General features: G+C 71.4%; 48 protein-coding genes (1 of these 48 only partly in view). 21 read left to right on the top strand and 27 right to left on the bottom strand.

What is annotated here, in order from left to right; all coding sequences use genetic code 11:
• Positions 1–151: 151 nt before the first annotated feature.
• Positions 152–1,186 carry an NAD(P)-dependent alcohol dehydrogenase gene (locus ACFTZC_RS24105; RefSeq protein ID WP_382892928.1) on the bottom strand — a complete coding sequence of 345 codons (1,035 nt, stop codon included), beginning with the start codon at positions 1,184–1,186 and terminating at the stop codon, positions 152–154.
• A gap of 222 nt (positions 1,187–1,408) precedes the next feature.
• Here ACFTZC_RS24105 and ACFTZC_RS24100 point away from each other — a divergent pair, with 222 nt between their 5' ends.
• The gene (locus ACFTZC_RS24100) at positions 1,409–1,981 is read left to right on the top strand and encodes a TetR family transcriptional regulator (RefSeq protein WP_382892926.1); all 573 of its coding nucleotides are present in this window, start codon (positions 1,409–1,411) and stop codon (positions 1,979–1,981) included.
• A gap of 16 nt (positions 1,982–1,997) precedes the next feature.
• Here ACFTZC_RS24100 and ACFTZC_RS24095 read toward each other — a convergent pair whose 3' ends face one another.
• Positions 1,998–3,044, bottom strand: a complete 1,047-nt coding sequence (locus ACFTZC_RS24095; protein WP_382892956.1) for an alcohol dehydrogenase catalytic domain-containing protein — start codon at positions 3,042–3,044, stop codon at positions 1,998–2,000.
• A gap of 308 nt (positions 3,045–3,352) precedes the next feature.
• Here ACFTZC_RS24095 and ACFTZC_RS24090 point away from each other — a divergent pair, with 308 nt between their 5' ends.
• Positions 3,353–4,531 (top strand): Cmx/CmrA family chloramphenicol efflux MFS transporter, encoded by a 1,179-nt coding sequence (locus ACFTZC_RS24090; RefSeq protein ID WP_382892923.1) that lies wholly within the window; start codon positions 3,353–3,355, stop codon positions 4,529–4,531.
• Between the two features lie 90 nt (positions 4,532–4,621).
• On the opposite strand, the gene ACFTZC_RS24085 is transcribed toward ACFTZC_RS24090, so the two are convergent.
• Both ACFTZC_RS24085 and ACFTZC_RS24080 read right to left on the bottom strand, forming a co-directional pair.
• Positions 4,622–5,260 (bottom strand): SAM-dependent methyltransferase, encoded by a 639-nt coding sequence (locus ACFTZC_RS24085; RefSeq protein WP_382892920.1) that lies wholly within the window; start codon positions 5,258–5,260, stop codon positions 4,622–4,624.
• Positions 5,257–6,345, bottom strand: coding sequence for an NAD(P)/FAD-dependent oxidoreductase (locus ACFTZC_RS24080; protein WP_382892919.1), 1,089 nt, complete (start codon positions 6,343–6,345; stop codon positions 5,257–5,259). Before ACFTZC_RS24080 ends, ACFTZC_RS24085 begins: the two co-directional genes overlap by 4 nt.
• 217 nt (positions 6,346–6,562) lie before the next feature.
• Between ACFTZC_RS24080 and ACFTZC_RS24075 the strand changes: the two genes are divergently transcribed.
• Positions 6,563–7,774 carry a cytochrome P450 gene (locus tag ACFTZC_RS24075; RefSeq protein WP_382892954.1) on the top strand — a complete coding sequence of 404 codons (1,212 nt, stop codon included), beginning with the start codon at positions 6,563–6,565 and terminating at the stop codon, positions 7,772–7,774.
• Between the two features lie 62 nt (positions 7,775–7,836).
• Here ACFTZC_RS24075 and ACFTZC_RS24070 read toward each other — a convergent pair whose 3' ends face one another.
• Positions 7,837–8,469: a TetR/AcrR family transcriptional regulator C-terminal domain-containing protein gene (locus ACFTZC_RS24070; RefSeq protein WP_382892917.1), complete on the bottom strand. Its 633-nt coding sequence runs from the start codon at positions 8,467–8,469 to the stop codon at positions 7,837–7,839.
• A gap of 56 nt (positions 8,470–8,525) precedes the next feature.
• On the opposite strand from ACFTZC_RS24070, the gene ACFTZC_RS24065 reads away from it, so the two are divergent.
• The gene (locus tag ACFTZC_RS24065; protein ID WP_382892915.1) at positions 8,526–10,184 is read left to right on the top strand and encodes an FAD-dependent monooxygenase; all 1,659 of its coding nucleotides are present in this window, start codon (positions 8,526–8,528) and stop codon (positions 10,182–10,184) included.
• Positions 10,185–10,315: 131 nt separating this feature from the next.
• Here the strand turns inward: ACFTZC_RS24065 and ACFTZC_RS24060 are convergent, their stop codons facing one another.
• On the bottom strand, positions 10,316–11,698 hold the full coding sequence (locus ACFTZC_RS24060) for a cation:dicarboxylate symporter family transporter (protein WP_382892913.1): 1,383 nt from the start codon (positions 11,696–11,698) through the stop codon (positions 10,316–10,318).
• 131 nt (positions 11,699–11,829) lie between these two features.
• Between ACFTZC_RS24060 and ACFTZC_RS24055 the strand changes: the two genes are divergently transcribed.
• The 5 genes from ACFTZC_RS24055 (at position 11,830) to ACFTZC_RS24035 (ending at position 17,569) form a co-directional block, all read left to right on the top strand.
• Complete coding sequence (locus ACFTZC_RS24055) at positions 11,830–13,485, top strand: ATP-binding protein (RefSeq protein WP_382892911.1); 1,656 nt, start codon at positions 11,830–11,832, stop codon at positions 13,483–13,485.
• 5 nt (positions 13,486–13,490) lie between these two features.
• Positions 13,491–14,192, top strand: coding sequence for a response regulator (locus tag ACFTZC_RS24050; protein WP_382892952.1), 702 nt, complete (start codon positions 13,491–13,493; stop codon positions 14,190–14,192).
• A gap of 166 nt (positions 14,193–14,358) precedes the next feature.
• Positions 14,359–15,738 (top strand): ABC transporter substrate-binding protein, encoded by a 1,380-nt coding sequence (locus ACFTZC_RS24045; protein WP_382892909.1) that lies wholly within the window; start codon positions 14,359–14,361, stop codon positions 15,736–15,738.
• Positions 15,735–16,685, top strand: coding sequence for a carbohydrate ABC transporter permease (locus ACFTZC_RS24040; protein ID WP_382892907.1), 951 nt, complete (start codon positions 15,735–15,737; stop codon positions 16,683–16,685). Before ACFTZC_RS24045 ends, ACFTZC_RS24040 begins: the two co-directional genes overlap by 4 nt.
• Positions 16,685–17,569, top strand: a complete 885-nt coding sequence (locus tag ACFTZC_RS24035; RefSeq protein WP_382892905.1) for a carbohydrate ABC transporter permease — start codon at positions 16,685–16,687, stop codon at positions 17,567–17,569. The genes ACFTZC_RS24040 and ACFTZC_RS24035 overlap by 1 nt, the downstream gene beginning before the upstream one ends.
• Before the next feature lie 36 nt (positions 17,570–17,605).
• Here ACFTZC_RS24035 and ACFTZC_RS24030 read toward each other — a convergent pair whose 3' ends face one another.
• The gene (locus ACFTZC_RS24030) at positions 17,606–18,967 is read right to left on the bottom strand and encodes an aspartate aminotransferase family protein (protein ID WP_382892903.1); all 1,362 of its coding nucleotides are present in this window, start codon (positions 18,965–18,967) and stop codon (positions 17,606–17,608) included.
• Positions 18,968–19,057: 90 nt separating this feature from the next.
• On the opposite strand from ACFTZC_RS24030, the gene ACFTZC_RS24025 reads away from it, so the two are divergent.
• Positions 19,058–19,963, top strand: a complete 906-nt coding sequence (locus ACFTZC_RS24025; protein ID WP_382892950.1) for a LysR family transcriptional regulator — start codon at positions 19,058–19,060, stop codon at positions 19,961–19,963.
• A gap of 42 nt (positions 19,964–20,005) precedes the next feature.
• Here ACFTZC_RS24025 and ACFTZC_RS24020 read toward each other — a convergent pair whose 3' ends face one another.
• The gene (locus ACFTZC_RS24020) at positions 20,006–21,031 is read right to left on the bottom strand and encodes an ATP-dependent 6-phosphofructokinase (protein WP_382892902.1); all 1,026 of its coding nucleotides are present in this window, start codon (positions 21,029–21,031) and stop codon (positions 20,006–20,008) included.
• A gap of 520 nt (positions 21,032–21,551) precedes the next feature.
• Between ACFTZC_RS24020 and pta the strand changes: the two genes are divergently transcribed.
• From pta to pyk, 3 genes are all read left to right on the top strand, one after another.
• The gene (pta, locus tag ACFTZC_RS24015) at positions 21,552–23,627 is read left to right on the top strand and encodes a phosphate acetyltransferase (RefSeq protein WP_382892900.1); all 2,076 of its coding nucleotides are present in this window, start codon (positions 21,552–21,554) and stop codon (positions 23,625–23,627) included.
• A gap of 103 nt (positions 23,628–23,730) precedes the next feature.
• On the top strand, positions 23,731–24,999 hold the full coding sequence (locus tag ACFTZC_RS24010; RefSeq protein WP_382892898.1) for an acetate kinase: 1,269 nt from the start codon (positions 23,731–23,733) through the stop codon (positions 24,997–24,999).
• Positions 25,000–25,073: 74 nt separating this feature from the next.
• The gene (gene pyk, locus ACFTZC_RS24005) at positions 25,074–26,501 is read left to right on the top strand and encodes a pyruvate kinase (RefSeq protein ID WP_382892896.1); all 1,428 of its coding nucleotides are present in this window, start codon (positions 25,074–25,076) and stop codon (positions 26,499–26,501) included.
• Positions 26,502–26,590: 89 nt separating this feature from the next.
• On the opposite strand, the gene ACFTZC_RS24000 is transcribed toward pyk, so the two are convergent.
• The 4 genes from ACFTZC_RS24000 to ACFTZC_RS23985 form a co-directional block, all read right to left on the bottom strand.
• The gene (locus ACFTZC_RS24000; RefSeq protein WP_382892894.1) at positions 26,591–27,994 is read right to left on the bottom strand and encodes a hypothetical protein; all 1,404 of its coding nucleotides are present in this window, start codon (positions 27,992–27,994) and stop codon (positions 26,591–26,593) included.
• Positions 27,984–28,562 carry a DUF6114 domain-containing protein gene (locus tag ACFTZC_RS23995; RefSeq protein WP_382892892.1) on the bottom strand — a complete coding sequence of 193 codons (579 nt, stop codon included), beginning with the start codon at positions 28,560–28,562 and terminating at the stop codon, positions 27,984–27,986. Before ACFTZC_RS23995 ends, ACFTZC_RS24000 begins: the two co-directional genes overlap by 11 nt.
• A gap of 97 nt (positions 28,563–28,659) precedes the next feature.
• Positions 28,660–29,298, bottom strand: coding sequence for a DUF6230 family protein (locus ACFTZC_RS23990; protein ID WP_382892890.1), 639 nt, complete (start codon positions 29,296–29,298; stop codon positions 28,660–28,662).
• A 725-nt stretch (positions 29,299–30,023) separates the two neighbouring features.
• Positions 30,024–31,007, bottom strand: a complete 984-nt coding sequence (locus ACFTZC_RS23985) for a tetratricopeptide repeat protein (RefSeq protein WP_382892888.1) — start codon at positions 31,005–31,007, stop codon at positions 30,024–30,026.
• A 230-nt stretch (positions 31,008–31,237) separates the two neighbouring features.
• Here ACFTZC_RS23985 and ACFTZC_RS23980 point away from each other — a divergent pair, with 230 nt between their 5' ends.
• Complete coding sequence (locus ACFTZC_RS23980) at positions 31,238–31,921, top strand: TetR/AcrR family transcriptional regulator (RefSeq protein ID WP_382892886.1); 684 nt, start codon at positions 31,238–31,240, stop codon at positions 31,919–31,921.
• On the opposite strand, the gene ACFTZC_RS23975 is transcribed toward ACFTZC_RS23980, so the two are convergent.
• The 7 genes from ACFTZC_RS23975 to ACFTZC_RS23945 form a co-directional block, all read right to left on the bottom strand.
• Positions 31,895–32,788 (bottom strand): ABC transporter permease, encoded by an 894-nt coding sequence (locus ACFTZC_RS23975; RefSeq protein ID WP_382892884.1) that lies wholly within the window; start codon positions 32,786–32,788, stop codon positions 31,895–31,897. The genes ACFTZC_RS23980 and ACFTZC_RS23975 overlap by 27 nt on opposite strands.
• On the bottom strand, positions 32,748–33,611 hold the full coding sequence (locus tag ACFTZC_RS23970; RefSeq protein ID WP_382892881.1) for an ABC transporter ATP-binding protein: 864 nt from the start codon (positions 33,609–33,611) through the stop codon (positions 32,748–32,750). The genes ACFTZC_RS23975 and ACFTZC_RS23970 overlap by 41 nt, the downstream gene beginning before the upstream one ends.
• The gene (locus tag ACFTZC_RS23965) at positions 33,608–34,141 is read right to left on the bottom strand and encodes a MarR family winged helix-turn-helix transcriptional regulator (RefSeq protein ID WP_382892878.1); all 534 of its coding nucleotides are present in this window, start codon (positions 34,139–34,141) and stop codon (positions 33,608–33,610) included. Before ACFTZC_RS23965 ends, ACFTZC_RS23970 begins: the two co-directional genes overlap by 4 nt.
• Before the next feature lie 88 nt (positions 34,142–34,229).
• Positions 34,230–35,930: a methylmalonyl-CoA mutase gene (locus ACFTZC_RS23960; RefSeq protein ID WP_382892875.1), complete on the bottom strand. Its 1,701-nt coding sequence runs from the start codon at positions 35,928–35,930 to the stop codon at positions 34,230–34,232.
• A 249-nt stretch (positions 35,931–36,179) separates the two neighbouring features.
• Complete coding sequence (locus tag ACFTZC_RS23955) at positions 36,180–36,506, bottom strand: DUF3817 domain-containing protein (protein ID WP_382892873.1); 327 nt, start codon at positions 36,504–36,506, stop codon at positions 36,180–36,182.
• A gap of 56 nt (positions 36,507–36,562) precedes the next feature.
• A complete protein-coding gene (locus ACFTZC_RS23950; RefSeq protein ID WP_365811456.1) occupies positions 36,563–37,069 on the bottom strand; it encodes a MarR family transcriptional regulator in 507 nt (168 codons plus the stop codon).
• 21 nt (positions 37,070–37,090) lie between these two features.
• On the bottom strand, positions 37,091–38,452 hold the full coding sequence (locus ACFTZC_RS23945; protein ID WP_382892870.1) for an MFS transporter: 1,362 nt from the start codon (positions 38,450–38,452) through the stop codon (positions 37,091–37,093).
• A 154-nt stretch (positions 38,453–38,606) separates the two neighbouring features.
• Between ACFTZC_RS23945 and ACFTZC_RS23940 the strand changes: the two genes are divergently transcribed.
• Together ACFTZC_RS23940 and ACFTZC_RS23935 are read left to right on the top strand one after the other, a co-directional pair.
• Positions 38,607–39,647 carry a DUF5937 family protein gene (locus tag ACFTZC_RS23940; protein ID WP_382892868.1) on the top strand — a complete coding sequence of 347 codons (1,041 nt, stop codon included), beginning with the start codon at positions 38,607–38,609 and terminating at the stop codon, positions 39,645–39,647.
• 103 nt (positions 39,648–39,750) lie between these two features.
• Positions 39,751–40,833, top strand: coding sequence for a glycoside hydrolase family 6 protein (locus ACFTZC_RS23935; protein WP_382892866.1), 1,083 nt, complete (start codon positions 39,751–39,753; stop codon positions 40,831–40,833).
• A 64-nt stretch (positions 40,834–40,897) separates the two neighbouring features.
• Here ACFTZC_RS23935 and ACFTZC_RS23930 read toward each other — a convergent pair whose 3' ends face one another.
• Positions 40,898–41,875, bottom strand: a complete 978-nt coding sequence (locus ACFTZC_RS23930; RefSeq protein WP_382892864.1) for a GlxA family transcriptional regulator — start codon at positions 41,873–41,875, stop codon at positions 40,898–40,900.
• 202 nt (positions 41,876–42,077) lie between these two features.
• Between ACFTZC_RS23930 and ACFTZC_RS23925 the strand changes: the two genes are divergently transcribed.
• Positions 42,078–42,509, top strand: coding sequence for a Rid family hydrolase (locus ACFTZC_RS23925; RefSeq protein WP_382892862.1), 432 nt, complete (start codon positions 42,078–42,080; stop codon positions 42,507–42,509).
• Positions 42,510–42,567: 58 nt separating this feature from the next.
• Here ACFTZC_RS23925 and ACFTZC_RS23920 read toward each other — a convergent pair whose 3' ends face one another.
• The 6 genes from ACFTZC_RS23920 to ACFTZC_RS23895 all read right to left on the bottom strand — a co-directional run bounded on the left by ACFTZC_RS23920 (position 42,568) and on the right by ACFTZC_RS23895 (position 48,698).
• Positions 42,568–43,113, bottom strand: a complete 546-nt coding sequence (locus ACFTZC_RS23920) for a TetR-like C-terminal domain-containing protein (RefSeq protein WP_382892948.1) — start codon at positions 43,111–43,113, stop codon at positions 42,568–42,570.
• Positions 43,114–43,135: 22 nt separating this feature from the next.
• On the bottom strand, positions 43,136–43,981 hold the full coding sequence (locus tag ACFTZC_RS23915; RefSeq protein ID WP_382892860.1) for an alpha/beta fold hydrolase: 846 nt from the start codon (positions 43,979–43,981) through the stop codon (positions 43,136–43,138).
• 129 nt (positions 43,982–44,110) lie between these two features.
• Complete coding sequence (locus ACFTZC_RS23910; RefSeq protein ID WP_382892857.1) at positions 44,111–46,090, bottom strand: galactose oxidase-like domain-containing protein; 1,980 nt, start codon at positions 46,088–46,090, stop codon at positions 44,111–44,113.
• Positions 46,091–46,093: 3 nt separating this feature from the next.
• Positions 46,094–47,845 carry a glycosyltransferase family 2 protein gene (locus ACFTZC_RS23905; RefSeq protein WP_382892946.1) on the bottom strand — a complete coding sequence of 584 codons (1,752 nt, stop codon included), beginning with the start codon at positions 47,843–47,845 and terminating at the stop codon, positions 46,094–46,096.
• Positions 47,846–48,063: 218 nt separating this feature from the next.
• Positions 48,064–48,357: an MTH1187 family thiamine-binding protein gene (locus ACFTZC_RS23900; protein ID WP_365811444.1), complete on the bottom strand. Its 294-nt coding sequence runs from the start codon at positions 48,355–48,357 to the stop codon at positions 48,064–48,066.
• Positions 48,354–48,698 carry a DUF3817 domain-containing protein gene (locus ACFTZC_RS23895; RefSeq protein WP_382892855.1) on the bottom strand — a complete coding sequence of 115 codons (345 nt, stop codon included), beginning with the start codon at positions 48,696–48,698 and terminating at the stop codon, positions 48,354–48,356. Before ACFTZC_RS23895 ends, ACFTZC_RS23900 begins: the two co-directional genes overlap by 4 nt.
• A gap of 260 nt (positions 48,699–48,958) precedes the next feature.
• Here ACFTZC_RS23895 and ACFTZC_RS23890 point away from each other — a divergent pair, with 260 nt between their 5' ends.
• The 4 genes from ACFTZC_RS23890 to ACFTZC_RS23875 all read left to right on the top strand — a co-directional run bounded on the left by ACFTZC_RS23890 (position 48,959) and on the right by ACFTZC_RS23875 (position 51,626).
• Positions 48,959–49,597 carry an AIM24 family protein gene (locus ACFTZC_RS23890; protein ID WP_382892853.1) on the top strand — a complete coding sequence of 213 codons (639 nt, stop codon included), beginning with the start codon at positions 48,959–48,961 and terminating at the stop codon, positions 49,595–49,597.
• On the top strand, positions 49,597–50,247 hold the full coding sequence (locus tag ACFTZC_RS23885) for an AIM24 family protein (protein WP_382892851.1): 651 nt from the start codon (positions 49,597–49,599) through the stop codon (positions 50,245–50,247). Before ACFTZC_RS23890 ends, ACFTZC_RS23885 begins: the two co-directional genes overlap by 1 nt.
• A gap of 23 nt (positions 50,248–50,270) precedes the next feature.
• Positions 50,271–51,008: an AIM24 family protein gene (locus ACFTZC_RS23880; RefSeq protein WP_382892944.1), complete on the top strand. Its 738-nt coding sequence runs from the start codon at positions 50,271–50,273 to the stop codon at positions 51,006–51,008.
• A 141-nt stretch (positions 51,009–51,149) separates the two neighbouring features.
• Entirely contained in the window at positions 51,150–51,626 is a 477-nt protein-coding gene (locus ACFTZC_RS23875) for a MarR family transcriptional regulator (protein ID WP_365811437.1), read from the top strand.
• Between the two features lie 54 nt (positions 51,627–51,680).
• On the opposite strand, the gene ACFTZC_RS23870 is transcribed toward ACFTZC_RS23875, so the two are convergent.
• Positions 51,681–51,943 carry the 3' end of an ATP-binding protein gene (locus ACFTZC_RS23870; protein WP_382892849.1) on the bottom strand. Its footprint extends 1,297 nt past the window's final position, so 263 of the gene's 1,560 nt are visible here — the last part of the coding sequence; its start codon lies beyond the right edge, outside the window; it ends in the stop codon at positions 51,681–51,683.

The raw sequence follows: 51,943 nt of genomic DNA, 5'->3' as shown, positions 1-51,943 counted from the left end.
GGGCGGACGCTTGACGAGAGCCGGGCCACCCCACACCACGACCGCGTGCCCCGCAGGGCGAGCCGGCCCGCAAGCCTGGGTCCGGCCCCGGCAACCAACGCACCACCGGCCCAAACCAGTTACCCCTCGGCCCGAACCCGCACCGCAAGCCTCACAGCTCCAACTCCATTTCCAGCACCGCGCGGTAGCGGGCGCGGCCGTGGCGGACGTGGTCGAGGGCTTCGTCGATGCGTGCGGCGGGGAAGACCTCGACTTCCGGGCGGATGCCGTGGCGCGCCGCGAAGTCGAGCATCTGCCGGTTCTCGGTGGGTGAGCCGGGGATGCCGCCGACGAGCGTCTTCTCGCCCGGCAGCAGGCCCAGCGGGTGGACGCTGATCGAACCGTGCGGGACGCCGACGACGCACAGGGTGCCGTGCGGGCGCAGCGTCGCGAGGTAGGCGTCCCACGGCAGGTCGGCCGAGACGGTGGAGAGGACGAAGTCGAACGAGTCCGCGACCCGGTCGAGCCCTTCGCTCGCCGCGACGAACGCGTGCGCGCCGAGGCGGCGGGCGTCCGCCTCCTTGTCCGGGGTCGAGGAGATCGCCGTCACGTGGCAGCCCCACTTGGCGAGGAACTGAAGCGCGAGGTGGCCGAGGCCGCCCACGCCGACCACCGCGACGCGGTCCGTCGGGCGGACCCCGTGGCGCAGCAGCGGCGCGAACACCGTCACGCCGGCGCACAGCAGTGACCCGGCCTGCTCGGAGGCGATGGCGTCGGGGAGGGGATAGACGTGGCGCCAGTCGCTCGCCCGGACCCGGGTGGCGAAGCCGCCCCCGAGACCACGGAGCACCGTGTCGTCCTTGTCGGGGCACAGGTACTGCCGTCCGCCGAGGCACCATTCGCACGCGAAGCACGACCCCGCGACCGCGCCGACGCTCACGCGCTGCCCGACCGTCAGCCTCATACGGTCGACCGCGTCGCCCAGGGCCCGGACGACGCCGACGGCCTCGTGCCCGGCGACGAGGGGGTACCGGGTGATGCCGTGCGTGTCGTCGAGCATGTCCACGTCCGTACGGCAGATGCCGCAGTGGGTCACGGCGACCTCGACCTCCAGGGGCCCCAGGGGTGCCGGTTCGTACTCGTGGACCCGCACCGTTCCGCCGGGCTGTTCGACCGCGTACGCGCGCACCGTTTCCGTCACCGTCATCGGTTGCCGCCTCCGAAATAACTAACTAGTTGGTTTTTTGAGACAGTAGACGTCCACAGCCGTGGACGGCAACTGGTCGCGCTGGTCGCGCCGCTCGGTCAGGCGGAATGGAGGGACGCGGAGGCGGGTCAGTTCTACCGATCCCCTCCGACAGCACCCGCGTACGGCCCCGGTCCGACGGCCGCGTTCCGCGCGTGGGGCCCGTCGGTAAACTCGCTGCTCATGTCCCCCGCCAAAGCTGACGCGACCCGCCGCCGCCTCCTCGACGCCGCCACGGCCGACTTCGCCGCCCACGGCATCGCGGGTGCCCGCGTCGACCGCATCTCGGCCGCGGCGGGCATCAACAAGGCGCAGCTCTACGCGTACTTCGGCGACAAGCTCGCCCTCTTCGGCGCCGTCTTCCGCGCGCACGCCGACGCCATGGTCGACGCGGTGCCGTTCACGGCCGAGGACCTCCCCGGGTACGCGGTCGGCCTGTACGACGCTTCCGTGCGGCGGCCCGAGCTGGTCAGGCTGGCCATGTGGGCGCGGCTCGAAGGCGTGAGCACCGACGACCGGGTGACCGACACAGCGGCGAGCGCCGCCAAGCTGCGGGCGATCGGCGAGGCGCAGCGCGGCGGCTTCGTCACGGCCTCGATCGACCCGCAGGATGTGCTCGGGCTGGTCATCGCCATGGCGCTGACCTGGTCGTCCGTCGGCCTGTCCGGCGCCGCCACGGAGGACGCGGCCCCCGCCGAGCACGCACGCCGCAGGGAGGCGCTGGCCTCGGTGGTGTCGCGGGCCTTTCTCGTGTGACGGGCGCGTAGGTCGGTCAGCCGGCCTCGCCGTGCGGGGTGATGACCGTCATGCCCGTGGTCGAGGCGTCGCTCAGGGCCGCGAGGGCGGCCGGGGCCGCGTCCAGCGGGATGGTGGTGGACACCAGCAGGTCGGGGCGGAGCGTGCCCGCGGCGATCTGGCGCATCATCTCGGGGTAGGCGTGGGCGGCCATGCCGTGGCTGCCGAGGAGTTCGAGTTCGCGGGCGACGACGCGGGCCATCGGTACGGGCGTACGGTCCGCCGCGAGCAGGCCGACCTGGACGTGCCGGCCCCGGGTCCGCAGGCTCTCGACGGACGCCGCGCAGGTCACCGGCGAGCCGAGCGTGTCGAGGGAGAGGTGTGCGCCGCCGCCCGTGGCCGCCCGTACCGCCGCCGCGGCGTCGGGCTCCGTACCGGCGTCCACGCACACGGCCGCGCCGAGGCTCCTGGCCAGTTCCAGCGCGCCCGGGGCGACATCGACCGCGACGACGCGGGCGCCCGCGGCCACCGCGATCATGACGGCGGAGAGGCCGACGCCGCCGCAGCCGTGGACCGCGACCCACTCGCCGGGGCGGGCGCGGCCCTGCGGGACGACGGCGCGGTAGGCGGTGGCGAAGCGGCAGCCGAGGGCGGCGGCCGTGGTGAACGGCATGGTGTCGGGAACGGCGACGAGGTTGGTGTCCGCGCGGGGCACGGCGACGTACTCCGCGAACGAGCCCCGGTAGGTGAACCCCGGCTGCTCCTGGCGTTCGCAGACCTGCTGGTCACCGGCGGCGCACGCGGCGCACGTACCGCAGGCGCAGACGAAGGGGACGGTGACCCGGTCACCCACCCGCCAGTTCGTGACGTCCTGGCCCACGGCCGCCACCCGCCCGGCCAGCTCGTGGCCGGGTACGTGGGGCAGGGTGATCCCGTCGTCGTGGCCCATCCAGCCGTGCCAGTCGCTGCGGCACAGGCCGGTCGCCTCGACCCGTACGACCACCCCGGCGGGGGCGGGCTCCGGGTCGGGTACGTCCCGTACCTCCGGCAGCCGCCCGAACTCCTCGAACACCACGGCCCGCACGCGCACCACTCACCTTTCCTGTCTCGTCTCACGTCGGGCGCTCATTGGACCACCGGTGGACGGCACGCGCCCGCGCTGTCTAAGGTGCCCGTATGTCCAGCCCCGAGGCGTCAAGACTCTAGCCACCGGCCGTCCGGTGGCGAGTTCGCGGGTGACCGGCCGTGGTGCCGGCACTTTTCCGTGTACCCACGCGTACAGGCGTTTTCGCGACTCCCGCACCTTCACACCTCACCGGATCCGCCGGGCCCGCGCATTCCTCTCATTCCATGCCTTCCAGGCATTCCATGATGTGGTGACGGAGTCCTGCTGTGCCTTTTGCTCTCCATCTGCTCGGACTGGCGGTCTTCGCCCAGGGCACGTCCGAGTTCATGCTCGCCGGCCTCGGGCCGGACATCGCGCGCGACCTACAGGTGTCCATCCCGGCCGCCGGCGCCCTGACCTCGGCGTTCGCCGTGGGCATGGTGGTCGGCGCGCCGTTGATGGCGCTGGCGGGCCGGCGCTGGTCGCAGCGTCGCGCGCTGCTGCTCTTCCTGGTGACGTTCCTCGTGGTCCATGTCGTCGGGGCGGTCACCACCAGCTACCCGGTGCTGCTCGGCACGCGGTTCGTCGGGGCGCTGGCCAATGCCGGGTTTCTGGCGGTGGCCCTGGTGACGGCGGTCGGGATGGTCGACCGTACGGCGAAGGGCCGGGCCACCTCGACGCTGCTCGGGGGTGTGACCATGGCGTGTGTCGTGGGCGTGCCCGCGGGTGCGGTGCTGGGGCAGGTCTGGGGGTGGCGTTCGGCGTTCTGGGCGGTGGCCCTGGTGTCGGTGCCGGCTGTCTTCGCGATCCTGCGGGCCGTACCGGCCGGTGCGGGCACGGGCGTCGGTGCCCGTACGGGGGTCGGTGCGGCGGCGGAGTTGCGGTCGCTGCGCGAGCCGCGGCTGCTGGTGACCCTCGGGCTGGGCGCCCTGGTGAACGGGGCGACGTTCTGCACGTTCACCTATCTGGCGCCCCTGGTCACCAGCGTGACCGGGCTCGGCGCGGGGTGGGTTCCCGTGGTGCTGGCGCTGTTCGGGGTGGGCTCGTTCGCCGGGGTCACCGCCGGGGGCCGGATCGCCGACGTACGCCCCGTGCCGCTGCTGGTGTACGGGGGCCTCGCGCTGGCGCTCGGCTGGGTGCTCCTCGCAGTGACGGCGGGGAACCCGGTGGCGGCGACGGTGCTCGTCCTCGTCCAGGGTGCCCTGTCGTTCGCGGTCGGTTCCACCCTGATCTCGCAGGTGATGTACGCCGCGACGGGCGCGCCGACCCTGGCGGGCGGGTTCGCGACCGCGGCCCTCAACGTGGGGGCCGCCGCGGGGCCGTGGTGCGGTGGGCTCGCCCTCGCGGCGGGGCACGGGTTCCGCGCGCCGGTGTGGGTGAGCGCGGCGCTGGTGGTCCTGGCGCTCGCGACGGCAGGGGTGGCGGCGACCTCGGCGACGGTCATGGCGCGCCGGGAGTACGTCTGACGGTCCCCCGGATACCGGATACCGGGTGCCGGGTGCCGTGCCGTACCGCCGAGCGTGGTGGTACGGCACGGCGCACGCCCCGCCGGACCGTCAGACGGGCAGGCGGCGGACCTTGAGGGCGTTGTCCGTGCGGGTGATCTGCCGGCCGTCACGGTCGGTCTGGTGGCGTTCGTGTTCCTCGCTCAGCAGCACCTCCCACTCGCCCTCCGGGAGTTCGAGGGAGGCCAGGACCTCCTCGGTGGTGGGGAGTCGCAGGTCCGTCGGCTCGTGGTGGCCCGCGTGGCCGACGATCAGGAGGGTGCCGCCCGGGACCACGGCCGCCGCGGCGGGCCGCAGGATCCGCTCGCGCGGGAAGCTCGCGGTGGGCGCGTGCAGGAAGTGGGCCGAGACGAGGTCGAAGCCGCCCGTCGGGAACGTCACCGTGAGGTCGTGCCACTGGCAGTCGACCCGGTCGGCCACCCCCGCCTCCCGCGCGTGCCGGGCCGCACGGCCCAGGGCGACGCGGGAGATGTCGGTGGCCGTGACCTGCCAGCCGCGTTCGGCGAGCCAGACCGCGTCGGCCCCCTCGCCGCAGCCCAGGTCGAGCGCGCGGCCGGGCGGCAGACCGGTGGTCTCGCGGACCAGGACGGTGTTGGGTTCACCGCTCCAGATCCGCTCGCTCGTCTCGTAACGCTCGTCCCAGAACTCCTCGTGCGAGGCGCCCGGGGCGATGGTCCGGTGATCGCTCATGCGACAACTCCTCTGGTTACCTGGCTGGTTACCCGGCGCGCGGCGACCGCGCGGGCCGTCTCCTCTTCGATCAGGTCGGCGTTGATCATCGACGCGGCGCGTACGCCCGCCGCCGCGGCTCCGATGACGACCTCCGCCAGGTTGGTGACGTTGCCCGCCACCCACACCCCGGGGACCGCGGTCGCGCCGGACGGGTCGGCCGGTACGGCGCTGCCGACCACGTGTCCGGCCATCTCCTGGTCGACGGCTTCCAGGCCGAGCCCCGCGAGGAAGCCCGCGCGGGCGGTGAAGCGCGGGCCGGCGACCAGGGCGCGGCGGGGGATCACCCGGCCGCCGGCCAGGGTCACTCCGGTGAGCCGGTCGGCGGTCACCTCCACGCCCGTCACCTCGCCCTCCACCACGGCGATGCCCCGGGCCGCGAGCTTCTCGTACTCCTCGTCGGAGGGCTCGGGCCCGGTGTGGGTGAACAGGGTCACGTCGTCGCTCCACTGACGCCACATCAGCGCCTGGTGCACGGCGACCGGGCCGGTCGCCAGGATGCCGATCGGCTCGTCGCGGACCTCCCAGCCGTGGCAGTACGGGCAGTGCAGGACCTCGCGCCCCCAGCGCTCGGCGAGCCCCGGCACCGGCGGCAGTTCGTCCACCAGACCGGTGGTCACCAGCAGCCGGTCCGCCTCGACCGCGGTGCCGTCGGTGAGGACGACGCGGAAGCCTCCGACGGACGGCGGGGTGTCCTGCGACGTGGCGGCCGACGGAGCCGGAGCCGGCAGGCGTTCCGCCGTGGCCACCTCGCCGGTCACGATCTCGGCGCCGTACCCCGTCGCCTCCTCGCGGCCCAGTGCCAGCAGCCGCGCCGGGTCCGTCCCCTCCCGGCCCAGGTAGTTGTGGATGTGGGCCGCGGGGGCGTTGCGCGGGTGCCCCGAGTCGATCACCAGCACCGAGCGGCGGGCCCGGGCCAGGGCCAGCGCGCCGCTGAGGCCCGCGGCGCCGCCGCCGATGACCACGACCTCGTACCGTCGCGCCTGCCCGGGCCGTTCGGGCCTGCCCGTCCGTCCTTGCGGCTCAGTCACTTGTGGCTCAGTCATGTGCAGTACCTCCGTTCACCGGAGATGGTCCGCCCGTACCGGAGCTATCGGCAAACACTCTTGCCGATAACGCAAAAACTGCCGAGAGCCGCCGTGGCCATTTCCCCCATAGCAGGCATATACGCGAAACAGGGAGGTACGTATCCCTCGTTGATCTTCCGCCGCATCCTCCGTCCCGTCGAGCATGCCACCGACAGACCCCGCGCTGGAGTACGTGATGACCGAGACCGGTACGACCCCCACCCCCACCTGCCCGTTCGACTTCAGCGAGGGCCTGGAGTTCGATCCCTCGCTCGCGGAGCTGATGAGCCGGGGGCCCGTCACCCGGATCCGGCTGCCGTACGGCGACGACGACGCCTGGCTCGTCACCGACTTCGACGGGGTACGGCGGGTGACGACCGACCAGCGGTTCAGCCGCGCGGGCATCATGGAGCACGACTACCCGCGGATGACCCCGGAGCCGATCGTCTCCGCCGAGTCGATCAATGTGCTGGACCCGCCGCACTCCACCCGGTTGCGCCGACTCGCCTCGCAGGCGTTCACCAAGGGGCATGTGGACCGGATGCGGCCCGCCGTCGAGGGCGTCGTGGCCGAGCTGCTCGACGCGATGGCAGAGCAGGGTCCGCCCGCCGACCTGGTGGGCCATCTGTCGGACCGGCTTCCGCAGGAGACCATCTGCGCCCTGCTCGGCATCGCGCCGGCCGACCGGCCGGCCATGCAGCGTTACGCCCATCAGCTGCTGTCGACGGCTCCGGAGGCGCGGCAGGCCGCCGCCACCGCCAAGAAGGAGCTGCGCGCGTACTTCGGCGGTCTGGTCGCCGAGCGGCGGCGCGCCCCGGGGGACGACCTGATCAGCACACTGGCCGCCGCGAAGGAGGGCGAGGACGTCTTCGACGACCAGGATCTGGCGGTCATGTCGCTCACCCTGATGCTGAGCGGCCATGACACGGCGACCTGCCAGATCAGCGACATCGCCTTCCTGCTACTCACCCGCCCCGAGCTGATGGAGCGGGCGCGCGGCGGCGCGGAGAGTCTGTCCCGGCTGCTGGACGAGTTGCTGCGCTACATCCCGTTCCGCAAGGGGGTCGGCATTCCGCGCGTCGCGCTGGAGGATGTGGAGCTGGGCGGGGTGACGATCCGGGCGGGCGACTTCGTCCATGTCTCGTACCTGACGGCGAACCGCGATCCGCAGCGGTTCGCGGAGCCGGACGTCATCGACCCGGACCGCCCGGCGACCCCGCACATGACGTTCGGCTGGGGCGGCCACCGGTGTATCGCCGCCCCTCTCGCGACGGCGGAGCTGGAGGCGGCGTTCGGCGGGCTGCTGGCGCGCTTCCCGGAGCTGCGGCTGGCCGTGCCGGCCGAGGATCTGACCTGGGACACGGACACCATCCGGCGCTTCCCGCACGCGCTGCCGGTGGCCTGGTAGCGGCCCCCGGAGCGGCGGACGCCCGGGGGCCTAGGGGCAGCGGACGCCGGGGGGGGGCCGGGCTACCCGCGCTCCCTGAGGGAACGCAGGATCAACTCCAGCCCGTAGTCGAAGCGTTCGTCGAACGTCGTGTCGGCCAGGTGGGCCGCCGACCGGCTCAGCTCCGGGTACGCGCCGGTGGCGAGCGCCCGCGTGAGACCGGCGGCGGGCGCGTCCGCCGCCGCCTGCTCCTCCTGCGTCAGCCCGAGCACGTAGTAGACGAGGGTGAAGCAGGCCCACGCCGCGTCGCGCTCCGTGAGCCCGCCCGCGCGCAGAGCCTCGACCAGTGCCTCCGCGCAGCTCAGCGTCGCGGGCTCGGCCGCGTACGTCCCCGCCACGATCGCGGCCCCGTCGCGGTGCGCGAGCAGCGCGCGGCGGTAGCGGACGGCCAGCTCGCGGGCCTGGTCGTCCCAGGCTTCCGGCAGCCCGTCCAGGGACATCCCGCGGACGATCGCGTCGGCCATCAGCTCCAGCAGCCCCGCCTTGGTCTTGACGTGCCAGAGCACGGTGTTCATCCGGACGCCCAGCCGGTCGGCGACGGCGCGCACCGACACGGCGTCCGCGCCCCGCTCCGCCAGCAGATCCAGCGCCGCGCGCGCCACGGCGGCGCGGTCGAGCGGGGTCCCGCAGGGACGGCCCGTTTGCTTTTTGGTCACTGACCAAGTCTACTCACCCAAGAGACATTGGTCAGTGACCAAGGAGGCAATGGAACATGGAACAGGTCATCGTCGTCGGCGGGGGCCCGGTCGGGCTCTGGCTGGCGGCCGAGTTGCGGCTCGGCGGCGTGTCCGTCACCGTCCTGGAGGCGCGGGCGGCCAGGGGTCCGCACTCCAGGGCGCTCACCGTCCATCCACGCACCATCGAGAACCTGGCCTTCCGCGGGGCGGCGGAGCCGTTTCTCGCGGAGGGCTTACGGATCCCCCGCGGGCACTTCGCCGGGCTGAGGGAGCTGATGGACTTCGCGGTGCTGGACACGCCGTTCCCGTTCACCCTCGCCCTCCCCCAGACCCGTACGGAGGAACTGCTGGAGGCGCACGCACGGGCGGCCGGAGCGCGGATCCTGCGCGGGCACCGGGTGACAGGGCTCTCCCAGGAGACGAACGCGGACGCGGACGCGGACGCAGACGCGGGCGCAGGAGACGGGACCGGCCGCTCGGTGACCGTGCGGGTCGAGGGGCCCGACGGTCCCTACGTCCTGGAGGCGGCGTACGTCGTCGGCTGCGACGGAACCCGCAGCGCGGTGCGCGAATCCGCGGGCATCGGCTTCCCCGGCACCGACGCGACCGTCCGGGCGTGGCTCGGCGACGTCGTGGTCGACGACCCGCCCGCCGAGCCCGCGCTGAGCGTGTCGGGCCCCCGGGGCGCCCTGCTCGCCGTTCGGCTCCCCGGTGGCCTGTACCGCTTCGTCGGCATCACCCCGGAGGACGTCGGGACCGGGCCGGCCGGGGCGCCGACCCTGGCGGAGCTGCGCGCCAAGGTCACGCGGATCACCGGGCGGGACTTCGGCATGCGCGACCCGGTCTGGCTCTCGCGGTTCGACAACGCGACCCGGCAGGCCGCGCGCTACCGCTCGGGCCGGGTGCTGCTCGCGGGCGACGCCGCGCACATGCACTTCCCGGCCGGCGGCGTCGGGCTCAACGTGGGCATCCAGGACGCCACCAACCTGGGGTGGAAGCTGGCCGCGGTCGTCCGGGGCGCGGCGCCCGCGGCCCTGCTGGACAGTTACCACGACGAGCGCCATCCGGTCGGGGCCGAGCTGCTGGAAAGCACGCGCGCGCAGACCGCCCTCATGACGGCCTTCTCGGCGGAGGGGCAGGCGCTGCGCGCGTTCCTGGGCGGGCGGATCGCGTCCGTACCGGCCTTCTCGAAGGATCTCGCCGAGCGGCTGTCCGGGCTGGCCGTGGCCTATCCGCCCGCGCCGGGCGAGGCCGTACACCCGCTGACCGGGCGGCGCGTCCCTGACCTCGCCCTCGACCTGGAACGTACGGACGCCGACGGACTGTCCGGCCCGTCCGGCCCGTCCAGTCTGTTCCGTCTGCTGCGCGACGGCCGACACGTCCTGCTCGACCTCGCGGACACGGACACGGGCACCAGGTCGGTCACCGGTACAGGCTCCAGCTCCAGCACAGGCTCCAGCTCCGACACCGGCCCCGGCACAGGCGCAGGCACAGGCTCCAGCTCCGACACCGGCCCCGGCTCAGCCGCCGCGTACGGCGCCGCCCTGCCACCCGGCGCCGCCGTGTACCGCGCCCGCCTCGCCTCCGGCCACCCCGGCTGGTCCGGGCTGCGCGCCGTGCTCGTCCGCCCCGACGGCCATGTGGCCTGGGCGGCCGACGCCGATGCCCACGCCGACCCGGTCACGACCGGGTGAACAGCAGACCGGCCCGTACGGAAGGCGTCTCCGTACGGGCCGGTCATTCGCTCGGCCGGGGGTCGGTGGGGCGTGGGGGGTGCCCCCGGCCGTGGTACCTCGCGGCTCCTCGTGGTGCTACCGGGCGGGGGTCAGACGCCCGCCTTCTCGCCGTCGCGCGGCGTCGCCGGGGCGGACTTCTCCGGCGCGGCGTCGGCCGGCGCGTCGTCGTGGCCGCCGCCGTGGCCGTCGTCCACCAGGGTCTTCTCGTCGAAGGGCCGGTTGCCCGCCAGTACCTGGGCGACCTGCTCCTGGTCGATCTCCTTCGTCCACGTACCGATCAGTACGGTGGCGACCGCGTTACCCGCGAAGTTCGTCATCGCGCGCGCCTCGCTCATGAAGCGGTCGATGCCGACGATCAGGCCGACACCGTCGACCAGCTCGGGGCGGTGCGACTGGAGCCCGCCGGCCAGCGTCGCCAGACCCGCTCCGGTGACGCCCGCCGCGCCCTTCGACGCGATGATCATGAAGAGCAGGAGCGAGACCTGCTCCCCGATCGACAGCGGGTCGCCCATCGCCTCGGCGATGAAGAGCGAGGACATCGTCAGGTAGATGGCGGTGCCGTCGAGGTTGAAGGAGTAGCCGGTCGGCACGGTGATACCGACGACGGGCTTGCTGACACCCAGGTGCTCCATCTTCGCGATGAGGCGCGGCAGCGCCGACTCGGAGGAGGAGGTGGAGAGGATCAGCAGGAACTCGCGGCCCAGGTACTTCAGCAGCGAGAAGATGTTCATGCCCGCGACCAGGCGCAGCAGCGCGCCGAGGACCAGGAAGACGAAGAGCGCGCAGGTGACGTAGAAGCCGATCATGATCATCGCGAGCGACTTCAGGGCGTCCAGGCCCGTCTCGCCGACCACGGCGGCGATGGCGCCGAAGGCACCGACCGGCGCGGCCCACATGATCATGGCGAGGATCCGGAAGACCAGGCGCTGGATGTGCCCGATGCCCCGCAGGATCGGCTCGCCCGACTTGCCCATCGCCTGGATCGCGAAGCCCGCGAGCAGGGCGATCAGCAGGGTCTGGAGGACGGAGCCCTCCGTGAAGGACGAGACCATCGTCTTCGGGATGATCCCGAGGAGGAAGTCCACCGTGGACTCGCTGGCGCCCTCGGCCTGGGCGGCGCCCGCGCCCTTGTTGGCCTCCGTGATGTGCAGGCCCGCACCGGGCTGCAGGATGTTGCCGACGATCAGGCCGATGGCGAGCGCGGCGGTCGACATCAGCATGAAGTAGCCGAGGGCGAGCCCGCCGACCGCGCCGACCTTGGCGGCCTTCCTGACCGATCCGACCCCGAGCACGATGGTGCAGAAGATGACCGGCGAGATCATCATCTTGATGAGGTTGACGAAGCCGGTTCCGAGTGGCTTCAGCTCCACGGCCACCCCGGGAGCCGCGAAGCCCACCGCGATACCGAGCAGTACGGCTGCGATCACCGCTATGTACAGATAGTGGGTACGGTCCCGCTTTGCTGCGGCCACGGGTCCTCCTTGACTCGTCCCTGCGCCCCCGTCCCTGTCCCGGGGGTCCCGGTGACTATCCACCACCGTGTGACACCGGTCACCCTTACGTTCATTTCGTTCATATGAATCAGGCCAGGCATTCTTGTTTCATGCATCTGCCCCGCCCCCGCAGTCTCGCCGCGCAGCTCTTCGCGATGCAGGTCGTCCTGGTCGCGGCCGTCGTCGTGGGGTGCTCCTTCTTCGCGTACGTGACCAGCCGTACCCACGCGGACGAGACCGCACGCAAGCAGGTTCTGGCCACCGCGCACGCGCTGGCCGACTCGCCGTCCGTGCGGGAGGCCATCCGTACGCCGGATCCGAGCACCGCGCTCCAGCCGTACGCGGAGCGGGTCCGGCGCGACACCGGCATCGACTTCATCACGATCATGAACCCGCGGGGCATCCGCTGGACGCACCCCGACCCGGGCCAGATCGGCCAGCGCTTCCTGGGCCGTACGGCGCCCGCGCTGCGCGGCCGGGCGTTCACGGAGACCTACACGGGCACGCTGGGCCCCTCCATGCGGGCGGTGGTCCCGGTGCGGGACGGCGGGCGGATCACCGGCCTGGTCAGCGTCGGGATCACCGTGCAGCGGATCTCCAGCGAGGTGACCCAGCAGGTCAAGGTGCTGGCGCTGGCGGCGGGCGCGGCGCTGGCGCTCGGCGGGCTCGGTACGTACGTGATCAACGCGCGGCTGCGGCGGCACACCCATGGCATGAACGCGGCGGAACTGAGCGCGATGCACGACTACCACCAGGCGGCGCTGCACGCGGTGCGCGAGGGGCTGCTGATGCTGGACGGCGCGCGCAGGATCGCATTGGTGAACGACGGCGGGCGGGAGCTGCTGGGGCTCGACGAGTCCGCCGTGGGGCGCCCCGTCGCGGAGCTGGGGCTGCCCGCGCCGCTGACGGGCGCGCTGCTCGCCTCGGAGCCGCGCGTGGACGAGGTGCACATGACGGCCGACCGGATCGTGGTCGTCAACACGCGTCCGGTGGTCGGCGGGGAGCAGCGCGGTACGGTGATCACCTTGCGCGATCACACGGAACTCCAGGCGCTGTCGGGTGAGCTGGACTCGGAGCGCGGGTTCACCCAGGCGCTGCGCTCGCAGGCGCACGAGGCGGCCAACCGGCTGCACACGGTGGTCTCGCTGATCGAGCTGGGACGGGTGGAGCAGGCGGTGGAGTTCGCCACGGCGGAGCTGGAGCTGGCTCAGGAGCTGACGGACAAGGTGGTGGGCGCGGTCGCCGAGCCGGTGCTCGCCGCGCTGCTGCTGGGCAAGGCCGCGCAGGCCAACGAGCGGGGCGTGGAGCTGGTGCTCGCCGAGGACAGCCGGATCGACGACGGGGTGCTGCCGCCGACGCTGCCGGCCCGCGACCTGGTGACCATCCTGGGCAATCTGATCGACAACGCGGTGGACGCGGCGCAGGGCGCCGAGGGCGCGCGGGTGACGGTGACGGCACTGGCCGACGCGGCGGCCGGCGAGCTGCTGCTCGGGGTGCGGGACACCGGGGCGGGGGTCGATCCGGGCGACCGGGACGAGGTGTTCCTGCGCGGCTGGTCCACGCGCGGCCCCGGGCGCGGGCTGGGGCTCGGCCTCGTACGGCAGGCGGTGCACCGCGCGCGCGGGACGGTGGAGCTGACACGGGGCGCGGAGGGCGGCGCGGAGTTCACCGTACGGCTGCCGCTGGGGCCGCGGCCGGACCGTACGGACGCGTCGAAGGCAGCCTCTTCCGGCGCCCCCGGCGCCCCCTCGGAGGTGTCCCGGTGAGCGCCATGAGCCCCCCGGGCGCGGCGGGCCCGCTGATCCGGGTGCTGGTCGTCGAGGACGACCCGGTCGCGGCCGACGCGCACCAGCTCTACGTGGGCCGCGTGCCCGGCTTCTCCGTCGCGGGCGTCGCCCACTCGCGCTCCGAGGCGGGACGGCTGCTGGACCGTACGGAGATCGATCTGATCCTGCTGGACCTGTACCTCCCCGACGGGCACGGCCTCCAGCTGCTGCGCAGCCTGCGCGCCGCCGGGCACCACGCGGATGTCATCGCGGTGACCTCGGCGCGCGACCTCACGGTGGTGCGGGAGGGCGTCTCCCTCGGTGTCGTCCAGTACGTCCTGAAGCCCTTCACGTTCGCGACACTGCGTGACCGGCTGACCCGGTACGCCGAGTTCCGCGCGGCGGCGGGCGAGGCCAGCGGCCAGGAGGAGGTGGACCGGGCGCTGGGCGCGCTGCGGGCGCCGCAGCCGTCCTCGCTGCCGAAGGGGCTGAGCGCGCCGACGCTGGAGGCGGTGACCCGTACGCTCCGCGCCTCCGCGACCGGTCTGACCGCCAGCGAGATGGGCACCGAGGTGGGCATCTCGCGGATCACCGCGCGCCGCTATCTGGAACACCTGGTGACCAACGGGCGGGCGGTGCGCAGCCCGCAGTACGGACAGGTCGGGCGGCCCGAACTCCAGTACCGCTGGCTGTCCGCGGCCCACTGAGCGGGGCGGGCCACGGCCGGTCCTGGCCCGCCCCGCGCCGGGTGTCACGCCGGGTGTCACGCCGGGGGGAGCCAACTAATGGCCCCTGCACGGGGATTGACCTTGCGATTGGGCCGGTCCTACGGTCGCCGGGCAGCCCCCCGTGGCTCATCAGGAGGTCGTGCCCGTGCGCCCCACCGCCCCGCTCATCCTCGCCTCTGTCCTCGCCACCGTCCTCGCGGCCGGATCGCTCACCGCGTGCGGCGGCGGTTCCGGCAGTGATCCGGACACCGTGAAGGTGGCGTACAACCGCTCCACCGACAACAAGATCCGCTTCAAGGACCAGCATCTGGAGGCCGTGAAGCGGCAGTTCGAGAAGGCCCACCCGGGCAAGAAGGTCGAGCTGATCCCGATCCAGGCGCCGGACAACGACTACGCGACCAAGGCGCAGCAGATGATGCGCTCCGCGAAGACCGCCCCGGACCTGGTCTACGAGGACACCTTCCTGATCAACGCCGACATCAAGGCGGGGTATCTGCGTCCGCTGGACGCGTACGTGGCGGAGTGGGACGCCTGGGACCAGTTCGTCGACACGGCGAAGGCGGCGGCCAAGGCCGAGGACGGCAAGACGTACGGCATCCCGGACGGCACCGACACCCGGGGCCTCTGGTTCAACAAGAAGATCTTCGCGCGGGCCGGGCTGCCCGCCGACTGGGCGCCGAAGAACTGGGCGGAGGTCCTGGACGCGGCGCGCACGGTCAAGGAGAAGGTCCCCGGGGTCGTCCCGCTCAACGTCTACACGGGCAAGGGCCCCGGCGAGGCGGCGGTGATGCAGGGCTTCGAGATGCTGCTGTACGGGACGGGCGCGGACCCGCTCTACGATCCGGCCGCGAAGAAGTGGGTGACGGGCGGCCAGGGGTTCCGGGACGCGCTGGGCTTCGTCCGCACGGTGTACGCGGAGAAGCTGGGCCCGGACATCTCGGACGCGCTGGACCCGAACATCACGACGCGGGTCGCCACGGAACTGTTCCCGGAGGGGAAGCTGGCGATCTCCCTGGACGGCTCCTGGATGGGCCAGAACTGGATCAACAAGGGGCCCAAGGAGTGGCCGGAGTGGTCACAGGAGCTGGCGCAGACGCCGATGCCCACGCAGCGCGGGCAGGCGCCGGGCCGGGTGTCGATGTCCGGCGGCTGGACCTGGGCGATCCCCCAGAAGTCCAACAACCCCGATCTGGCCTGGGAGTTCATCAAGACTCTGCAGACCGCGGAGAACGCCGTCACCTGGGATGTCGTCGCCGCGCAGATCGCCGTACGGAAGGATGTGGCGGCCGATCCACGCTATCTGAAGTCCATGCCGGGCATCCGGTTCTTCACCGGGCTGGTGGAGTTCACCCACTACCGGCCCGCGCTGCCCGTCTATCCGCAGGTGTCGACGGCGATCGGCGAGGCGATGGAGACGGTGACGACGGGCGGCACCCCCGACGAGGCGGCGAAGGCGTACGACGAGCAGGTGCGGACCATCGTCGACGGCGCGGTCACCGGCGGCGGCGCGGTGACCGGCGAGTGAGTACGGCGGAGCTGCGGGCCGGCGCGCCGGAAGGGCCCGGCGCTCCGGCCGGAGCGCCCGGCCGGCCGCCCGGCCTCCGTGCGGAGCGGCCGCGGGGCAGGGGGTGGCGGTGGCTGCCGCTCGCCCCGGCCACCGTCCTGCTGCTGCTCTTCCTGGCCGGGCCGATCGGCTACTGCGTCTGGATCGCCTTCACCGACACGCAGTTGACCGGCTCGTCCTCCTCGGACTTCGTCGGTCTCGCGAACTTCCGCCGGGCCTTCGCCGACGACGCGTTCCGCAACGCGGTGTGGCTCACGCTCGTCTTCACGGTCGTCTCGGCGGTCCTCGGCCAGAACACCCTGGGGCTGGCGCTCGCGGGGCTGATGCGCGCCGCCTCGCGCCCGGTCCGTACCCTCACCGGAGCGCTGGTGATCGCGGCGTGGGTGCTGCCCGAGATCGTGGCCGCGTTCCTGCTCTACGCCTTCTTCCGGCGCGAGGGCACCCTGAACGCGATCCTGGACACCCTCCATCTGCCGTCCCAGAACTGGCTGTTCACCCTGCCGATCCTGGCGGTGTCGTTCGCCAACGTCTGGCGCGGCACGGCGTTCTCGATGCTGATCTACTCGGCGGCGCTCGCCGAGATCCCGCAGGACGTGACGGAGGCGGCGCAGGTCGACGGCGCGAGCGGGGTACGGCGGCTGTGGCACATCACGCTGCCGATGATCCGCCGCTCCATCGGCACCAACCTGATGCTCAACACCCTCTCCACGCTCTCCGTCTTCGGGCTGATCTGGGCGATGACCCGCGGCGGCCCGGGCAACCGCAGCCAGACCCTGCCGGTGTTCATGTACGACCAGGCGTTCCTGAAGAGCCTGATCGGCTACGGCACGGCAGTCGCGCTGCTCCTGCTGCTGGTGGGGGCGGTCTTCTCGGTGGTCTATCTGAAGCTGCTGAAGGTGGAGGTCTGATGCGCCCACGGTCCCGCGGCCCGGGGCGTACGAAGCGGTCCCGCGGCCCGGGGCTCGCGCTCCCGCGCCGTACGCGGGGCCGGCTGGCCGCCGACGCGGCACTGCTGCTGACGGCGGCGGCCTTCGCGCTCCCCCTCGTCTGGCTGCTCCTGGCCTCCGTCGACGCGGAGGCCGACCTGCGGGTACGGGTCCCCGCCGCGCCGACGGCGGAGAACTTCGACGCGGTCCTCACCGACGAGATCACCTTCACGCCGATGATCAACAGTGTGCTGCTCTGCGGGAGCGCCACGCTGCTGACGGTGGTCTGCGCGGCGCTGGCGGCGTATCCGCTCTCCCGCTACCGCTCCCGCCTCAACCGCCCGTACCTGCTGACGATCCTCTTCACGACGTGCCTGCCGATCACCGCGATCATGGTCCCGGTCTACGGGCTCTTCGTGCAGGTCGACCTGATCGACACCATGCAAGGCACCTCGCTCTTCCTCGCGACCTCTCAACTCCCTTTCTCCATCTGGCTGATGAAGAACTTCATGGATGGTGTCCCGGTGGTCCTGGAGGAGGCCGCGTGGACGGACGGGGCGTCGAACCTCCAGACGCTGACCCGCGTGGTGCTGCCGCTGATGGGCCCGGGGCTGACCGTGGTGACGGTCTACACGTTCATCCAGCTGTGGGGGAACTTCTTCGTCCCGTTCATGCTGCTGCTCACGCCGGACCAACTGCCCGCCTCCGTCTCCGTCTTCACCTTCTTCGGCAACTACGGCTCGGTGATCTACGGGCAGCTCGCGGCCTTCTCCATCCTCTACTCGCTGCCGGTGCTCGCCCTGTACATCCTGATCTCGCGCAGGCTGGGCGCAGGCTTCACCCTCGGCGGCGCGGTAAAGGGATGAGCGCCCGCACGGCGCCGTACGGCACCGCCCGGCCGCTCAGAGAGCCCCGCCGACGTCGGCGATCGCCTGGTCCAGCATCGCCAGACCGAGCGACAGCTCGTCCTCGGTGGAGGTCAGCGGCGGCGCGATCCGCAGGACTCCGCCCATGCCGGGGAGCTGGACGATGTTCATGTGCAGGCCGAGTTCGAGGCAGCGCCCGGTCACCCGCGCGCCCACCTCGTCCGAACCCTGCCCCGTCCCCGGGTCCACGACGAATTCGAGCCCGGCCAGCAGTCCCCGGCCGCGGACGTCGCCGACGACCGCGTGGCGCGCGGCGATGTCCTCCAGCCCCTGACGGAGGAACACGCCGAGCGACGCGGCCCGTTCGTCGAGCTTGTCCGCGATCAGGACGTCGAGGACGGTGTTGCCGACCGCGGCCACCAGCGGGTCGGACGCATGCGTGGTGAGGAAGAGGAACCCGCGCTCGTGCGCCTCCCGCTCGATCTCCGCACTGGTCACCACGGCCGCGAGGGGAAGCCCGGCGCCGAGCGTCTTGGACAGCGTGAGGATGTCGGGGACGACACCGTCGCGCTCGAAGGCGTACCAGCTCCCGGTGCGGCACAGCCCGGTCTGGGCCTCGTCGAGGATCAGCAGCATCCCGCGTTCCCGGCACTTCTGCCGGAGCGCCGCGAAATACCCCTCCGGCGGCTCGATGACGCCGCCCGAGCTGAGGATCGGCTCGACCAGGCACGCGGCGAGGCTGCCGGTGGACTGGGCGTCGATCAGGTCGAAGGCGAGGTCCAGCTGGCGGCGCCAGTCCAGGGAGCCGTCCGCCGCGGTGAGGTCGGGCCGGTACGGGTTCGGCACCGGGATGGCGAAGTTGCCGGGCGCGGACGGACCGTACCCCTTGCGCCCCGCGCTGTAGGTGGCGGACGCCGCGGCCTGGGTCATCCCGTGCCAGGAGCGCGCGAACGAGACGACCTCGTGCCCGCCGGTGACGAGCTTGGCCATCCGGAGGGCGGCCTCGTTCGACTCGGCACCGGTCGTCAGCAGCAGCACCTTCTCCAGCGGCGCGGGCAGCGAGTCGGCGAGCCGCGTGGCGAGGTCCACGACGGGCCGGCTGAGCATGCCGCTGTAGAGGTGGTCGAGCGTGCCGACCTGACGCCGGACGGTGGCGACGATCTCCGGGTGGGAGTGGCCGAGGATGGCGCTCATCTGGCCGGAGGTGAAGTCGAGGATCTTCCGGCCGTCCGCGGTGAAGAGGAAACTCCCGGCGGCCCGGTCGATGATCTCGCGGGTGAAGGCGGGCCCGTAGCGCGTCAGATGACGCTCGGCGTCGGCCCAGAAGGACGCGGAGGACGACGGAGTGGACGGCGGAGTGGACGACGAGGTGGACGGCGGGGTGGTCGCATCAGCCATGCGGCCGACGGTAGGCCGCCGCCGAGGGACGCGTCCATCTCACTCTTCCGGACGGGCTGTTCGGCGAATCCGCACAACAATGGCGGCGTGATGAATCCGTGGAGGCTGCGACTGCTCAGCCAGCTGGACACCCTGGGCACCGTCAGAGCCGTGGCGCGGGCCGCCAACCTGAGCCCGTCGAGCGTGTCCCAGCAGCTCGCCGTACTGGAGGCCGAGACGCGGACGCAACTGCTGGAACGGACCGGGCGGCGGGTGCGGCTGACCTCGGCCGGGCTGATCCTCGCGCGCCGGTCACGGGACCTCCTCGACCACATGAGCAGCGTCGAGGCGGAGCTGCGCGGGTTCGGCGAGGAACCGGCGGGGCTGGTGCGGCTGGGCGCGTTCCAGAGCGCGATCCACACCCTGGCCGTACCGGCGGTGCGCGGGCTGGCGCGCGACCATCCGCAGCTCGACGTCGAGCTGGTCCAGTTGGAACCGCACGAGAGCATGCCCGCGCTGCGGGTGGGTGACGTGGACCTCATCATCACCACGACGGACTTCGGCGAACTGCCGCTCGGCCCTGACCTCGACCTCGTCCCGCTGGCCACGGACCCGATCGTGCTGGTGGTCCCGCCCGGACATCCGGCGTCCGGCCGCGGGGCCGTGGATCTCGCGGCCCTGGCGGACGAGGCCTGGGCGTTCGACATGCCCCAGTCGTACATGGCCGATCTCGCGCTGCGGCTGTGCCGCCGGTCGGGGTTCGAACCGCGGGTGGTCTGCCGGTTCAGCAACTACATGATGACGCTGGAGCATGTCGAGGCCGGGCTGTCGATCGCGCTGCTGCCCGGACTCGCGGTCGGCCGCACCCGCTACGACATCGCCATCGGGGAGCTGGCGGCCCCGGTGACCCGGAACATCACGGCGGCGATCCGCCGCGGCACCCCGCCCCACGCGGCGCTGCGCACCGTGCTGGACGCCCTGCGGGACCGGGGCGGTGACGGCGCCGACGGTCGCTAGAAGTCCGATTCCGCTACCGCTGGAAGACCGATTCCACTCTCGCTAGAAGACCGATTCCGCCTCGAACATCCGGTCCTCCGGCACGGTCTTCAGCCGCGTGACCGCCTCCGCCAGCGGCACCATCTCGATCGCCGTGCCGCGCAGCGCCGTCATCCGGCCGAACTCGCCCCGGTGCGCCGCCTCCACCGCGTGCCAGCCGAACCGCGTCGCCAGGACCCGGTCGTACGCCGTCGGGGTGCCGCCGCGCTGGACATGGCCGAGAATGACCGGCCGGGCCTCCTTGCCGAGCCGGCGTTCCAGCTCCGAGGCGAGGACATTGCCGATGCCGCGGAACCGCTCGTGCCCGAACTGGTCGATCTCGCCCTTGCCGTACTCCATCGAGCCCGCGGCCGGGTGCGCGCCCTCGGCGACACAGATCACCGCGAACTTCTTGCCCCGCGAGAAGCGCTCCTCGACCATCTTCACCAGGCTGTCGACCTCGAAGGGGCGCTCCGGCAGACAGATCCCGTGCGCGCCGCCCGCCATCCCGGACTCCAGCGCGATCCAGCCCGCGTGCCGGCCCATGACCTCGACGACCATCACCCGCTGGTGGGACTCGGCGGTGGTCTTGAGACGGTCGATGGCCTCGGTGGCGACCGTGACGGCGGTGTCGAAGCCGAAGGTGCGGTCCGTGGAGTGGATGTCGTTGTCGATGGTCTTCGGTACGCCGACGACCGGCATGCCCGCGTCGGAGAGCAGCCGGGCCGCGGTCAGCGTGCCCTCGCCGCCGATCGGGATGAGGGCGTCTATGCCGTACTGGCGGGCCAGCTCGGCGCAGTTCTCGGCGGCCTCGCGCAGCCGGCCGCGCTCCAGCCGGGCCGAGCCGAGGATCGTGCCGCCGCGCGCCAGGATGCCGCTGACCGCGTTGAGGTCGAGGGGGCGGTAGTGGCCGTCGAGCAGCCCCTTGAAGCCGTCCTCGAAGCCGATGACCTCGTCGCCGTGGCCGGTCATGGCGCGGTGCACGACCGAACGGATCACCGCGTTCAGGCCGGGGCAGTCGCCGCCTGCCGTGAGAACTCCGATACGCATCGTGCTGTGTCTCCCGCTCGCTCGTGTCGCCGTGTGCCGCGCCCCCGCTCCGTACCGCTCGTGGCGCCGCGTACCGCGTCGTGTCCGGCACGTCGCGCGCACTCCTTCGTGCGCGCCCCCGGACGCGTCCTCCTGCGCCTCCGATCCTCCCACGGGTGATCGGGGCCACGTACCGGCCGTCCGTCTTGTTGACCGCGTCACTGTTCGTTTCGCCCGTGGGCTCCGGGGTAGTCGTCCCAAGCACCTCAAGCAGTCGGCAGAAACGCTCCGACCTGGGCTTTCTTCCGCCCCGTGGCCCACCGTACGCCTCGGTACTCCCCGGGCGCACTATCCATCGCCGCGGGTATTGTCAAGAGGGAATGGCCACCCCAACGGGATCACGCCATCCACGCGCCATTCACCGGGGGGCGTGAACTCCCCCGGTGCACACGAACCGGGACCCGACACCCGCGGGCCCACGGGGACGATCCCCTCACCACGCGCCGCGGGGCGGACCACGAACAGGAACGGGAGAGCACGCGTGACGCGCAGCGTGTACGTGACCGGGACCGACCGGGGCGACGGCCGCCAGGTCGTCGAGCTGGGAGTCATGGAACTCCTGACCCGCCAGGTGGACCGGGTGGGGGTCTTCCGGCCCCTGGTCCACGACGGCCCCGACCGCCTCTTCGATCTGCTGCGCGCCCGCTACCGGCTGTCGCAGGACCCGTCCTCCGTCTATGGGCTCGACTACCACGAGGCCGCCGCGCTCCAGGCCGAGCGGGGCACCGACGAGCTGGTGTCGCGGCTGGTCGAGCGCTTCCACGCGGTGGCGCGGGGGTACGAGGTCGTCCTCGTCCTGGGCACGGACTTCGCGGCGACCCAGCTCCCCGACGAGCTGTCGCTCAACGCCCGGCTGGCCAACGAGTTCGGCGCCTCCGTGATCACCGTCGTCGGCGGCAAGGGCCAGGGCGCCGAATCCGTACGCGCCGAGGCGCGCAACGCGTACCGCGCCTACGAGGTGCTCGGCTGCGACGTACTGACCGTGGTCGTCAACCGGGTCGCCGCCGAGGACCGGGCGCCCATCGCCGAGGCCCTGTCCGCGCAGCTGCCGGTCCCCTGCCACGTCCTGCCGGACGAGCCGGCGCTCGCCGCCCCGACCGTCGCGCAGATCACCCAGGCGCTCGGCGGCACGGTGCTGCTCGGCGACGACTCCGGGCTGGCCAGGGACGCGCTGGACTTCGTCTTCGGCGGTGCGATGCTGCCGAACTTCCTGGGCGCGCTCACCCCCGGCTGCATGGTGGTCACCCCCGGCGACCGGGCCGATCTGGTGGTCGGCGCGCTGGCCGCGCACTCGGCCGGCACCCCGCCCATCGCGGGCGTCCTGCTCACCCTCGACGAGCGGCCCGACGACACGGTCCTCACCCTGGCCGCCCGGCTCGCGCCCGGCACACCGGTGGTCTCCGTCCCCGGCCGCTCCTTCCCCACCGCCACCGAACTCTTCGGCCTGGAGGGGAAGCTGAACGCGGCGACGCCCCGTAAGGCGGAGACCGCGCTCGGCCTCTTCGAGCGCCATGTGGACACCGCCGATCTGCTGGCGCGGATGTCGGTGGCGCGCAGCGGGCACGTCACGCCGATGATGTTCGAACACGATCTGCTGGAGCAGGCGCGCGCCCACCGCCGCCGCGTCGTCCTGCCCGAGGGCGCGGAGGAGCGTGTGCTGCGCGCCGCCGATGTGCTGCTGCGCCGCGACGTGTGCGACCTGACGCTGCTCGGCGATGTCGACGTCATCCGCAAGAAGGCCGCCGACCTGGGCATCGACCTGTCCCCGACGCAGCTCGTCGACCCGGCCACCTCCGACCTGCGCCAGGACTTCGCGGAGCGGTACGCGCAGTTGCGCGCGCACAAGGGCGTCACGGTGGAGCTGGCGTACGACGTGGTGTCCGACCCGAACTACTTCGGCACGCTCATGGTCCAGCAGGGCCTCGCGGACGGCATGGTCTCGGGCTCGGTCCACTCGACGGCGGCGACGATCCGCCCGGCCTTCGAGATCATCAAGACAAAGCCGGAGGCGTCGATCGTCTCGTCCGTCTTCTTCATGTGCCTCGCCGACAAGGTGCTGGTGTACGGCGACTGCGCGGTCAACCCGGACCCGAACGCGGAGCAGCTCGCGGACATCGCCGTCCAGTCGGCCGTCACGGCCGCCCGGTTCGGGGTCGAGCCGCGGATCGCGATGCTCTCGTACTCGACGGGCACCTCGGGCTCCGGCGCGGACGTCGACAAGGTGCGCGAGGCGACGAAGCTGGTCCGCGAGGCCCGGCCGGAGCTGCGGATCGAGGGCCCGATCCAGTACGACGCGGCGGTCGAGCCCTCCGTCGCCGCGACGAAGCTGCCGGACTCGGAGGTGGCCGGGCAGGCGACGGTGCTGATCTTCCCGGACCTGAACACCGGCAACAACACCTACAAGGCTGTGCAGCGCTCGGCGGGCGCCGTGGCCGTCGGGCCGGTGCTCCAGGGGCTGCGCAAGCCGGTCAACGACCTGTCGCGCGGCGCCCTGGTCCAGGACATCGTGAACACCGTCGCGATCACGGCGATACAGGCGCAGGACGCCCCGGCATGACCCCGCCTCCCCGCACTCCCCGTACCACACCCGTCCGTATCCCCACCCGCGTAACCATCCGCGTACCCATCCATGCCCCCATCCAGCAGAAGGCAAGCAGCCAGTGACTCCCCGCCCCACCCGTGTCCTCGTCCTCAACTCCGGTTCCTCGTCGGTGAAGTACCAGCTCCTGGACATGGCGGACGGCTCCCGGCTCGCCGTCGGGCTGGTCGAGCGCATCGGCGAGGAGAGTTCCCGGCTGGTGCACACCCCGCTGGCTGCCGGCCCCGGCGGGAAGCGCGAGCGTACGGGCAGGATCGCGGACCACGCGGCGGCGCTGGAGGCCGTCGCGGCGGAGCTGGCGCACGACGGGCTCGGTCTCGACTCCCCCGAACTGGCGGCGATCGGCCACCGGGTGGTGCACGGCGGGCTGAAGTTCAGCGCGCCGACGGTCGTGGACGACACCGTACTGGCGGAGATCGAGCGGCTGGTGCCGGTCGCCCCGCTGCACAACCCGGCCAATCTCACCGGGATCCGTACCGCCCAGCGGCTCCGCCCGGACCTGCCGCAGGTCGCCGTCTTCGACACCGCGTTCCACACGACGATGCCGGAGCACGCGGCGCGGTACGCGATCGACACGGCGACGGCCGACGCGCACCGTATCCGCCGCTACGGCTTCCACGGCACGTCGCACGCGTACGTCTCGCGCCGGACGGCCGAGCTACTGGGCAAGGACCCGTCCGAGGTCAATGTCATCGTGCTGCACCTCGGCAACGGCGCCTCCGCGTCGGCGGTCGAGGGGGGCCGCTGCGTGGACACGTCGATGGGGCTGACGCCGCTGGAGGGGCTGGTGATGGGGACGCGCTCCGGGGACATCGACCCGGCGGTCACGTTCCATCTCAAGCGGGTGGCGGGCATGTCCGTGGACGAGATCGATGAACTTCTGAACAAGAAAAGCGGTCTGGTCGGCCTCTGCGGGGACAACGACATGCGCGAGATCCGCCGGCGGGTGGACGAGGGCGACGAGCGGGCGCGGCTCGCGTTCGACGTCTACATCCACCGGTTGAAGAAGTACATCGGCGCTTATACGGCGGTACTCGGCCGGGTGGACGCGGTGGCGTTCACGGCGGGTGTGGGGGAAAACGCGGCGGCCGTACGGGAGGCTGCGGTGGCGGGCCTGGAGAACCTGGGCCTGGCGGTGGACGCCGAGCGCAATACCGTACGTTCCGACGAACCTCGGGTCATCTCACCGGACTCCGCCCGGGTGGTGGTGGCCGTGGTGCCGACCGACGAGGAACTGGAGATCGCGCGGGGAACCTTCGCGCTGGTGGAACGGCCGGTGGAACAGGCGGGCGGCGACCGGAAGTCCACCATTCGAACCCCTATCGCCTGAGCGCACACCCGCCCATTTGTGCTTTCCACCAGACGGAATATTCCGCATCGAAACAAACCGATAGGATCCGCCTCATGCGCCGTTCCAAAATCGTCTGCACCCTGGGCCCAGCCGTCGACTCGTACGAGCAGTTGAAGTCGCTCATCGAGGCCGGCATGAATGTGGCCCGTCTGAACATGAGCCACGGGAGCCACCCGGAGCACGAGGAGCGGTACCACCGCGTCCGCAAGGCCGCGGAGGACACCGGTCGCGCGGTCGGCGTGCTCGTCGACCTCCAGGGCCCCAAGATCCGCCTGGAGACCTTCGCCGAGGGCCCGGTCGAGCTGGTGCGCGGTGACGAGTTCACCATCACCACCGAGGACGTCGCCGGCGACAAGTCGATCTGCGGCACCACCTACAAGGGCCTGCCGGGCGACGTGTCCAAGGGCGACCAGATCCTCATCAACGACGGCAACGTCGAGCTGCGGGTCGTCGAGGTCGAAGGGCCCGAGGTCAAGTCCATCGTCATCGAGGGCGGGGTGATCTCCGACCACAAGGGCATCAACCTGCCCGGCGCGGCGGTGAACGTCCCGGCGCTCTCCGGGAAGGACATCGACGACCTGCGCTTCGGGCTGCGGATGGGGTGCGACATGGTCGCGCTGTCGTTCGTCCGCGACGCGCACGACGTGCTGGACGTCCACAAGATCATGGACGAGGAGGGCCGCCGGGTCCCCGTCATCGCCAAGGTCGAGAAGCCGCAGGCGGTCGCCAACATGGAGGCCGTCGTCGCGGCGTTCGACGGCGTCATGGTGGCCCGCGGTGACCTCGCCGTCGAGTACCCGCTCGAAAAGGTCCCGATGGTGCAGAAGCGCCTCATCGAGCTGTGCCGCCGCAACGCCAAGCCGGTGATCGTGGCGACCCAGATGATGGAGTCGATGATCACCAACTCCCGCCCGACCCGCGCCGAGGCGTCCGACGTGGCGAACGCGATCCTGGACGGCGCGGACGCGGTCATGCTCTCCGCGGAGTCGTCGGTGGGCGCGTACCCGATCGAGACGGTCAAGACGATGTCGAAGATCGTCGTGGCGGCCGAGGAGGAGCTGCTCTCCAAGGGCCTCCAGCCGCTCGTCCCCGGCAAGAAGCCCCGTACGCAGGGCGGCTCCGTGGCCCGCGCGGCGTGCGAGATCGCGGACTTCCTGGGCGGCAAGGCGCTGGTCGCCTTCACCCAGTCCGGCGACACCGCCCGCCGGCTCTCCCGCTACCGCGCGGAGCAGCCGATCCTGGCGTTCACGACGGACGAGTCGACCCGTAACCAGCTCGCGCTGAGCTGGGGCGTGGAGTCCTTCATCGTCCGCTGGGTGCACAGCACGGACGAGATGGTCGACCTGGTGGACGAGGAGCTGCTGAAGCTCCAGCGCTACAGCGAGGGCGACTCCATGATCATCACCGCGGGCTCGCCCCCCGGTGTCCCCGGCACCACCAACATGGTCCGCGTCCACCACCTGGGCGGCGCCTCCGCCTGACCCACCCGCACGTCCCGTGGCCCCGCCGGCGCTCCGCCGGCGGGGCCACGGCGCGAGCGCCGGGCGGGATCCGGACGGGAGGCCCGGGGTCAGCCCGTGATGTAGTTGTGCAGGCCGTCGAGGGTCAGGGTGCCGCCGAACTGGCCTGCCTGGGTGACCTTGACGTCCGTGAAGAAGGCGAACGGGACGTTCAGCGGGGGCGGGGTCTGCGGGCTGAAGGTGATCGGGATCAGGCCGAAGAGGTTGCCCTTCAGCTCCTCCGTGTACATCGTCACCTCGCCGTCGCGGATCGTCGATGTGGAGCCCGGTGTCGTCTCCACATGGGCGGTACGGCCCTGGGGGTAGACGACGGTCTGGTTCAGATCCTTGATGTCCAGGGACGAGGCCGTGAACTTCAGGACCTTCTTGACCTTGCCGCTGTAGGTCCGTACCTCGACGATGCCCTTGTAGTCGAGACCGTTCAGCGTCAGCAGCGAACTGTGCAGCGTCCAGGGGTCGTCGGGGAGCAGCGGGAGACCCGGCTCCTCCGTGGCCGCGGCGAGGGCATCGGGGTCGGCCGTCGGGCAGGGGAAGGGTTCCTTGCCGTTCGCGCCCGCCGGGATGTCGTCGTCCTCGCGGGCCGTGAGCCCTTTGGCGTCGTCGTCGAGCTCCTCGACCTCGGCACCGGCCTTCCGGGCCGCTTCCTTGATCGCGTCCTTCGTGGCCTTCGCGTCGTCGTCATCCGAGTCGGAGTCGTCCGAGTCGGAGTCGGAGTCGGCGGCCCCGGAATCGTCGTCCTTCCCGCTCTTGTCCTTCTCGGCCTTGTCCTTCTTGTCCGCGTCCTTCTCGCCCTCGGCTTTCTCCTTCGCGGAGGAGTCGGCGTCCGGCGAGGGGCTGCCCGTAGCGTCCTTCTCCTTCTCGTCCTTGTCCTTCTCCTCGTCCTTGTCCTTGCCGGACACCCCGAGGAGGTCGCCCAGCGCGTCACCCAGCCCCAGCGGGTCCAGCGGGTTGGTGGACTCCGACGGGGCGGGCGTGGCGGTGGAGTCGGCGCCGCCCGTCGGCTCCGGGTCGACGGGCCGCTGGGCGTCGTTCTCGCCGCCGGAGCCGGGCTCCGACGCCGACGGACCCGGCTCGGCCTCCGCGGTGTCCGAGGCCGAGGGCGACGGGGACGTGCCGGGCTTCTCCGCGTCCTCGCCCGCGTCCTCGCCCGGCTTCGTCGCGGACGACGACGGCGAGGGCGTCTCCGACGCCGAGGCGGACGGTTCGTCCGAGCGGGTCACACACGGGCCCGGCGCGAAGGGGATGTCGTCGCTGCCCTCGGCCATCGCGAGCCGAGGGGTCAGCCCCATGCCCACGAAGACCGCGGTCGGCATCGCCGCCAGGGCCATCGCCTTACCGGCGGGTATCTGGAACTTCGTCAGAAGGGACTTCTTGGGAGCCGCGTGCCGCGGCCCCTTTCTCACCCTGGGACCATCGCCACCGACCGCGTTGCGCTGAGCGTCGTCACCCCGCACTGTTCCTCCCGCCGTTGGCGTGGGCAGTCGTTTCCGTCACGTTCGGGTCCTCCCCGCCCCGTGAACCGGGGAAGGGGGAGCGGTCACCGGCGCCGTCCGGCCCCGGTTCCCCGTGGGGAGTGCGCTGCTCGGCGCCGGAAGCGGCCGGTACGCCGGGCATCCAGGAGATCGAGAGCGCGCCGCCGATCAGGGCGAGCAGGAAACCGATGAGAAAGCCACCGAGGTTGGAGACCGGGAGCGACACCAGGGCCAGCAGGATCGTGGCGACGCCCGCGAACACCCGGACGATCGCGTGGAACCACATCGTCAGACCGAGTGTCACCAGCAGTACGCCGATGATCAGCGACCCGGCGCCGGCCGTCGTCGCCATCGCCAGGGTGAGAGCCCCGATCTTCACTTCCGCGTAAGGGAAGTACGCGATCGGCAGCCCGCTGAGCAACGTGAACAGCCCCGCCCAGAAGGGCCGGGTACCGCGCCAGGCCCGGAAGCGCAGGCGCCAGTACGTGAATGGGCCGGGAGAACCGGGGGAATCCGAGGAGCCTCGGGGATCTGAAGACTCGGCGCTCATGGAAAACAGCTCCCTGGTACCGGTGTTGCCGTGAGAAAGAGTTCGGAGTGGGCGGACGGGCCCGTGTCGTGCCGGAACCCGCCCGCCCGGGCGGTGCCTAGTAGCACTCCTTGACGCCCTTGTGCAGCTTCAGGCTCAGGTTGCTCAGCGTGAAGGTGCCGGCTGTGGTCGCCCATGCCGTCTGCTCCACCCCGGTGAAGGTGGCCTTGCCCGAACGCTGCCCGAAGCCGTACGGGTTGGCCTGGTCACCGGGGTTGATGCCGGTCTTGTTGCTCTTGTCGCCGGCCGCCACACCGATGTCGATGTTCTCGAACTTGGCGTTTTCCGCGTCCAGCTGGGCGATGTCGATGTAGATGTTGGTCGCCTTGACCGGATTCGTCGCGTTCGTGCCGGCCCTCAGCTCCAGGCTGACGGAGCCGAAGATCGGCACGTCCGGGGTGACCACCGACTGGCACATGTTGGTGATCGTGGCCGAGCTGAACCCGGAGACGGCGACCGGGTGGGCCGTCTTGTTCCCCTTGAGGTCCGTGCCCGAGTCGATGCTGCCGTACTGAATGAAGTCGTAGCCGACCAGTTGGTCCGCGCTGACCTTGAAGCTCTGGCCCGACACACTGAACGAGGCGGCGAGTGCGCCCTGTGCCAGCGCGACACCTATCGCTGCCGTCGCGGCCACACTCGGCACCATGACGACGGCGAACCGCCTCCATCTGGTCCCGCCACGAACTTGGGACTCCATGAATGTCCTCCTTCTCGGACGTACATCTCCGGATCGGGTGGGAGCCCGTCCTGGGATGGGAGAAGTGCTACGTCCTCGGGAAGGAGAGCGCCTGCTCCGGAGGCGTCAACCGCGTCCGAAATCACCGGCGATCACCCCCGAGCGACAACCACTGGCCACGCGTTCGCGCAACCTCTGGACAGGCCCTGCCGGGTGGGCAGGAACCCCCCTGTCCGGGCCGGCGACGCTGCCGCCGGACCGCTCGGTGGGGACCCACGGACCGAGGGCGCGACTGGCTGCCGTGCTGATACGGAAATGGACCGAGCGTCGCCGATCGTGGTGCATTCCCGCTGATGACACAAGGGGGTTCGTTACTGGCTAGTAACGACCTGATAACCGGTACGCGACCAGGCGGTACCGCGCGACCACACAGGGTGCCGCGCACCGATGCGTCAGAAGCGGTGATTGCCCCCCATAGCGGGACAGAGCAAGGGAGTTGATTTACTGTGGGTAACAGTAGCTGCTTTTACCAAGTTTTGGTAAAGCGTGTCTCCTGTTGCCGTTTTGTTGACGTGTTGCCAATTCCGCACCGTGACCGCGGAGTCGACCGTCCCGCCGTACGGACCGGCAGACTCCGTGCCCAGCCTGCCGGCCGTCCCGCCGTACGGACCGGCAGACTCCGTGCCCAGCCTGCCGGCCGTCCCGCCGTACGGGACGGCCGGACCGGACACGTCAACACCCTGGAATCAGAAGAGGACCCGGGCGAGGGCCGACCGCGCCGCGGTCACTCTCGGGTCGTCCCCGCCGATCACCTCGAACAGCTCCAGCAGCCGGACCCGGGCCGCCTCCCGGTCGTCACCGGCCGTACGCCGCACGGCCTCCACGAGCCGGCCGAACGCGTCCTCCACATGCCCGCCGACCAGGTCCAGATCGGCGGCGGCGATCTGCGCCGGCACATCGGCCGGCCGGTCCGCCGCGTCCTTGCGCACCTGCGCCTGGTCCATCCCCTGGACCCGCGCGAGCAGTTCGGCCTGGGCGAGGCCGAGCTTGGCCTCGGGGTTGCCCGGGTCGTCGGCCAGGACACTGCGGTACGCCTCGACGGCGGCGGGGAAGTCATTGGCGTCCAGCGCCTGCACGGCCGTCTCCAGCAGGGCGTCGTACGGCCCTTCCGGTACGGCGTCCTCCTGCTCCGCGCCGTCGTCGCCCACGCCCTCGGCGCCCGCGTCGACCGCGATCCCGGTGAGCCCGAAGCGCTCCTCACCGACCTGGATGAGCTGGTCCAGCGTCTGGCGGATCTGGGTCTCCGGGGCCGCGCCCTGGAAGAGCGGCAGCGCCTGCCCGGCCACCACGGCGAAGACCGCGGGGATGCCCTGGATCCCGAACTGCTGCATCAGCATCTGGTTGGCGTCGACATCGATCTTGGCGAGAACGAACCGGCCGTTGTACTCACGGGCCAGCCGCTCCAGTACGGGGCTCAGCTGCTTGCACGGTTCGCACCACTCGGCCCAGAAGTCGATGACGACCGGGACCTCGGTGGAACGCTGGAGGACATCGCGCTCGAAGCCGGCTTCATCGACGTCGATGACCAGGCTGGACGGGGGTACGGCGCCGGTGCCGCCCTGCCGGGCGGCTTCGGCGCGGGCCTGCTCCGCCTTCGCCTTGGCCTCACCGGCCGCCTTCACCGCGGCGAGGTCGACGACGCCGCTCATGGACATGTTCCTAGGCTGCATGAGTACATCCTCCCCCCTCCGCGCGCACTTGAGAAAAGCGGTGGGCCTACTCCGGCCGCGCGCCGGGCCCGGACCCGCCCCGCACCAGCCACACGCTGGTCGTACACCGGCCGCGTACCGGTCGCGTACGGCTTCCGCTACGAGTCGTAGCGTAACCGGCGCGTCAGTGACGTGTACAGACTCCCCCGGTGAGGCGGCTCACACCCCTACTGGCCGGTATGGTCGCGGGCATGTGCGCGGACAGAGGCGGCGACGGCCGCCCCGGACACGGCGACAGCCACTCCGGGCCGCGCGGGGGCCGCCCGCGCAGCACCGAGGCCGACGCCGCGATCCTGGAGGCGACCCGGGCGGCCCTGGGCGAGCTGGGCTGGACGAAGCTGACGATGGGCGATGTCGCGACCCGCGCGGGCGTGGCCAAGACGACGCTCTACCGGCGCTGGCCCTCCAAGAGCGAGCTGGTCCTGGACGCCGTCGCGGTCCTCTTCGACGGGATGGAACTCGCCGACCGGGGCAGCCTGGCCGCCGATGTCGAGAGCGCCGTCCTCCAGTTCGCGGCGCTGCTGGAGCGGCCGGAGAACAAGACGTCCCTCATGGCGCTGGTCGCGGAGTCCACCCGGGACGAGGCGCTGCGGCGGCGCATCCGGATCTCGATCGTCGACCGCCAGAAACGCCTGGTGCTGCTGGGCCGCGAGCGCGCCCAGGCCCGTGGCGAACTCCCCCGCGAGCCGGACCCCGCGACGGCGGCACGCACGGCGGACCTGATCTTCGACGTGATCGCCGGCGCGGTGGTCCACCGCACACTGGTGAGCGCGGAACCGGCGGACGAGGAGTGGACTCGCGCGTTCACAGCACTGCTGCTGAATGGCCTGGGGTCCCCCACCCCCGAGTCACCGCGCGAGTCGGCCCAGCAGTGACGAGGCCGCCGCGATTCCCAGCACCGCCGCTCCCAGCAGCACCCCGTAGTCCAGGGCGAGATGCGCGGGCGTGCCGAGCAACAGGCCGCGCAAGGCGTCCACCTGGTAGCTCAGCGGGTTGATCCGGCTGACCGTCTGGAGCCAGCCGGGCATGATCGCCACCGGGTAGAGGGCGTTCGAGGCGAAGAACAGCGGCATCGTGATGGCCTGCCCGATGCCCATCAGCCGGTCGCGGGTCAGCACGATCCCGGCGATCGTCATGGACAGGCAGGAGAAGAAGGCCGAGCCGAGGATCACCGCGACGGCCACTCCGAGCAGCCGCAGCGGGTTCCAGGTGAGCCCCACCCCGAGCGCCGCCGCGATGACGATCACCACGACCGCCTGGATCAGCGCCTTCACCCCGGACGCGAACGCCTTGCCGCTGATCAGCGCGGCTCTCGGGGTGGGCGTGACCAGGAGTTTGGTCAGGATGCCCGCATCGCGCTCCCAGATGATCATGATCCCGTAGAAGATCGCGATGAACATCGCGGACTGGGCGATGATGCCGGGCGCGAGATAGTCGATGTACGGGATGCCGCCGGTCGGGATGGCCTTGATCCGGGTGAACGTCTCGCCGAAGATCAGCAACCAGAGCGCGGGCTGGACGGCGCGGGTGTACAGCTCCGTCTGGTCGTGGCGCAGCTTCTGGAGCTCCACGACGCACATCGCGATCACCCGGGCGGGCAGCACCCGCCAGCCGGTACGGGCCTTCGGCGGGGCCAGCAGCAGGGCGAACCGCCCGGGATCGGGTCCGGAGTCCGGGCCTGTGCCCGCGCGCTCGACCGTCTCAGCCGACGCGGGACGCGGTGCGGCGGGTCGACCTGACATCACGGAAGTCGCCTCCCTCTTCGTCCAGACCGCTGCCGGCGACGTCCCGGAAGACGTCCTCCAGCGTCGGTACGGGGTCCCCCCGGCCCGCGATGCCTCCGGCCACGCGGCGGGCGCGCAGGTCGGCCCGCAGTTCGTCGGGGGTGCCGAGGGCGTGCATGCGCCCGCGGTGCATCAGCGCGACCCGGTCGCAGTACCGGTCGGCCTCGTCCATGTAGTGCGTGGTGACGAGGACGGTCATGCCGGTGGCGTGCCGTACGGCGTTGATGTGCTCCCACACACTGGTGCGGGCGATCGGGTCGAGGCCGATCGTCGGCTCGTCGAGCATGAGCAGCCGGGGCGCGCTGACCAGGGCCTGCGCGAGTTCGAGGCGGCGGATCATGCCGCCGGAGTACGTCTTGGTCATCCGGTCGGCGGAGCCGGTCAGGCCCACGGCCTCCAGCGCCTGCGTGACGCGCTCGGCCCGCTCGCGGCGCGGTACGTCGAAGACGCGGGCGAACAGGGTCACGTTCTCGCGGCCCGTGAGCGCGGCGTCAGCGGAGAGCTGCTGCGGTACGTACCCGAGCAGCCTGCGGACGGCCATCTTCTCCTTCGCCGCGTCGTGCCCGAAGACCCGGACCATGCCCGCGGGGACGGGCAGGAGGGTGGTGATGCAGCGGATCGCGGTGGTCTTGCCCGCGCCGTTCGGCCCGAGCAGTCCGAAGACCTCGCCCACGCCGACCGAGAGATCGAGCTCGGCGACGGCCCTGGTCTCACCGAAGGAGTAGGCCAGCCCTTCGCACCGCACGGCGGGCGGGGCGCCGGATTCGGAGGTGTCGCTCATCTGTCCTCCTTCTCTTCCCCTCCCCCGGGTCCTTCCCCTCCCTCGGGTTCCCCGTGGAGGTTGCGCGCGAGTCTGCGCAGCGCCGGGAGGGCCGCCGCCAGGGCCTCACGGTCCTCGTCCGTCAGCCGCGCCACTTCCGCCCGTACGAGAGCGGAACGGCGCGCCCGCCAGTCGCTGAGCCGGGCCGCGCCGGCCGGGGTGGGCAGCAGCAGCGTGGAGCGCCGGTCGGCCGGGTCGGTCTCCCGGCGCACGCATCCGGCCGCCACGAGCTGGTTGACCAGGGTGGAGACCGAGTTGCCCGCGAGCCACAGCTCCTGGGCGGCGTCCGACACCCGGATCCCCGGGCACGCCGCGACCAGCCGCAACAGCTCGACCTGGGTCCCCCGCAGCGGCGCGGCCGCCATGGTGCCGCGCAGCCGCCGCCGGATCGTGCGCTGGACTCCTGCCAGCGCGTCCGCGAGGGAGTCGGGGAACTCCCCGGGGTCAGGGAATTCCCTGGAAAACTCCCCGGAGAACTCCTCGGTGGCCATACCACCTATTTTAGCTCTCACTCCGAGGTAATTCACCCGCACGAGTGAACGCCGCACTTCTGGAGCCCAGAAGCCGCACCTCTGGAGCCTAGAAGCCGGGCGGTTCGGTGTACGTCCCCCACTCGTCCCGCAGCGCGTCGCAGATCTCGCCGAGCGTCGCCTCCGCCCGTACCGCCTCCAGCATGGGGGCGATCATGTTGGAGCCGTCGCGCGCCGCCGCCAGCATGGCCGCCAGCGCCGTGCGCACCCGCGCGTCGTCCCGCGCGGCCCTGCGCGCCGCCAGGACCTGGACCTGGTCCCGCTCGACCTCGTGACTGACCCGCAGGATCTCCAGGTCGCCGGTGACCGAGCCGTGGTGGACGTTGACGCCCACGACCCGCTTGTCGCCCTTCTCCAGCGCCCGCTGGTACTGGAACGCGGATTCGGCGATCTCACCGGTGAACCAGCCGTCCTCTATCCCTCGCAGGATGCCCGAGGTGACGGGGCCGATCGGGTGACGGCCGTCCGGATGGGCGCGCAGGCCGCGCTCCTTGATCTGCTCGAAGATCTTCTCGGCGTCGGCCTCGATCCGGTCGGTGAGCTGCTCGACGTACCAGGAGCCACCGAGCGGGTCCGCCACGTTGACGACCCCCGTCTCCTCCATGAGCACCTGCTGCGTGCGCAGCGCGATCTCGGCGGCCTGCTCGCTGGGCAGGGCGAGGGTCTCGTCGAGCGCGTTGGTGTGCAGGGAGTTCGTGCCGCCGAGGACGGCCGCCAGCGCCTGCGCCGCCGTCCGTACGACGTTGTTGTACGGCTGCTGCGCGGTGAGCGAGACGCCCGCGGTCTGGGTGTGGAAGCGCAGCCACTGCGCCTTGTCGGTGCGCGCCCCGTACACCTCCTTCATCCAGCGCGCCCAGATCCGCCGGGCCGCGCGGAATTTGGCGATCTCCTCGAAGAAGTCGAGATGGGCGTCGAAGAAGAAGGAGAGCCCCGGCGCGAAGGTGTCGATGTCCATCCCCCGGCTGAGCCCCAGCTCCACGTAGCCGAAGCCGTCCGCGAGGGTGTACGCGAGCTCCTGCGCGGCCGTCGCGCCCGCCTCGCGGATGTGGTAGCCGGAGACGGAGAGCGGCTTGTACGCGGGGATGGTGGTGGCGCAGTGCTCCATGAGGTCGCCGATCAGCCGCAGATGCGGCTCGGGCTGGAACAGCCACTCCTTCTGGGCGATGTACTCCTTGAAGATGTCGGTCTGGAGGGTGCCGTTGAGGACGCCCGGGTCGATGCCCTGGCGCTCCGCCGCCACCAGGTACATGCAGAAGACGGGGACGGCGGGGCCGCTGATCGTCATCGAGGTGGTGACGTCGGCGAGCGGAATGTCCGCGAAGAGGATCTCCATGTCGGCGGCCGAGTCGATGGCGACCCCGCAGTGGCCGACCTCGCCGAGCGAGCGGGGGTCGTCGGAGTCGCGGCCCATGAGTGTGGGCATGTCGAAGGCGACGGAGAGCCCGCCGCCGCCCGCCGCCAGGATCATCTTGTAGCGCTCGTTCGTCTGCTGTGCGTTGCCGAAGCCTGCGAACTGGCGGATGGTCCAGGTCCGGCCGCGGTAGCCGGTCGCGTGCAGGCCGCGGGTGTACGGGTACTCCCCGGGCCAGCCGATCCGTTCGAAGCCGTCGTAGGTGTCGCCGGGCCGTGGCCCGTAGACCGGGTCCACGGGGTCCCCGGAGAGTGTCGTGAAGTCCGCGTCACGCTTGCGGGCCTTGTCGTACCGGGCCTGCCAGCGCCGGCGGCCCTCCTCGATGGCGTCAGCGTTCATACGACCAATTTACTAGGACGTCCAAGTAAATGTCGATGACGACAGGGGGGCGAGGGGAGGAACGACGCCGAAATCACAGGGGGACGGCGAACAAAGGCCGAGGAACACAGACAAAACGGCCGCCGGCAACGAGTGCGGGCGGCCGGTGAGCCGGGTGAGCGAGATCAGCGGATGGGCCTGCCGGTCAGCCGACCGCAGGAGCGCTGCGCCCTCAGGCGCTGCACCTTCACGCGCTACGCCTTCAACGCGCTACGCCTTCGCGGTCTCCGGGGCGCGGTCGGTCAGCTGGGACTGGATCTCGCGAGTGATCTTCGGCTCGACGAAGAACGACGCGACGGGGATGCAGCCGGCGGCGAGCACCCACAGCAGCTTGCCGAACGACCACTTCGCCTTGGAGCCCAGATCGAAGGCGAAGATCACGTAGATGATGAAGAGCACACCGTGGATCTGCGAGATCACCATCGTGTTGCCGGTATCGAACCCGTACTTCAGGATGATCGCCACGGTGAAGACCAGCAGCCATACGGCGGTGACGTACGCCATCACCCGGTAGCGGGACAGCACATTCGACTTCATGCGGCTGAGCCTAACCGGGCACAAGGGGCGATCTTCCGGCGCCCCTCCCTCCACCTTCAATCCTCGAAGTCCTGGGCGGCCACCCGCAGCGGGCGCAGCATCGCGAAGATCTCCGCGCACTCCTCCGCATCGTAGACGCCGAGTCCGAAGTCCATCTCCATCAGGTCGAGGGTGGCGGCCTCCACCACCTCGCGGCCCTTGTCCGTGATGGAGGCGAGCGTGCCGCGCCCGTCGTTGGGGTTGGGCCGTTTGTCGACGAGACCGGCGGTCACCAGCCGGTCCACGGTGTTGGTGACGGAGGTCGGGTGGACCATCAGCCGCTCACCGATCTTGGACATCGGCAGTTCGCCGGCCTTGGAGAAGGTGAGCAGCACCAGCGCCTCGTACCGGGCGAAGGTGAGGCCGTACGGCTTGACGACGGCGTCCACCCCGGCGAGCAGGATCTGGTGGGCGCGCATGATCGAGGTGATCGCGCCCATGGAGGGAACGGGTCCCCAGCGCTGCTGCCAGAGTTCGTCGGCGCGCGCGATGGGGTCGAAAGGCAGGCTGAGCGGCTTGGACACGCCATCGACCTTACCCACTGGTTACTCGCGGGTCAGCACCGTCTCGCCCTTCGGTCGTACGTTCCGTCGCCCCCGGCGGGGCAGGCTCCGCAGCCGGCCGCCCGTCCGTCCGCGCGCCTCCCGCGCCGCCGTGGCGTGCGGTCCGGTGCGGTGGACCTCCCGTACGAGGACGAGGCAGCAGAGCGTGCCGAGCGCACCCGCCCCGGCCACCACCTGAGGTACGGGAAGGAATTCGGCGGCCGCTCCCGCCGCCGCCATGCCGAGCCCCTGGAGCGTCATCAGACCCGCCGTGAGCAGGGTCATCGCCCGGCCGCGCAGCTCCTCGGGGACCGCCGCGACGAACCACTGGTCGAGGCCGATGACATACGCGGCCGCCGCACCGGACAGGGTGAGCGCGGCCAGTGCCCAGCCGAGGCCGGGCTCGGCCCCGTACACCAGCAGGGGCAGCAGTCCGAGGGCGGCGCCCGGCAGGACGACGCGGGGGCGGGCGCGCGGCGAGAGCACCGTACCGACGTACAGCTCCGCCACGATGTGCCCCACGGGCATCGCGCACATCATCAGCCCCAGCGCCGCCGGACCGAGCCCGAGGGAGTCCGCGTACGGGGCGGCCAGGGCCTCGGGCGCGACGACGAACATCGCGGGGAGCCAGAAGAGCAGCAGCAGCGCCCGCGTACGCCGGTCGCCCAGCAGCAGCCGGGCGCCGCCGAGCGATTCCCGCAGCAGGGAGCCGCCGTGGCGGTGGCCCGCCGGCCCGGCGGCCCCCGCGTCACCCGGACGTGCGGTGGCGCGGGCCGGACGGTCGGCCGTCCCGAAGCGCAGCAGCGCGGCCGAGCAGAGGAACGTCACGGCCGTGACGCAGATCGCGCCGCGCGCGGGCACGACGGCGAGCAGCACCCCGCCCAGCCCGAACCCGGCGAGCTGCGCGCTCTGCGAGACGATCCGCAGCAGGGAGCGGCCGAGTACGTACAGATCGCCCTCGCCGAGGATGTCGGTCAGCGCGGCCATCCTGGTCCCGGTGAAGACGGGCGCGATCGCGGCGACGGCGCAGCGCAGGGCCAGCAGCCCGGCGATCGGCGTGCCGGGCAGCACCATCACCCCCACGCAGAGGGCGCAGAGCAGATCGCAGACCACCAGCACCCGGCGGGCGGGGTAGCGGTCGGCGACCCCGGCGAGGAGGGTCCCGCCGACGAGGTACGGGAGCAGCCCGAGGGCGAAGGTGAGGGCGCTGAGCAGCGGGGATCCGGTGAGGTCGTAGACGAGGAAGGTCAGCGCGATCTCGCTGACGACCACGCCGAGGAGGGAGAGGAGGTGCGCGGCGAAGACGAACCGGAACTCACGGACGGCGAAGACGGCGCCGTACCCACGGGGAGCGTTCTGGGGCATGGAGGCAGACTGACGGGGTAGGAGCCACGGCCACAGTCATTCGGACGAGTCCGAATCTTCGGCGGACCGCGGACCGCGGACCGCAGACCACGGACCGCGGCCCGGAGCCCGGAGCGACGGAAGCCTTCGGACCGAATGGGAGGCCGCCCGCACCATGCCGTTCCAGCTCCACTTCGACGAGAGCGATCTGCTCCGCTGCCGGTTCGCCGTGTCGCCGCTCTGGGAGACGCAGGAGGCGGTACGCACCCTCGCGCGCCCCGAGCGACACGGGTACCACCTGCCGTGGCTGCGCCGGATCCGGGCTGCGGTGGCGGCGATCGATCTCGCGCCGCTGCATCTCCTGATGCCCGAGCACGGGCACAACCCGGACTTCCTGAGCCGCCCGCCGTCGGTACCCCTCCCCACCTTCGAGGAGGAGATCGCGGCCGTCCGCGCCACCGATCCGGAGCTGGTCAGAACCGACATCACGCTGGCGCTCGCCGACACCCCGGGCGCCGCGGCGCGCCCCGAGGGCCGGGCGATGGCGGCGGATCCGGTGGAGGCGGTGCGGAGGCTGGCCGGGCTGCTGGAACGGGTGTGGCACGAACTGGTGGAGCCGGAGTGGCCCCGGCTGCGCACCCTGCTGGAGGCCGATGTGTCGTACCACTCGCGGCGGTTGGCGGAGACCGGTCTCCAGGGGCTGCTGGGGGAGCTGAGTCCGCAGCTCTCCTGGACGGACGGCTCCACCCTGACGATCACGGGAACGAACGGCAGCCACACCCGCGTACTCGGCGGCGAGGGGCTGGTCCTGATGCCGAGTGTGTTCTCCTGGCCGCGCGTGGTCAGCGGTTATCTGCCGCCGTGGCAGCCGGCCGTGATCTATCCGGTGCGCGGCATCGGCGGCCTGTGGACGCGGCCGTCGGACCGTACCCCCGACGCGCTGGCCCGGCTGCTGGGCCGGGCGCGGGCGGACGTGCTGTGCGCGCTGGACGAGCCGTCCGGGACGACGGCGCTCGCGCGGCTGCTGGGACTGGCCCCGTCGTCCGTGTCGGCACATCTGTCGGCGCTGCGCGGGGCGGGGCTGCTGACCTCGCGGCGGTACGGGCACCAGGTGCTGTACGAGCGGACGCCGCTCGGCATCGCCCTGTCGGCGTCGGCGTCGGCTCCGCTGTCGGCGTCGGCATCCGCCCCGGTGTCGCAGAGCACAACCGATTGAGCGCTATGTAACGATATGCCGGTCTTGCCATTCCCATCGTCGCCCAGTCGACTTCCGAGGGGTCTGGATGTCCGGCCGCAGACCGCAATCACCGTCTTCATCGATGCCGATGCCGGTACCCGCACCGGTACGGGTACCGGCACCGCCGTCGCGCCGCGCGCGCCCCGCGCCGACGACCGTCGTCGCGGCCCTGCTCACCCTCGCCGCGCTGGTGAGCTGCGCCCCGTCCGCGTCCCGGCCCGAGGCGCCGGTGCCGCGCGCCGCGCGGACGGCGCCGGCGGTCCAGGGCGAGGCGGCCCCGACGGCGGCGTCACCCTTCTGGATCGACCCGGACAGCGACGCGGCCCAGCAGGTCAGCCGGTGGGAGCAGGAGGGGCGTTCGGCCGACGCGAAGGCGCTCAAGCGGATCGCGGACCGCGCGGTCGCCGTCTGGCCCGCCGCCGAGAACCCCGAGCCGCAGATCCGCCGGGCGGTACGGGGCGCGACCGCCGGCAAGCGGACGGCGGTCTTCGTCGCGTACAACATCCCGCATCGCGACTGCGGGCTCTACTCGGCGGGCGGCGCCGCCGACGGGCCGTCCTACCGCGACTGGATCGACGGCTTCGCGGCGGCGATCGGCGACGCCGAGGCCATCGTCGTACTGGAGCCGGACGCGGTGCCGCATGTCGCGGACGGCTGCACCCCGTCCGAGCACCACGCCGAGCGGTACGAACTCCTCACCCACGCGGTCGGCCGTCTGAAGCGGCAGCCGCACACCCGCGTCTACGTGGACGCCGGCAACCCGGACTGGATCTCCGACCCGGCCAAGATCGCGGACGCGCTCCAGCGGGCGGGGGTCGGCGCGGCGGACGGTTTCTCGCTCAACGTGTCCAACTTCCAGACGAACAACACCGTCAAGGCGTACGGGACCCGGCTCGCCGGCCTGCTCGGCGAGACCCACTTCACGGTGGACACCAGCAGAAACGGCGCGGGCCCGCTCCCCGGCAACCGCGACGAGGCCTGGTGCAACCCCCCGGGGCGCGCCCTGGGCACCCCGCCGACCACGAACACCGGCAACGAACTGGTCGACGCGTTCCTCTGGATCAAACGCCCCGGCGAGTCGGACGGCCCCTGCCGGGGCGGCCCGGCGGCGGGCACATGGTGGCCGGAGTACGCGCTGGGCCTGGCGCGCCGCGCGAAGGGCTGACGCAGCGCGAAGGGCTCAAGGGCTGACGCGCGCCGGATCCCGCCGTCCGCATCCTCCTCCCGCCTCAACCGCCGTGCGCCTTGCGGTAGGCGCTCGGCGTCATTCCCACTTCCCTCCGGAAAAGGTTCCGGAAATTCGAGGCCGTGCCGAAACCCGTCGCTCCGGCGATCCTCTCGACGGACCAGTCGGATGTTTCGAGGAGCCGGCGCGCAGCGAGAATCCGCTGCGCGGCGACCCATTGCATGGGCGGCATTCCCGTCTCGCTCACAAAACGCCGGACGAGGGTTCTCCGTGAGAGCAGGCTGTGGTCCGCCATCCGCTGCACGGTGACGGGCGATCCGATGTTCTCCCGCACCCATTCCCGTGTCGCGCCCAGGTCGGCGCGCGGAGGGGTGGGCGCGTCCGTGTACTGCGGCTCGTGCGGGCCACGGGCGGCGGAGAAGACGACGTCCTTCGCCACGCCGTCCGCGGCGGTGGTCCCGAAGTCGGTCTGGACGACATGGAGACAGGCATCGATTCCCGACCCCGCGCCGGCGGAGGTGATGAGCGCCCCGTCCTCGACGAAGAGCCGGTTCTCGACGACATCGATCTCGGGGTACCCGGCGCGGAGCTGATCGGTGTTGCGCCAATACGTCGTGGCCGTCCTGCCGTTCAGCGCCCCGACAGCCGCGAGCGCGAATACGCCCGTGCAGACGGCGAGAACCCGCGCACCCCGCTCGACGGCGGTCCGCAGCGCCGTCAGCTGGTCCTCCGGGACAGGGACACTCAGATCCTCGTAGCCCGGGACCACGACGATATCGGCCTCCTCCAGAGCGGCGAGGGAGCGAGTCGGCCTGATGTCCGCGGCCACGTCGACGCGCGACGGCAGCTCCGCGTCGAGGGCCGGGGCGGGATCGTGATCTCCGCAGACGAAGACCCGATAACCGGGATGCCGGCCGAACACATAGGCCGGAATGGTGACGTCGAGCGGATACGCCCGCGGTACCGCGAGGATCGCGACGACCGTCGTCCCGCCCTCCCCGTTCCGCGATCCGTTCGGCAATCCGTTCCGCGATCCGTTCCGCAAGTGGACTCCCTCGCCTGCGCGCTTCCTGTCCACCCTACGTACGCGACCGTCCGACCGGGCACCCTGGCGCCGGCACGATCCTTGCGGTTGCTGGCACAACCGTGCCTGGCCCGCCCCGGCATGGCTTCCTATCGTCTTTCCCGTACCGGTGGAATTCACTTCTGATGATCGGAGCGCCATGAGCGACGCGGATCAGGTCGAAAGCTTCGGAGTCCCTTGGGAAAAGGGTTACGGATACGTTCAGGCGGTCCGGAGCGGCGACACCGTTTATCTCTCCGGCCAAGTCGCCCACGACGGAACGGAACTCGTCGCCCCCGCGCCGGTCGACGCAGCCGGATCGGTCACCGATTTCGCCAACACGGGCGAGCAGATGCGCCAGTGCTATGCCAACGCGGCCGAATTGCTACGGCGTTTCGGCGCATCGCTGGACGATGTCGTCGAAGAAGTCATCTACGCGGTCGATGTCGACGCGGCCGACGCGGCGGCGGGGCCGGTGCGCAAGGAAGCGTACGGCCGGCCGGACCCGCAGGTGGCGAGCACCATGATCGGCACCCCGCGGCTGGCCTTCCCCGAGCTGCTGGTCGAGGTGAGATTCACCGCCCGGGTCTGATCCACCGCCAACCGCCCGGGTCCGGGGCCGAGTCACCGCCCGCGTCCGGCTCCCCGGCTCACCGCCCGGGTTCGACCGCGCGCAACCCCCGGTCGGCGAAGGCGATCAGCCACTCGAAGCTCTCGTCGATGTCGGCGCTCCACTGGAAGCCGTTCGCCACCTGCAGCGTGGCGAAGCCGTGGCAGAGGCTGCGGAGCATGCGCAGGGCGTGGTCCACGTCGGGCTCCGCGATGTCGTAGCCGCGCAGGACCGCCGAGAACGCGTCGAGCAGCCGCTGGGCCGCGGCGGCCATCGGGTCGTCCGGTCCCGTCGGTTCCACGCCGATCGTCGCGGCGTACCGGCCGGGGTGCTCCAGGACGAAGGCGCGGAAGGCGGACGCGGCGGCCACCAGGGCGTCGCGGCCCGCGTATCCCTGGGCGGCGCCGCCGACGGCGTCGGCGGCCTGGCTCAGCGCCAGGGCCGCGATGCGCCGGTTGAGGTCGTCCAGGCCGCCCACGTGCTTGTAGAGGGACGGGGTGCGCACGCCCACCCGTTCGGCCAGCAGCCCCATCGTCAGATGGGCGAGGCCCACCTCGTCGGCGAGGGCGGCGCCGGCCGCGACCACGGCCGCCGGGTCCAGGCCGACCCTAGGCACGGGCGGTCTCCGACCGGAGGAAGGCGAGCAGGAGGGAGACCACCTCGTCGGGGAACTGGTCGTGCGGGTAGTGGCCGGCGCCCTCGATCATCTCCAGGCGGCCGAGGCCGGAGGGCAGGGCGTCGACGATCGCCGAGCCCTCGGCGTGCGGGTCGGCCCAGTCGGGGTCGAGCGTGCCCATCACGACCAGGACCGGGCAGCGGACGTCACCGAGCCGCGCGCCGGCGTCGGCCGGGTTGGCGCGGCCCATGCCCTGGAATGCCTTCATCCGGCCCGGCTCGCGCAGCAGGGAGTCGATACGGCCGAGCCGTTCGGCCCAGTCGGCGGGCTTCGCGCCGGGGTAGGCCACGTCGAGGTACCCGCGCCAGAGCGGGACGCTGCCGAGCACACCCGCGCCGAGCAGCCGCAGCATGCCCTGCCGGAAGCGCCGTACCCGCAGGTCGCCGAGGCGGATGGACTGCTTGCGGGTGAACGGCGCCAGTTCGGCGACCGCGGAGATCAGGGAGGGTTCGCGCGCCGCGGCGATGGTGGCGGCGCCGCCGGAGATCGAGTGGCCGACGAGCACCGCGGGGCCGCCCAGGTGGCGGATCAGGGCGAGCAGGTCGTCGGCGAGGGCGGTGCGGCTCCAGGCCGGCCAGTCGGCGCTGGACTCGCCGCAGCCGCGCAGATCGACCGCGGCGACCCGGTGGCCCGCGGCCACCAGCTGCGGGATCACCGCGCGGTACGCGGCGCGGCTGTCGCCCATGCCGTGCGCGAGCACGATCAGCGGGCCCGAACCCGCCGCCCCCGCCACCTCGTAGGCGAGGGTGCCGCCGTCGACGGCGAGGTACTCGGTCATGATCCCTCCAGGTCTGGCTAACGTCATTAGCTAAAAGCTAATCCCATTAACCAGACCTGTCAACGAGAGGATCCTCTCCCCGCCTTCCCTCTTCCTCCCTCCCCCGGCACCGACCGACGCCGCCCGCCCTCACTCCACCTTGATCCACTTGGCCTCGGACGGGACGCCCGACGCGTCCGTGACGAAGAGCATGTACCAGCCGGGCGGCACCAGAGCGCGGTCCTTCGGGACCTCCACCGTCACCGAGTTCCTCGTCTTCGCCATCGTGAGGTCCACCGAGCGCTGCTCGACGTCCGTCGTGTGCGTGACCGCGCTCGGGCGCATCAGCCGCGCCGTGGCGATCGCCTCCGGGTGGTCCGTACGGAACGTGGCCCGGCCGTCCGCGCCGACCTGTTGTGGGCCCCTGCCGAGCTTCGGGCGCTTCTCCTGGGCCCGGTCGCCCTGGAGGTACGGCGGGGTGTAGATCTCCACGCGCTGCTCGAACGTGCCGAGCTTGGTGTTGTCCGCGTCGTCGAAGAGCGGGTCGGAGCCGAAGGTCACCACCCGGCCGTCCGGCAGCAGCAGCGCCTCCGAGTGGTAGTTGCGGCCCACGGTCGGGTCGGCGGCGGGGCGGAAGGTGTTGGACTTCGGGTCGTAGAACTGCGCCTTCAGGATGTCGCTGGCGCTGCGGCCCCGGTAGTCGGAGGAGCCGCCGGTGGTGAACACCGAGTCGTCCGGCAGCAGCACACTGCTCAGGTACCGGGTGCCCTGCGGGAGCCTCGGGCCCTCCTGGAAGGCCGGGTTGTCCGCCTTCAGGTCGACCACGGCCGTACGGGCGGTGGCCTTGGAGGACTCGCCGACCCCGCCGCCGCCGAGCACCATCACCCGCTGGTCCTGCACGGGCGGCAGCAGCAGGGACGCCGAGGTCTCGGTCTGGTCGAGGTCGGTGAGCCCGCCGATCCCGGTGAACGTGTTGGTCTTCACGTCCCACAGCCCCGGTTGGCGGCCCTGGTCGGCGGGGCCGTACCCGGCGTTGGAGCCGGAGTAGAAGAGCTTGCCGCCCTTGGTGAGGAAGAGCGCGGGATAGGTCGGGAAGTAGCGGGTGGGGCCCTTGGACCACTCCTTGGTCTCCGGGTCGTACAGCTCGTTGTCCCCGGTGAGTACGGCGCCCACGTCGTCCAGGCCCGAGACGGCGAGCACCTTGCCGTCCTCCAGGGTGACCAGCGTGGGGTACCAGCGGGCCTCCTTCATCGGGGCGACGGGGATGTACTTCTCGGCTCTGGGGTCGAACTCGTACGCGGCCTTGATGCCCTGGAAGTCCTGCTTCTCCGTGGTGATCTTCTGGGCGAGGCCGTAGAGGTTGTCGGCGTCCTTGCCCGTGAGGCCGACGATCCGGTACTGCGCCGCCTGGGTCGTCAGCGCCCGCGGGCCCTTCTCCGCCGCCTCCACGAAGACACGCGCCTCGCCGGCCGTGATCTTCGTCTTCCAGGGCAGCATCCGGCCGCCGGACCCGTACGCGATCTTGAACTCGCGCTTCGCCCTGGGGACGGTGACATCGAACTTGCTGATGTACTCGACGCCCGACGGGGAGCGGAAGCGCGTGCCCTTCCTGAACGTGTGGTCACGGTCCGGGTTCTCGTTCTTGACGCGCATCCCGCCGCCCGCGCGCTCGATCGAGCCGTCGAGCACCTCGTAGCGCGCCGTGCCGCCCGCGACCAGCAGCCGGCCGTCGGGGAGCTGCGAATGGCCGGAGCAGAAGAAGTCCTCGGGGGTGGGGATCTTCTTGAACGAGTTGTCGGCCGGGTTCCACAGGATCGTGTCGAACGAGCCCTTGTCGAACTTCTTCTGGTTGTTGCCGGAGCCCGCGATGATCAGGACCTTGCCGGTGTGCAGCAGGGCCGCGTGGATCGCGTTCGTGCGGTACTCCTTGGGCACGGCGAGGGGCTCCCAGGAACCGTACTGCCGCTTGTAGCCGGGCTGGGCGATCTTGTACGCGTGGTACTTCTCCTGGGCGAAGGAGACGGCCGCGGGGGCGTTGAGCCCCACGAGCACCACCACCGCTCCCCCGCCCATCAGGGTCTTCCTGAACTTGTTCGACGGCCGGCGCCGGGGCCGGTACTGCTCGGGCATCTCTCAGTTCCCTCCGGTCGTCGTCTTGGGCGGGATCGCGGGCACCGCCGCGGGCTGGGGCGCGGGCTGCGGGACATGCCGTGTCTCGGGGGCCGCGAGGGCCATGAGGGTGGTCGCGGCCCGTGCCGCGTCGGCGCGCTCCTGACGGGCCGTCCACGCCCAGACGGCGATGGGGGCCAGCGCTGTCGCGAGCGCCAGAAGGGCCCAGGTACGCATCGCCACATGGGAGTGGCCGAGGAGGAAGGAGGCGAGGAGCGAGGCGACGAGCACGGCGGCCCAGAAGAAGTGCACCCGGAACGTCAGCAGCCGGTCGGGGCTGGCCTCACCGCCCTTGGGGGTGACGACGAAGCGGCCATGGGTACGCAGCACGGCCGACCCCAGCGACTTGAGGTAGATCGGCGCGGAGAGCGCGGACATCGCCATCCCGGCGAGTCCGCCGGAGCCCTCGGGCTCGTGGGGCGAGACGTTGTGGCGCCGGTTCCAGAGGTAGAGGCCGATCTGGAGGGCGGCGGCGTCGCTGTAGAGCATCAGCAGGACCGAGGAGGAGACCTGGGTGCCGGAGGCGCCGAGCCAGAGGAACAGGACGCAGCTGAGGATGCCCAGGAACCAGTTGACCGCGGTCATCGGGTAGTAGACGAGCATCATCGTGTAGCTGAACAGCCGCCCCGGCGGCACTCGGAAGGGTGCCTTCCAGTACTGCTTGAAGAGGGTTTCGTAGGTCCCCCTGGACCAGCGCAGCTGCTGGGTGAAGAAGTCCGTCCAGGAGGCGGGCCCCTCGCCGACGGCCAGCACGTCGGGGGTGTAGACGGAGCGCCAGAACCGGCCAGTGAGCGGGTTCCTGCGGCGGTGCAGCTCGAAACCGGTCGCCATGTCCTCGGTGATCGAGTCGTACAGGCCGCCCGCCTGCTTGAGCGCGGTGATCCGTACGGCGTTGTTGGTGCCGACGAACATGGGCGCCCGGTAGCGGTTCCCGGCCCGCTGGATCAGCGCGTGGAAGAGGAACTGCTGGGACTCGGCGGCCTTGGTGACCGGCGAGGTGTAGTTCCCGTACACCTGGGGACCGACGACGAAGGCGATGTCCGGGTCGCGGAAGTAACCGAGCATCCGCTCCAGGAAGTTGGGAAGCGGTATGTGATCGGTGTCGACGGAGGCGAAGAAGTCGTAGTCGTCGCCGTGCATCGCGATCCAGGCGTTGTAGTTGCCGTGCTTGGTGCGGGCCTTGTGCACGCCGCTCGGGCGGTTCCACTCGGGCACCCCGCGGCGGGTGAAGTGGCGTACGCCCAGCTCCTCGCAGAGCGCCCGGGCGGCGGGGCTGTCGCCCTCGTCGAGCAGCCAGATGTCGAGCGGGCCGCTGTGGCGCAGGCGCCCGGCGCCTTCGAGGGTGTCCCGCACCATGGCGAGCGGTTCCTTGCCGGGGACGTACGTGGTGAGGAACGCGACGCGGGTGCCCGTCTCGGCGGGTACCGGCACCGGGTCCTGGGCGACCATCGTGGCATGGGCCACGGAGACCACGTTGACCAGCATGAAGAAGGCGATGAGCCCGATCGAGCCGAGCATCACGTGGTCGAAGACGATGAGCCAGCGGTCGCCGCCCTCGCGGACGGTGCGGTGGGTGGGCCAGACCAGATAGACGAGAAGGACCCCGGAGAGCAGCGGCGCCAGGGCCATCAGCAGGACGGCACGTATTCGGCGGGGTTCCCGCGAGAGCAGACTCCGGTACTGCACCCGGTAGGCGGCCTTCCGGCCCGGCTCCATGAGGGGGCCGGCCAGACAGCTGTGGACGTCGTAGTCGTACTCGAAGCTCTCCGGGCGCACGATGCCTCCAGCGTTCTCGCGCGGTCGATGACCCCACAAAAGGGGACATTTACCGGCGTGTCGACTGGAGGCGTCCGTGCGAGGGGCCGTACGTTCGAGGGTTCGCCCGTACGGAGGCCGCGCCCGGCGGACAGACCGCGTCGGGCGGGGAGACCGCGTCAGGCGGAGAGGTGGCGCTCCACCGTCTCGACCTTCGAGGTGAGGCCGTCCGTGACGCCGGGCCTGATGTCGGCCTTGAGGACGAGCGAGACGCGTCCGGCGCGGGCCTCGACGGCGGCGACGGCGCGCTTGACCACGTCCATCACCTCGTCCCACTCCCCCTCGATCGAGGTGAACATGGCGTCCGTACGGTTCGGCAGTCCGGAGGCGCGGACGACGCGGACGGCGTCGGCGACGTACTCGCCGACGTCCTCCCCGACGCCGAGGGGCGAGACGGAGAAGGCGACGATCATGCGCTCACCGTACCCTCGCGACGGGCGCGGGAGGCGATGACCGCGTCGTCGGCGGCGCGCTTGAGCTTGCGCTCGGCGAAGAAGCCGCCGGCGGGCAGGACGGAGAGCACGAAGTAGAGGGCCGCCGTGCCGAAGGACCATTTGGTGCGGTTCCAGGCGTCGAGCCAGAAGATCACGTAGAGGACGAAGAGCAGGCCGTGGACGGCACCCATCACGGGGACCGCGTTGAACTCCGTCGTCCGCTTGAGGACCGAGCAGACGAGCAGCAGGAGGAAGGAGACGGCCTCCGGCGCGGAGACCAGGCGGAGGCGGTGGAGGGAGGAGGCGGTCTTGATGTCCACGAGGAAGGCACCTTCGTCTTCGGGGGCAACGTGAGGGCGGAAGCAGCACGCTCCGTGGCGCACACGATCTTGTGAATGCGCGCACAAGCGTTTCCTCATTGTGACAGCCCCGCTTTGCCCGACCGTTATCAGGGGTCGGGTCGGCCCCTGTCCGGGTCGGGGCGGCCCGTCTCAGGGTCGGGTCGGCTCCGGGATCGTTCCGGGACGTGTCGGGGGCACGGGCCCTGTTCCGGGTCGGCGGCGCCGGATACCGTCGACGCGTGGCTCAGTTCCGACTGCAAGGCAGCAAGGTGCTCGCCGTCGACCTGACCGGCGACGCCGTGAAAGCGAAGAACGGCTCGATGGTCGCGTACGACGGCCGGATGACCTTCAAGAAGATGACCGGGGGCGGTGACGGACTGCGCGGGATGGTGACGCGCCGCCTCACCGGTGAACAGATGACCGTGATGGAGGTGAAAGGCCAGGGCACGTGTTTCTTCGCCGACCGGGCGAGCGAGATCAACCTCGTCTCGCTCCACGGCGACAAGCTCTATGTCGAGGCGAGCAATCTCCTCTGCACGGACGCCGGACTGCGGACGGGCACGGCCTTCACGGGGCTGCGCGGGGGCGCGACGGGAAATGGCTTGTTCACGACCACGGTCGAGGGCACGGGGCAGGCGGCGATCATGTCGGACGGTGAGGCGGTGGTCCTGCGGGTGGCACCGCAGTACCCGCTGTACGTCGACCCCGGCGCGTACATCGCGCACCAGGGCAATCTCCAGCAGAAGTTCCAGTCGGGGGTGAACTTCCGGACCTTCATGGGCGAGGGCTCGGGCGAGTCCTTCCAGATCCGGTTCGAGGGCGACGGTCTGGTCTACGTGCAGCCGAGCGAGCGGAACACGATCGGGGGCGATGTCTGATGCCGTTCCGCGAGATCAACGCGAAGATGGTCGAGGCGACGGTGGCGCCCGGGCAGAAGCTGTTCAGCCAGCGGGGCGCGATGCTCGCGTACCGGGGCGAGGTCAGCTTCACGCCGAACATCCAGGGCGGCCAGGGCGGGCTGATGTCGATGATCGGACGGCGGGTGGCCAACGAGGCGACCCCGCTGATGACGGTCGAGGGCAGCGGCACGGTGATGTTCGGGCACGGTGGCCACCACATCCAGGTGATCAACCTGGCGGGCGACACCCTGTACGTGGAGGCGGACCGGCTGCTCGCCTTCGACGGCACCCTCCAACAGGGCACGATGTTCATGGGGTCGCAGGGCGGCGTGATGGGCATGGTGCGCGGCCAGGTGACCGGCCAGGGGCTGTTCACGACCACGCTCAAGGGCCACGGCGCGGTCGCGGTGATGGCGCACGGCGGGGTGATCGAGGTGCCGATCTCCCCGGGGCGGGACATCCATGTGGACCCGCAGGCGTACGTCGCCCACCACGGCGACGTACGGAACAAGCTCTCCACCGCGCTCGGCTGGCGCGACATGGTGGGGCGGGGCTCGGGTGAGGCGTTCCAGTTGGAGCTGAGCGGCAGCGGTGCGGTGTTCGTCCAGGCGTCGGAGGAGAAGCTGTGAGCGGGGGAGTGACGAGCGCTCCGGTGATCTTCGATCCGGTGACGCTGCCGAGCGACGACAACGTCAACGCGTACACCTTCTGTGTGGAGTTGAAGGGGAGCCAGTGGTTCCTCCAGAAGGGCAAGATGATCGCCTACTACGGGCAGATCAACTTCGACGGGATCGGCCACGGCCGCTTCGAGCCGCTGGTGCGCAGCAGCTTCCACTCGCCGCTGCACGCGGCGGACTGGGTGGTCGCGGAGGGCAGCGGGAAGATGCTGCTCGCCGACCGCGCCTTCGACGTCAACTCCTTCGACCTGGAGGAAGGCAATCTGACGATCCGTTCGGGGAATCTGCTGGCGTACCAGCCGTCGCTGGCGCTCAAGCAGTCGATCGTGCCGGGCTTTCTGACCCTGATCGGGACGGGGAAGTTCGTGGCGGCGTCCAACGGGCCCGTGGTCTTCATGGAGCCGCCGCTGCGGGTGGATCCGCAGGCGCTGGTCGGCTGGGCGGACTGCCCCTCCCCCTGCCACCATTACGATCATGGCTATATGTCCGGTGTGCTCGGCGGCATCCGTTCACTGACGGGGATCGGGGGCGTCTCGGGCGAGGAGCATCAATTCGAGTTCGTGGGGGCCGGTACGGTGCTGCTGCAGTCGACGGAGACGCTGATGGCGGAGCAGCCGACGGGTGCGGCGCCCCCGGAGCAGGGGGTGCCCGGCGGCGGCCATTCCTCCGGACAGGGAGGACTTGGTGATCTCCAGCGCCGCTTCGGTCTGTGAGCGGTAGTCTGCGGAGTGTGACGTCGAACGCGTGCACCCCTCCCGTGGTGCGTCCGCGCGGCGCTTCGGGTGCCTGGCGTCACACGTACCACCCTCCTTACATTTCGTCCAGAATTCAACTTCTTAGGTAGAATCGATTACATGGAGACCGAGACGGCCACCCGCTGGCTGAGCGATGCGGAGCAGTGCGCCTGGCGCACCCACCTGGATGTCAGCAAGCTGCTGACGCACCAGCTGGAGAAGGATCTCCAGCCGTTCGGACTGACCATGAACGACTACGAGATCCTGGTCAATCTCTCGGAGTCGGCGGAGCGGCGCATGCGGATGAGCGATCTCGCCGCCATCACCCTCCAGTCCAAGAGCCGGCTCTCCCACCAGATCACCCGGATGGAGACCGCGGGGCTGGTGCGCAGGGAGAACTGCGAGTCGGACCGGCGCGGGCTCTTCGCGGTCCTGACCGACCAGGGCATGGAGACGATGCAGCGGGTCGCCCCGCACCATGTCGAGTCCGTACGGCGCCACTTCATCGATCTGCTCTCACCGGAGGCGCTGGCGGAGCTGCGGACGTCGCTGGCCCCGGTCGCGGAACAGCTCCGCGGCCGGCGCGGCAAGATCTGAGCCCGCGGGAGCGGGAGCGAGGGCCGGACCCGGGGCCGCCCCGGCCCCGGCGTGCTACAGGACCTGGGCGCCGGCCTCACCGGGGCCGGTCACGGCGGGCAGCCGTAGTTCGAAGAGGGCGCCGCCGGACGGCGCCCGGCCGACCGTGAGGGTGCCGCAGTGCCGCTCGGCCACATCGCGGGCGATGGCCAGCCCGAGACCGGCCCCGCCGTCGTCACGGCTGCGGGCGTCGTCGAGCCGGACGAACCGTTCGAAGATCCGCTCGCGCTCCGCCTCCGGCACCCCGGCGCCGTCGTCGGCGACCGCGAGCACCACCC

The sequence above is a fragment of the Streptomyces sp. NPDC056987 genome (assembly GCF_042673865.1).
In the GTDB taxonomy this organism is placed as follows: Bacteria; Actinomycetota; Actinomycetes; order Streptomycetales; family Streptomycetaceae; genus Streptomyces.
This window is presented reverse-complemented; position numbering and strand designations above follow the sequence as displayed.

Excerpts from the sequence above, each read along its gene's own strand:
- ACFTZC_RS23965 (WP_382892878.1), bottom strand. The coding sequence starts at position 34,141 with ATGGCCACCGAGGAGTTCTCCGGGGAGTTTTCCAGGGAATTCCCTGAC.
- ACFTZC_RS24075 (WP_382892954.1), top strand. The coding sequence starts at position 6,563 with ATGACCGAGACCGGTACGACCCCCACCCCCACCTGCCCGTTCGACTTC.
- ACFTZC_RS24080 (WP_382892919.1), bottom strand. The coding sequence starts at position 6,345 with ATGACTGAGCCACAAGTGACTGAGCCGCAAGGACGGACGGGCAGGCCC.
- ACFTZC_RS23995 (WP_382892892.1), bottom strand. The coding sequence starts at position 28,562 with ATGAGCGCCGAGTCTTCAGATCCCCGAGGCTCCTCGGATTCCCCCGGT.
- ACFTZC_RS23985 (WP_382892888.1), bottom strand. The coding sequence starts at position 31,007 with ATGCAGCCTAGGAACATGTCCATGAGCGGCGTCGTCGACCTCGCCGCG.
- ACFTZC_RS23990 (WP_382892890.1), bottom strand. The coding sequence starts at position 29,298 with ATGGAGTCCCAAGTTCGTGGCGGGACCAGATGGAGGCGGTTCGCCGTC.
- ACFTZC_RS23910 (WP_382892857.1), bottom strand. The coding sequence starts at position 46,090 with ATGCCCGAGCAGTACCGGCCCCGGCGCCGGCCGTCGAACAAGTTCAGG.
- ACFTZC_RS23975 (WP_382892884.1), bottom strand. The coding sequence starts at position 32,788 with ATGTCAGGTCGACCCGCCGCACCGCGTCCCGCGTCGGCTGAGACGGTC.
- ACFTZC_RS23940 (WP_382892868.1), top strand. The coding sequence starts at position 38,607 with ATGCCGTTCCAGCTCCACTTCGACGAGAGCGATCTGCTCCGCTGCCGG.
- ACFTZC_RS23905 (WP_382892946.1), bottom strand. The coding sequence starts at position 47,845 with ATGGAGCCGGGCCGGAAGGCCGCCTACCGGGTGCAGTACCGGAGTCTG.
- ACFTZC_RS23875 (WP_365811437.1), top strand. The coding sequence starts at position 51,150 with ATGGAGACCGAGACGGCCACCCGCTGGCTGAGCGATGCGGAGCAGTGC.
- ACFTZC_RS23955 (WP_382892873.1), bottom strand. The coding sequence starts at position 36,506 with ATGAAGTCGAATGTGCTGTCCCGCTACCGGGTGATGGCGTACGTCACC.
- ACFTZC_RS24050 (WP_382892952.1), top strand. The coding sequence starts at position 13,491 with ATGAGCCCCCCGGGCGCGGCGGGCCCGCTGATCCGGGTGCTGGTCGTC.
- ACFTZC_RS24105 (WP_382892928.1), bottom strand. The coding sequence starts at position 1,186 with ATGACGGTGACGGAAACGGTGCGCGCGTACGCGGTCGAACAGCCCGGC.
- ACFTZC_RS24100 (WP_382892926.1), top strand. The coding sequence starts at position 1,409 with ATGTCCCCCGCCAAAGCTGACGCGACCCGCCGCCGCCTCCTCGACGCC.
- ACFTZC_RS24085 (WP_382892920.1), bottom strand. The coding sequence starts at position 5,260 with ATGAGCGATCACCGGACCATCGCCCCGGGCGCCTCGCACGAGGAGTTC.
- ACFTZC_RS23960 (WP_382892875.1), bottom strand. The coding sequence starts at position 35,930 with ATGAACGCTGACGCCATCGAGGAGGGCCGCCGGCGCTGGCAGGCCCGG.
- ACFTZC_RS23925 (WP_382892862.1), top strand. The coding sequence starts at position 42,078 with ATGAGCGACGCGGATCAGGTCGAAAGCTTCGGAGTCCCTTGGGAAAAG.
- ACFTZC_RS24020 (WP_382892902.1), bottom strand. The coding sequence starts at position 21,031 with ATGCGTATCGGAGTTCTCACGGCAGGCGGCGACTGCCCCGGCCTGAAC.
- ACFTZC_RS23900 (WP_365811444.1), bottom strand. The coding sequence starts at position 48,357 with ATGATCGTCGCCTTCTCCGTCTCGCCCCTCGGCGTCGGGGAGGACGTC.
- ACFTZC_RS23970 (WP_382892881.1), bottom strand. The coding sequence starts at position 33,611 with ATGAGCGACACCTCCGAATCCGGCGCCCCGCCCGCCGTGCGGTGCGAA.
- ACFTZC_RS24025 (WP_382892950.1), top strand. The coding sequence starts at position 19,058 with ATGAATCCGTGGAGGCTGCGACTGCTCAGCCAGCTGGACACCCTGGGC.
- pyk (WP_382892896.1), top strand. The coding sequence starts at position 25,074 with ATGCGCCGTTCCAAAATCGTCTGCACCCTGGGCCCAGCCGTCGACTCG.
- ACFTZC_RS23885 (WP_382892851.1), top strand. The coding sequence starts at position 49,597 with ATGCCGTTCCGCGAGATCAACGCGAAGATGGTCGAGGCGACGGTGGCG.
- ACFTZC_RS23915 (WP_382892860.1), bottom strand. The coding sequence starts at position 43,981 with ATGACCGAGTACCTCGCCGTCGACGGCGGCACCCTCGCCTACGAGGTG.
- ACFTZC_RS23935 (WP_382892866.1), top strand. The coding sequence starts at position 39,751 with ATGCCGATGCCGGTACCCGCACCGGTACGGGTACCGGCACCGCCGTCG.
- ACFTZC_RS24035 (WP_382892905.1), top strand. The coding sequence starts at position 16,685 with ATGCGCCCACGGTCCCGCGGCCCGGGGCGTACGAAGCGGTCCCGCGGC.
- ACFTZC_RS24030 (WP_382892903.1), bottom strand. The coding sequence starts at position 18,967 with ATGGCTGATGCGACCACCCCGCCGTCCACCTCGTCGTCCACTCCGCCG.
- ACFTZC_RS23945 (WP_382892870.1), bottom strand. The coding sequence starts at position 38,452 with ATGCCCCAGAACGCTCCCCGTGGGTACGGCGCCGTCTTCGCCGTCCGT.
- ACFTZC_RS24065 (WP_382892915.1), top strand. The coding sequence starts at position 8,526 with ATGGAACAGGTCATCGTCGTCGGCGGGGGCCCGGTCGGGCTCTGGCTG.
- ACFTZC_RS23980 (WP_382892886.1), top strand. The coding sequence starts at position 31,238 with ATGTGCGCGGACAGAGGCGGCGACGGCCGCCCCGGACACGGCGACAGC.
- ACFTZC_RS24055 (WP_382892911.1), top strand. The coding sequence starts at position 11,830 with ATGCATCTGCCCCGCCCCCGCAGTCTCGCCGCGCAGCTCTTCGCGATG.